The organism is Nostoc sp. CHAB 5836, from assembly GCF_020829445.1.
In the GTDB taxonomy this organism is placed as follows: Bacteria; Cyanobacteriota; Cyanobacteriia; order Cyanobacteriales; family Nostocaceae; genus Nostoc.
On record NZ_JAIVFV010000011.1, the window covers coordinates 1 to 57671 of the forward strand.

Here is a 57671-nt window from a genome sequence, read left to right on the forward strand (position 1 = left end):
ATGGAATCTATTATTCCTGCGATTATGCCTAAATGGTCTATATTCTTAATTTCAATATCTTTGACATTAACCATGACAACAAAGTATCCACAACGATATAATTTGAAATTTTCACATTTTTGGTGACTATTTGTGCAAGAAATCTTATACTTAATCGAATTCTAAAAAAGAGGAAGAGAGAGGCTGCCACTGGCAGCCTCTCTCTTCCCCCCCTCTGCATGAGAATGATTATTATTTTGGCGCACACTTATCAAAGTTGTATTAGCTATACATCCAGCTTAATAATAGTAATTCCTATTTAGCTCTAGTAAATTCTCCTAATAAATAGTTCTTATGTACTAAATATATCCGTCTCCTTGGGGTGTGACAGTTGTGGGTGCGGAATGTGGGGTCTAAGTAAGTTGGCGCGAAAAAATCAAAGTATGTTACGAAACGTAAATAGGCTTAAAATCTCTACTAATGACAAATGACCAATACTTCGACTTACTTCGACTACGCGCTTGGTGAGTTTACGGTGAGCATCTCGACTCCGCTCGATGGAACCGCAGTCGAACTGCGTAGTCGAAGGGCAGTACAAGTCGCTCAGTACAAGTGACAAATGACAAATGACAAATGACCAATGACCAATGACCAATGACCAATGACCAATGACCAATGACCAATGACAAATGACCATACACCTTCTTTAGGTTTTTATAGCGTTATAGAATGGAAATAAACCTTACATAACATTACGCTGATTCAGCAGAATTGCCCATGACCACTTCTAAACGCCACTACCACATCACTACTTTCGGTTGTCAGATGAATAAAGCTGACTCAGAGCGCATGGCTGGCGTTTTGGAAGACATGGGCTTTGAATGGTGCCAAGACCCGAATAATGCAGATGTGATTCTTTACAATACCTGCACAATTCGCGATAATGCTGAACAAAAGGTATATTCCTACCTGGGCAGACAAGCGAAGCGCAAACATGAGCAGCCTGATTTGACCCTCATCGTTGCTGGTTGTGTTGCCCAGCAAGAAGGAGAAGCTCTATTGCGGCGAGTCCCAGAATTAGACTTGGTAATGGGGCCACAACACGCCAACCGTCTGAAAGATTTGTTGGAGTCGGTATTTGAGGGCAACCAAGTTGTAGCAACCGAAGCAGTTCACATCATTGAAGATATCACCCAGCCGCGACGAGATAGCAAAGTTACAGCTTGGGTGAATGTGATTTACGGCTGTAACGAACGCTGCACCTACTGCGTGGTTCCCAACGTGCGCGGTATCGAACAATCTCGCACGCCGTCAGCTATCCGGGCTGAAATGGAAGAATTAGGACGGCAAGGTTACAAAGAAATTACTCTACTTGGTCAAAATATTGATGCTTACGGCAGAGATTTACCGGGAGTGACACCGGAAGGTCGCCATCAGCACAACTTTACAGATTTGCTTTATTACGTGCATGACGTGCCGGGGATTGAAAGACTAAGATTTGCTACTAGTCATCCCCGTTATTTTACGGAGAGATTAATTAAAGCTTGTGCTGAGTTGCCCAAGGTGTGCAAACACTTCCACATTCCCTTTCAATCTGGGGACAATGAACTTTTAAAGGCGATGGCGCGAGGTTATACCCATGAAAAGTATCGCCGGATTATCGATACCATTCGCCGATATATGCCAGATGCCTCTATTAGTGCCGATGTGATTGTCGGTTTTCCTGGGGAGACAGAAGTACAGTTTGAAAATACCTTGAAACTGGTGGAAGATATTGGCTTTGATATGTTGAATACAGCAGCATATTCGCCGCGTCCAGGAACACCTGCCGCTTTGTGGGACAATCAACTCAGTGAAGAAATTAAAAGCGATCGCCTGCAACGACTCAATCATTTAGGAAACTTGAAAGTAGCAGAGCGATCGCAACGTTACTTTGGACGCATTGAAGAAGTTTTAGTAGAAGACGAAAATCCTAAAGATCAAAGCCAAGTGATGGGACGCACTGGCGGTAATCGTTTGACCTTTTTTAGCGGCAACATCAAAGAACTCAAAGGGCAATTGGTGAAGGTAAAAATTACCGAAGTTCGCCCTTTTAGCTTGACGGGTGAACTTTTAACAATTCACGCATTCACGCATTAAAGACATTACATAAGGGGATTTAAACCCCGACTGAAATGGGTGCTACATATAGATGACTCCCTTACCCACCAATTTTGGGTTGGTTTAGCTTAAACGAAAAGAAGCCCCACACTCACTCTTAGGAGTGTGGGATGAATTTTTGGGTGATGACGAGTTGACCCCTAACTAACTCAAACCTACGGTTTGACAGGGCGAGGGGTCGATGAGGAATCGCCATTTTTGACTATTAGCGAGTCTATAAAATCTTCGATTACATGAGTCATAGTTTTATCGTTTTGAGCAGAGTATAAGCGCAATTTGTTTAATCTCCGCTCGGATATCCTTAAATTTAATGCTTTGTTTTTCATAAATGCCTACACAATGTCTTTGCTTTAATGTTATACTATCTGTAGGTCGAAAAGCAAAAGGTAAAAAATGAAAACCTCGTATCAGTACAAAATCAAGCCAACAAAAGAACAAGCCCAAAAGATTGATAAAACACTTGAAATGTTGCGTTGTCAATATAACTATTTGTTGGCTCAAAGATTTGATTGGTATGAAATGAATCGCTGTCCTATAGATAGATGTCTATTAATTTGTCATCTACCAGAGCTAAAAGAGCAGCCCAATTACTACAATCAAAAAGCATCCCTAGTTCAACTTAAAATAGATAGACCTTGGTACAAAGATATTCACTCCCAAGTACTACAGGAAGTTCCTAAAAAAGTTGAAATAACTTTTGATAAATGGTTAAAGGGTGATGTTAACGGTAAGAAATCTGGTAGACCTAGATTCAAAGGTAAAGGACAATACAAAACATTTACATATTCTCAATTCAAGAAACATCATTTTGTTAACAACAGAATCACGTTATCAAAAATTGGTGATGTCAAGGTGATTGTTCATCGACTAATACCAAATGGATTTGATATTAAGACTGTATCTGTCACCAAAAAAGCAGATGGGTATTATGTAACTCTAAGTCTTGATGATAAAACAGTTCCAGCTATTAAGCCTGATTTCAATGCTAATAATATCGTTGGCATTGATGTAGGCTTAATTGATTTCTATGTAGCGTCAGACGGGTCTAGAATTAAAGCACCAAAACATCTAAAGCATACTGAACGTAGATTAAAATCAGCACAGCGTAAAGTGTCAAGGCGTAAAAAAGGTTCAAACAGACGCAAGAAAGCTATTTCTATATTGAGTAAGCAACACAAAAAAGTTGCTGATACTAGAAAGGATTTTCATTTTAAAACAGCTAAATTACTACTTGATAAATATGATGTCATAGCTGTAGAAAAGTTAAATATCAAAGGACTAGTTAAAACAAGATTGGCTAAAAGTATAAATGATGCGGGTTGGGGACAGTTTGTATCAATACTTTCAGACAAAGCCGAAAATGCTGGCTTGAAAGTGATATCCGTCAACCCAAATGGCACAAGCCAAGAATGTTCTAATTGTGGTCACAAAGTTAAAAAGCCGCTATCTCAAAGAATGCACAATTGTCCTGTATGTCATACAAGTTTGTGCAGAGATTTGAACGCGGCTATAAACATCAAGGCGCGTGGGACGCACGCCCTCAAAGCTCAATTAATGTCCTCATAGAGGAGTCATTGAGAAGCCCATACTGTACCTGTACTCAGGTCAGTGTGTGGAGCATGTCACTACTCGCGATATACAACCCGAATACGCTGGACGTTTCCTCATGCTTCCAAGTAAAATACGTAAAGTAGATCGTTTTACCGTATATTATATGTAAAACCGGAGAAAAACCTCACTAGCTCTGTCTACAGGGCTATTGTTTGGCTGAGTATGCATTATTTATTACTACCGTTCTTAAGTTTCTTTGTTGGGATCATAGTTGGTTTGACGGGAATTGGCGGAGCCTCTCTCATCACCCCAATGTTGATTTTTGTTTTTCAGGTTCCGCCTTCTATCGCTGTGAGTTCTGATGTTGTGGCTGCTACATTGATGAAGATTGTTGGTAGCGTCAAACATTGGGAACAGAAAACTGTTGACACAGAAGTTGTCAAATGGCTAGCATTTGGGAGTGTTCCGGGTTCACTGTTTGGGGTGGGGATTTTGCACCTCATTAAACGTACAGGTGAGTACAACCTGGATAACGTCTTGCTCCGTTTGCTTGGCGGGATGATTTTGCTAGTCACAGTGTTAGCACTAGTACAATTGTTGTTATTGACTTTTTTCCCCCAATTTAGTTTACCAAAGCTGCCAAAGTTAGACTTAGAAACTAGCTTGGGTCGCTTCCTAACAATCACTTTGGGAGCAATTTTAGGCTGTTTGGTTGGTCTAACTAGCGTCTCATCAGGTTCAATGTTTGCTCTAGTGCTAATTGGGTTTTTCCGCCTTGATGCACGGAAGTTAGTGGGTACAGATATTTCACACGCAGCAATTTTACTGCTGTTTACAGCCCTCGCTCACCTCAGTTTGGGAACAGTTGATTGGAGTTTGGTACTGCCTATATGGTTAGGCTCTGTTCCAGGGGTGTTACTAGGTGCTAAAATCTGCCAGGTAGCTCCGCAACGCCCGCTACGGTTTATTATTTATACCATCTTAATGATGGTGAGTTGGAAATTAGTTCATCAGGTTTGAGCAATTTGAGATTTTCAATTCTAAATCCAACATTCAACATTGATTAACTTTTCACCCAAGGTAGTAGAGTGAATGTACCTCGCTCATACATAATAAACAGACCCAAGCCAATTAACACAAAAGGTACAACAGCTTTACCGTAGCGACTTAAAATATCAGCAATGGTAGGTTGACGGCTTAAAAAATAAGCGATCGCACACCAAACCCCTACCATGACAAAAAATATACTTAGAATTACTTGCAAGCTGGCAAGATCATGACCAGCGAATAAAGGGATATATATACTAATATTGTCACCACCATTCGCAAGAGTTACTGCTGCAACTTTATAGGTTTGGGGACGCAGAACACTCAAAATAAAAGACAATATAGGGTTAGCAGGTGTAGATTGCCTAAAATCACTGCTAACTGTCTGAACTGTTATAGTTTCTTCTGTTGTATATACTAATTGTTGAATACCAATTGCTATTGGTAGGAGTCCTAGCAATCCTATCCATTGTCGCGCTACAACCAATCCACCAAAAAATCCTGGTAAGCTAGCGATGATAATGGCTGTAAAACCCAGATATTGACCGAGTAAGATATGCCGCCGTCGAAAATTAACATCTACCTGTGAAAAAAATATTAACAAGATAATGATGTCATCTATGTTAGTGGCTATGAAAGCAATTATCCCTTCACTGAAGGCTGTCCCTAACTTACTCATGTTGGATTTTTAGAACCTACGATTTATCACCATACCAAATTCACTAATTCGTAATGACGCCCTCTTCTTAGGCTCCGCCAACGCGGACTACCGACAAGAAGACATTTCAAACATCCTCTAAGGTAAAATGCTCCCTACAAGATAAAATTATGCCTATATTTATCTGAAAATATGAACGAGTTCGTTAGTGCAATTACTACAGGGGCAATTGCGTTCATTGCCACTAACATTGATGATATTGTCATTCTATTATTGTTTTTTTCTCAAATAAATGCTAACTTTCGACCCCGACATATAGTTGCTGGTCAGTTTCTAGGTTTTACGATTCTGTTAATCTTTAGTCTTCCTGGTTTATTTGGTGGATTAATTTTATCAAAAAGCTGGATTGGATTACTTGGTTTACTACCAATGTCCATAGGTATCAGTAGCTTAGTGAATCGGGAAGAAGATTCATCAAAAGAAGTTATAGCTGCAACACAAGAAGCTGAAGCATCAACAATTACTAGTTTTTATTCCACCCAAGCGTATAGTGTAGCAGCCGTAACAATTGCCAATGGCAGCGATAATGTTAGTGTCTATATACCTTTATTTGCTAGCAGTAACTTAGAGACTTTTTTGGTAATTGTAGGATTATTTTTTCTATTGTTAGGAGTTTGGTGTTACGCTGCATACAATTTAACTAACAACAGAGTCATAGCTGATGTATTGACTCGTTACATTAATAATCTTGTGCCTTTTGTTCTGATAGGATTAGGCGCTTTTATTGTATTAAAAAGTGAAGCTATGAGCTTAATAAAGCTAGCTGCTAGTTGTTTTTGTTTGATGATTTTGCTGAAAAATAATGAAAGTGCCGATGAAATTGGCGAAAATTATCGTAAGTAAGTCAGGACTTACGCAAAATCATAAAAAAACGAACCGCAAAGGCGAGTGCGTCTCCCCCTCGGAGAAGGACGCGAAGGAACAAGAGTTTCAGAGAGTTTTTGCGTAAGTCCTATAAGTCAATACAGTTGGGTTAAGCATTTCCTCCTTCTCTCTTCTTTCTTCTCTCTGCGTTCTCTGCGCCTCTGTGGTTCGTAAAAAAAAGAATTTCAGTCCTTTTGTGAACCGTATTGGTTCATAAGAGTTCTGCAAGATTGCTTAGGCGTTCATAAACAGGGATGAGGCGATCGCCTTCAAGTTCGACAGAAGTATTTGGATAATTCTGAATTGCTCCAAGCAGTGTAACTTCACCATTTTGTTTAATGGATGCACTTAAAGCACTTCGTAGGGCTTCGTGATTTAATTCTCCTGCGGGAGGATGAACTACTTCACCGATTTGGTTGACTAAAATCGGCCCAGCCCAGCTAGACAATAGGCTATTTAAAAAGGCAGAATCGGCTCTGATTGGGGCTTTGAGTGCTTTACGAGCTACTGCGGGGTCTTGTTGCGCCGCTTGCAAATAAGCCCTTAACGTTGGGGTAGTTTTGCCTGTTTCTGTAAACTGAGTTAATTCTTTAACAGATATTTGCCCCTCAAAAGTACCATACTTTAAAACAACTTGCTCGGCAGCATTAGCATTAGTACTTGAGAGTAGAACAATAGCACCTGCGCCTAAAGCTACTGTTTGAGTGAGTAACTTAGTGAATTTTGGGTTGTTGAATCGATTGAAAATTTGAAAAATCTGCATTTTGTCTAACTTGATAATGGTGCGGAACGTACATAGGCACAAAGTGCCCAAGCTTTATACTACTTCAGCAAATTGCTCCTACAGATACTTGATTAGGGGCGTACATTTGTACGCTCCTACAGCCAATTTCTTTGTCGGAAAGATTTTTGTATGTAACTGATGTTATTATTGAGCCTTTTCATTAGGCGAAGTTGCATGAGGTAGTATTGACTGATCTTCGTCCAAGGTTGGTGCAGGTATGCCCAAATATTTCCTTGCAGATTCTTCAGCTAGCTTTCGGTCTTGCTCGTTATCGAACTGACTGTCATCTAACAAATGAGAATTTTTTGCCGCTTCATCTCGGCTTGGTCGATAGCCATTTTTCCACCTGTACTTCCAGTCCATAATTAAAAAGGCAAATATACTGCGATTTGATTACCTAGTTCTTCATCGTAGGCGTTTGATGGAACATGACACTCCTGCTAGAGGTTGAACAGGCTCATTCAGAGGGTACAAATTTAACTTCATAGAAAGCGGTGGGAAACTCCATCCTCCATACATAAATTTTCCATCATCTTATTGGTACGCTCTCCGTAATTTTACGGAGAGCAAGTTGTACATTGAATTAGAAGGTATTTGATATCAGTTAAGCTAGCTCAATTTCAGCTCCTGATTTCACTGGTCTAAAATTGAGCTTGACAAAAATTATGTGATATGAAAATAAAATTCTCTATTAGGGTAAAATTTAATTACTATAGAGTCGGTAGTCAGATTGCAGTCCAATCTTGTATGGGTGAATTGCTTATTGTTGTCTAAATGCCTAGCCTCAAACTATCGCCTAATGGACTAGAAATCGTTAAACAAGCTCGTCAGGAAAAAGGTTGGACAATTGATAATCCACGCTTTTTAGAACAAGCGAGTCAAATTCTCGAACCTGGGCGTGACTGGGAAAATGAAGAAGTGTTTGCTGCGGGTATATCTTTATCAACATGGAAACGATTTCTCAAAGGTAATGCCATTGATGCTTCTGTATTCAAAGCCTTTTGTGAAGTTTTGAGTTTGAATTGGCAAGACTTGCTCGAACGTCCGGTTAACTGGTCTCTATCTGGTACAACCCAAGTCCCAAATATTCCTTTGTTTTTTGGGCGGCGTTACGAGCTGGCGATACTCACCCAGGCAATTGAGCAAGGAACGCGACTGATTGCAATTACAGGGATGGGTGGTATGGGCAAAACGGCTCTAGCAGCAAAACTTGCCACAGCTTCTAAATCGAGTTTTGAGCAAACTCTGTGGTTTGGGTTTCATCTGACTCCCCCAACAAGAGACTCACTTCCGTCTTTACCAGCAAAAACTCTGTTAGTTTTTGATGGTTGGGATCGGATTTTGGGTGGCGATGCCAAGGTTGGGCGACGCCAACGCGGGGGAGAATATCGTTTAGAATACGAATCCTATGCTGTTTTTCTGCGATCGGTAGTGCAAACGAATCATTCGAGTTGCGTAATTTTGACCAGTCGAGAACAACCAGAGGGATTAAATATCTTGAGTGGGAATGGTGCAGTTATTTTCCCACTCGGTGGATTGATGGAAGGTGCAATTGAACTTTTGCAGCATCATCAACTGATCTTTGATGCCCAGCAGTGGGTTGCCCTGGTAAATCAGTATGGTGGCAATCCGTTATTTTTGAACATGGCAGCAAATTTTATTCGGGAATTATTTGCTGGGGATGTGGGAGAGTTTTTAGCCTCTGGAACTTTAGTTACTGGTGAATTTGAGCCACTAGTGGCGCAATGGTTGAAGGAGATTTCGATGCTGGAACAAACCCTAATCAAGTGTTTAGCTACACAAACGCAGGGCTTGACTCGTGAAGAAATACTATTACACCTTGGGAATCGTCCTTCAAATGGAGATATTTTGGCTGCGCTTTTATCCTTAAAGCGTAGAGCATTAGTAGAAACCACCAACGACGGGAATCAGGAACGCTTTTTTTTACAACCAGTGATACTTAAATGCGTAGATCGGTTGTTTAGCTCCCAACAGTAGTAGCCAAACTGATTTAACCCTAATTACATACCATAGGCCGATCGCTCGGTATAAACACAAAACCAATGGAATTACAATCGCGGCGGACTGTAACGATCGCAATTGTGGTATTGTGGCGATCGCCCCCCTTAAATTGAATGACTCCCGTTGCTCCTTTCACGAAGAATTCAGGCATTGCAAGTGTTTTCTGAATGCCGATGCGGGTGGGATTTTCCTTCAAGGCTTTGCTTAATACCAATACTGCATCGTAGCTAGTGGCGGTTCGCCAGGTAATATCAGTTGGATCGATTTTCCAGAGGGTTTGAGCTTGTCGTACAAACTCAGATTTAATATGGTTTAGGGGATGCCATGGGATCGCAAATACTAGGCGTTGGATTTGCTGTGGCGAGAAACCTATATCTGATTTGAGTAAGTCAGAAGTGTAAAGAGTATTACCCGCAAAAATCCAAGATTGGTTGACATTCGACTGAATTACTTTTTTAGCATTGGGAATCGCATTATACAATCCTACTCCTGGATCTGGGATGAGGACAATCACCGTTGCACCTTGGGTCTTTGCTTGATTTAATGGGATTTCAGCATTAAAGCTAAAGCTATCACTGGCGAGATTGAAGGCTGGTTGGTCGTCGAGAACATGACGCCCAAAGGCTTTAGTCGCCTCTCGAAACGCCTTAGATAGAGATTCAGCATATTCACTATCCTTGCTGTAAAAAATAGCAACTTTGCTTTGTCGTAGTCGGGAGAATGCGTAGCTTGCCATTTCTTTGGCGGTAACGGTAGCGCTGGGGACAGTACGGAAGAAAAAAGGACTCTTGAGATTATCTGAGGTACTGGTTGCAGAAATTAAAACTACCCCTGCTTGGGTATAAATTGATAGGGCTTGTTTGGTGGCTTCGCTGCTGTTATGACCCAAAACAGCCAGCAAATCTGGATATTTCACCAACTTTTGGGGAATTTTGCTATCCTTACTATTTCTATCATCAGCGATAATCATCCGTAAGGGTTGACCCTTTTTTAATGCCTCAGTCTGAGCTTGAGCAGCACCCCTGAGTACTTCTAGACCTGTGGTAATACGACGTTGCAGGGGAACTGCAACAGCGATCGTGCGAATCAGCGCTGCTGGAAATTGCATTTGAATTTTGGCGTTGTTGAGGTAAATTAAAGTTTCTGGATCTGACTCCTGATTGAAAGCAGTTTCAAATAGATCCTTAGCTGCTAAAAAATTTTTGATGCCATACTGTTCAATAGCTAATTGTTTTGCTGGTGGTGGCTGATCATTTACCCAAAAGCTTGCAGGAATTAGGCTTTCTTCACCACAACTGAGATGATCGTCTGGGATATAATCGCAAGTCTGAGGCAATGTTATCTTTTCATAAACCCCATTATCACCGACGAACAGCAAAACAGCACAAGCTGCACTCAGTAATAATTTTTGCCATTGCACCAAAGAATATTTATCAATATTCTCAATCTTTTCTAGAATGGCTTGAGTTGTTGGCGGACGTTTCTGTGGATGATAATTCGTCATCGCCTGAATCAGATCAATAAATTTTTGAGGGGTTTGTTGATCCTGAATGTACCTAAACCAATGGGGTAAATCTTGACGGCGATCGCCAGATGGATCAATACCTGTGATTAAATAGATAAAAGTTCGACCAAGAGCGTAGAAATCCGACTGGAGAACAGCGTGTCCCTCAAGTTGCTCAGGAGCAGTATATCCAACAGAATGAATCCCTGTTACTGCCTTGCCATTGACAATAGTTTGCGACAAATTACGCGCCGTACCAAAATCAATTAAAATTAATTTTCCATCAGGACGGAGCATAATATTTGACGGCTTGATATCTCGATGAAAATAGCCACTGTTCTGCACAAATTGCAAAATCTGCGTCAATTGTTTTAGCCAATCTAATGCTGTTTTATGTGATGTTAAGTATTTATGGTGATCAAGCCAATTCTGTAAATCTTCACCCTCGACTTTCTCCATTACAAAACAGCGCAATTGGCGGCCTGTATTCAAAACTAAAGGAAATAGCATTTCACCAGCAGGTAAACCAGGATGCTGCAAACTTGTTAAAATTAATGCTTCTTGCTCAAATAATCGCAGTAAATCCGGTGTAATTTCCTTGAGAGACTTGAGAACCTTCGGCTGATCTAGATTAACTAAATCTTCAATTTCAAATACTTCTGTATAGCAACATCTATCAACTTGCAGAGGATGCTGAATTCGGTAACGATTTTGCAGTATAAGTGGTGTTTTACAGTTTTTACATACTGCACAATTATCTGGATTTTCTCGTTGCGAACAATCTGGATTAATGCAGTACGTCATAAGCTCAGTCTGATAGCTAAAGAAGTATTGTACCTGTGAATTTCACTGCAAAAAATAAATTAGCCCAAATTATTTGTAGTAGGAAATTTAGAGCTAGATACCCAAACATGGGATGTTTTTTTAACTGAAAGTCCTTTAGAAATGTGACTTCTTGAAGAAGTCGGGAATCTGGGGAGCAATTTTTGCTTAACCCTTTTCTATCACCATGAGGAGAGAATAACCTAAAATTTTTACAGCATAAGGGTTTTAGCGAAAATCTTCAGTTCAGCCATTCTGTTAGGAAATAAACGCTGAAGTTGCCGCTCTGACTACAGTTGGAAATTAGCTTTTATTTTTCTTCTTTAAGAGTAATTGAACATGGTTAAGATATGTGACATTTTACTATATAGGAATCATATTTGATTTCTGAAAAAATCTAAGTATTTGTAGGGTGTGTTAGACGAAAGTACGGCACTAAAAGCTTGAGATGGTGCGTTACGGCTTACGCCTAACACACCCTACGTATATTTCAAAAATCAAATACTAGTCCTATAGCCATTGTACAACTACGGACAATAAAAAAGTTCAACACTAGGTTGGAAACCGCTATTAAAATAATTCGTAATACCTCTCTTCGAGACGCTCCGCGAACGACTTACTTCGACTACGCGCTTGGTGAGTTTACGGTGAGCATCTCGACTGCGCTCGATGGCGTAGCCTAAGAAGAGATGGAAGCGCAGTCGAACTGCGTAGTCGAACGCGAGTGCCTCTCGTAGAGAAGGGCAGTACAAGTTCGTAATTCGTAATTAAATATTATTTTAGATATTGCGATAACACAAAACAATACAATTATGCTTTATGTCTAAAGAAATAATGCCAAATTCAGATTGCTATGCCTAAAACTCCTGTAGAGACAAAGCACTAGCTCTCAAGTAATATATCTAAGGATATAACTAAAAGAGGTAATTTTATGAGAATTCCATCTGTAGGCTCACGCAACAGAAACTAAAAAAGTTGATACTAAAAAATAACTTTACCCAGGCTGAAACCTGGTTGTTAGCAAGAATTACAGTCCAGAAAAAGCAAAGAGAGAAAAGAGTACAAATAATGGCAACTTCTACAGACCGTGATCAATATATTCAAAAACTGCGTGAACTAATCAAAGATATTGATTATGGTATGTTTACCACAGTTGATGATGATGGCAGTTTGCATAGTTACCCTATGTCAAAGAGTGGCGAGATTAACTCTGATGGTATACTCTGGTTCTTTACTTATACTGGTTCCCATAAGGTAACTGAAATTGAACACCATGAGCAGGTCAATATTAGTTTCTCGTCGGTCGAACAGCAGCGATACGTATCTATTTCAGGAACAACACAACTCGTAAAAGACCGCAACAAAATGCGAGAGCTATGGAAGCCGGAACTCCAAACTTGGTTTCCTAAAGGATTGGACGAACCCGATATTGCTTTGCTGAAAGTGAATATTAACCAAGTTAATTATTGGGATAGTGTATCGAGTTTTAAGCCACAAACAATTAGTTTTTGACACCAACGACGAGACAAGATTTTTTTGATGACGAAAGTTTGCGCTCACGGACGCGATCGCAAAGTGGCAATAGACATCTGGTGAAATTAAATATGCGTTACCCAGAACCCTTGTAGAGACGTAGCACTGCTACGTCTCTACAATTCTTTTTCAGTCCTATATCTAATGCAGGCAAAAAAAAGAATTCAGAATTAATTCTTTTTCAAGGAAACTTCCGTTCTCGCACTTCCACGGCATAATTTTGCACAGCTTTGGTAATCGTCTGGCGCAAATTTGTATAAACTTTGGCAAATGGCGGATGCTTCTCTGCAAGTCCCAGGACATCTGAGGTTACTAAAACCTGTCCATCGCAGTCAGGCCCTGCACCGATGCCAATTGTCGGAATACTTAATTTTTGTGAAATCTGCATTGCCAAATCTGCGGGTATATGCTCTAACACTAGAGAAAATACACCCGCTTGTTCGAGAGCGATCGCTTCAAGTAAAATCCTCTCACTGGCCTCTTGGCTCTTCCCCTGTTGTCGTAAACCCAGTTGATGTACCGATTGCGGTGTCAAACCCACATGACCCATAACCGGAATTCCGGCTTGTACTAAACGAGCCACAGTTTCGGCGATCGCTGGATAGCCACCTTCCAATTTTACTGCTTGAGCGCCCGTTTCCTTTAGTACCCGCCCAGCTGAGTGCATGGCTTGTTGAAGACTTTCTTGATACGTCAAAAATGGTAAATCTACAACTACTAATGCGCGTTTAACCCCACGGCGCACAGACTTGGCATGATATATCATCTCATCCAAAGTTATTGGCAGTGTTGTTTCATACCCTAGAACTACTGCCATAGAGTCACCCACGAGGATTAAGTCTACACCAGCTGCGTCGAGGAGTTGAGCGATCGCATAATCCCAGGCGGTCAACGCGACAATTGAACGTCCTTGTTGTTTCCATTGAATTAATTGCTGGGTAGTGATTGCCATTTTTCTAGGTGGGGAGTGGGGAGTTAGGAGTTAGGAGTTAGGAGTTAGGAGTTGGGAGTTAGGAGTTGGGAGTTGGGAGTTGGGAGTTGGGAGTTTTGAATTTAAAAAATTCTTTAACTTATAACTCAATACAGTTCAGTTAAGCATTTCCTCCTTCTCTCTTCTCTCTGTGTTCTCTGCGCCTCTGTGGTTCGTAAAAAAAAGAGTTTCAGCCCTTTTGTGAACCGTATTGACTTATAACTTATAATTCCTAACTCCTAACTTTTAACTCCTAACTTTTAACTCCTAACTTTTCATTTAACCGCGCGACTGAAAGCAAGATGGGGTTTTGCACTGTCGGTTTTGGGCATCAACCAAGCTAGACCTTCACTAGTACCAATCCATAATTTATTGCCGATGTCAGGTGCAAGGGTAAGAATCCGACTAGAAGGCAGTCCAGCAACTTGTGGGTCTAACACAGCTCCTGTATTTGGATTTAATCGTAACAAACCATTGCTAGTCCCGACCCAGACACTACCATCTTTGGCAAAACGTACTGCTGTCACGTCACGCCCACGCAGGAGAGTCACAGACCGCAGTACCGCACCAGTTTTTGGGTTAATAACTAGCAAATTATTCGGCATTCCCGCCCAAATTAACCCTTCTGGACTAATAGCTAAAGCTTGTACAGTCGTCCCTGGTAAATCGGCTATCCGTTTCATAATGGCAGCACTAGCAGTATTTACCCGCACTAATCCATCAAGAGTACCAACCCACAGTTGACCTTCAGCATCTAAAGTCAGGGCGTTAGCGCTGACACCAGGCAGATTTTTTAATGTTGTCATAATCAAGCCTTGGTCGGGACTAATTAAAGCTAAACCGCTATCGGTTCCAGTCCACAAATAACCTCGCTTGTCAACTAACAGTGACAACACCCGTTTAGAAGGCAAAAATAAATTTTGCGCAGTGATTTCGCTAGTGCGGGGGTCTACTCGGATAAGTCCCTCATAACTTCCCACCCACAGACGTCCTACTTTATCTTGGGCTAAAGCGCCAATGGCAACATTTGGTAAGCTAACACGAGAAACAATCTTGCCTGTTTTAGGATCAATCCGCGATAGTCCGCGCCAAGAACCTACCCAAAGATTGCCTGTAACATCTTCTAGTAAGTTACCGACACGATAATCAGTTTCTGGCGAACGTTCTTGCACTCCCCGTTCATCGGGCAAAGGTTCTACTCGCGGTGGCGGTGCAGAAGGTGGGTAAGCGGGGGTTACATCAGATGAATTAATATCAGGGTTTTTTTGTGCCCATCCCATACTTGGCAAAACTATCAACCCCAGCAGAATAGAAGTAATCAATAAACTAGTACGCTTGCAAAACAATACCACGGTGATATTCCCTTTGGAGACAGTACCCATAACCGTTATCTAAACTGGCCTTAGGTTAATTCCAGTGTTCCCCTACCCGATATTTTTTAAACGTCATCGGCAATTTTTCTCAAATTTAATGACAATTGGGCATGGGGCATTGGTTATTAATTCTTCTCATCCCCCTCATCTCCCTCATCTCCCTCATCTCCCTCATCCCCCTCATCCCCCTCATCCCCCTCATCCCCCACTCCCCACATCCCCCTCATCCCCCTCATCCCCCTCATCCCCCTCATCCCCCACTCCCGACAGTTATTAATGACACTTTGTAAAGTATTTGTAACAAAGGGTAAAGCACTTGTAACAAAATGTTTAAATTTTTATGTAATAACAAAATTAAATAGATAAGTTAAAAACTTTCAAAGAATAACTTATCGAATTCTTGATATATTGTGAAACGAGTTACAAATTACGTGGTGTGCAATTCTTTTATCTTTTGGTCACCACTCTGCTAAATCTATGTCAAGTAAATTATTTTCTGGTATCTTTTCCAACAACGGGGAAGATATAAGGAGTGTAAAGGCGGGAATGTGTGCCAGCCAGCCCAATCCCCTGAATATCCGAATTTATGGGGGAATTATCTAAATATTGCCCGTACAAGGCGGAAGTTTTGGCGAATTGAGAAGGTTTAGTTGGGTGCGAAGAAGAGGTAAAAAAGAATTTCATTTTGAGCAAGAGGGAACAGTAGAAGCGCTAGGTGGTGTACCCCTAGAAGGGGAAAACACTGGTGAGGAGGGCTACCACCGCTACCAAAGTGTCCGCCGCAAAAAAACTGCTAACCTTTGCCAAAAGCAACTCCTAACAAAAATTTTTCCTGATCTTTCCCTCCTTTAAGGGGGGCAAGAGCGAGGTGAGGGAAAGTTGCACAAAACGTGATTTGATAAGTAAAAAGAGTGATTTCAGGGAAGGATAAAATTATGTCTTACGCTCAAACGAAGACTCAGAGCAAATCTGGGTATCAAGCCGGGGTTAAAGATTACAGACTAACTTATTACACACCCGATTACACACCAAAAGATACCGATCTTCTAGCGGCGTTCCGTATGACACCTCAGCCTGGTGTTCCTCCCGAAGAAGCAGGTGCGGCTGTAGCGGCTGAGTCTTCCACAGGTACCTGGACAACTGTGTGGACAGATTTGCTCACCGACCTCGATCGCTACAAAGGTCGTTGCTATGATATCGAACCAGTTCCCGGCGAAGACAACCAGTACATCTGCTACGTTGCCTATCCTTTGGACTTGTTTGAAGAAGGCTCTGTAACCAACGTATTGACCTCAATTGTCGGTAACGTATTTGGTTTCAAAGCTCTGCGGGCATTGCGTCTAGAAGACATCCGCTTTCCAGTAGCTTACATCAAAACCTTCCAAGGGCCTCCTCACGGGATCCAAGTTGAGCGCGACAAGTTAAACAAATACGGTCGTCCTTTACTGGGTTGTACCATTAAGCCCAAATTGGGTCTTTCTGCTAAGAACTACGGACGCGCTGTATACGAGTGCTTACGCGGTGGTTTGGACTTCACCAAAGATGACGAAAACATCAACTCCGCACCATTCCAAAGATGGCGCGATCGCTTCTTGTTCGTTTCCGAAGCGATCAACAAAGCCCAAGCTGAAACCGGTGAAATCAAAGGTCACTACCTCAACGTCACCGCCCCCACCTGTGAACAAATGTTGCAACGGGCTGAGTACGCTAAAGAACTCAAGCAGCCCATCATCATGCACGACTACCTCACCGCAGGTTTCACCGCCAACACCACCTTGGCTCGTTGGTGCCGCGATAACGGTATCTTGCTGCACATTCACCGTGCGATGCACGCTGTAATTGACCGTCAAAAGAACCACGGTATTCACTTCCGTGTATTGGCTAAAGCCCTACGTTTGTCTGGTGGCGATCACATCCACACCGGTACAGTAGTTGGTAAGTTGGAAGGTGAGCGCGGCATCACAATGGGTTTCGTTGACCTGTTGCGCGAAAACTACATTGAGCAAGACAAGTCTCGTGGTATCTACTTTACCCAAGATTGGGCTTCTCTACCTGGTGTAATGGCAGTTGCTTCTGGTGGTATCCACGTATGGCATATGCCCGCGCTGGTAGAAATCTTTGGTGATGACTCCGTACTACAATTCGGTGGTGGTACTCTGGGACACCCTTGGGGTAACGCTCCTGGTGCAACCGCTAACCGCGTCGCCTTAGAAGCCGTTGTTCAAGCTCGTAACGAAGGCCGCAACTTGGCTCGTGAAGGTAACGATATCATCCGTGAAGCTGCCAAGTGGTCTCCTGAACTGGCTGTTGCTTGCGAACTGTGGAAAGAAATCAAGTTCGAGTTTGAAGCAATGGATACCGTCTGATCGAAAGTTAGGAGTTAGAAGTTAGGAGTTAAGAGTTACATTAATTCATAACTCATAACTCATAACTCATAACTTATAACTGTTGACGGCTGGGGTCAAGCATGAATCTTAAGCAAATTGCGAAGGACACAGCCAAAACTCTCCAAAGCTATCTGACTTATCAGGCTCTAAGGACAGTATTGGCACAGCTAGGCGAAACGAATCCTCCATTAGAACTTTGGCTGCATAACTTTTCTGCTGGCAAAATTCAAGATGGTGAGTCATACATTGAGCAACTGTTGCGAGAAAAACCAGATTTGGCTTTGCGAATCATGACCGTCAGAGAACACATTGCTGAAGAAATCATCGAATTTTTACCGGAGATGGTTCATACTGGCATTCAGCAAGCCAACATGGAACAGCGTCGCCAGCATTTAGAACGCATCACACTCATAGACACGTCTAACCCCAGCCTGCAACCAGAACAGCAAGCAACTTCAGATCCTAATTTGGATAACTTGTCCAATTAGTTCGGTCAACCCAGTAGTAAAAAAATCGCAACCCATTATCATAAAGCTATGCAAACTTTACCAAAAGAGCGTCGTTACGAAACCCTTTCTTATCTACCCCCTCTGTCTGACGCTCAAATTGCCAAGCAGATCCAGTACATTTTGAATCAAGGTTATATTCCAGCGATCGAGTTCAACGAAACTTCTGAGCCAACAGAATTATATTGGACAATGTGGAAGTTGCCTTTGTTCGGTGCTAAATCCACTCAAGAAGTATTGAGCGAAGTTCAAGGATGCCGTTCTCAATTCAACACCAGCTATATCCGTGTTGTGGGTTTTGACAACATCAAGCAGTGCCAAATTCTCAGCTTTCTTGTTCACAGACCTAACAGATACTAAGCCTAGTAGTTTGTCAAGTTTCAATTGACGGGAAGTAAGTTGGTAGTAAGGACTTGAGTCTTTATTTTCTAAGCACTAAAGTGCTTACTACAAACCCTCAAAATTAGCTTGGACATTGTACTAGTACAACATGGCCGAAATCCAGCTACCATCTTAATTAATCAGAGAACAAGTAGGGGTAAATCACGAATTGCCCCTACTAAAACCCTGGTTGAACTTAAGTTTTACCCAACAAAATCGAGGTTTTTGGCGTTGGGTTTCCTTACTCAACATTGGTGTCAACTTAACGTAGAAGTTATGTCTCGCAAGGAACTGAAGTTCCTTGCTAATAGCAAAAGTCATCTAAAGATGACTTGAACTAAAAGCCAAAGAACTTTAGTTCAAGGCGGGTGGTGCAGCCAACAGATAAGCCATTTCTAGGCTTTTGTTGACACCAGTGCTTACTCAACCGAACCTACATTTGTCGCAAACAATTTTGGAATTCGTATTCCTTCTCTTCCTTTGCGCCCAAAGGAAGAAGGAAAAGAGAGAAATAAAAAGTTGATTTAAGTAGAGCGACGCAAATAAAGCTAACTGGCTAAGGCTGTCATTTGTCATTTGTCCTTCGTCATTTGTAAGGGTTTAAGGTGTATTTACGTTTCGTAACATAGTTTGATTTATTCTTGCCGACTTACTTACTAAACAAAGTTGGGTTGATGGAGTACTAGAATCAGTGCATCGCCCATCGCGCGGCAACCTAAAAGATTTTTACCAGGAGAAATTATATCCCCTGTGCGATCACCCTGCTCTAAAACTTGCAATACAGCTTCTTCTATGTGATCTGCCGCTTTTGGTTGGTCTAAACCATAGCGTAGCATCATCGCCGTACTCAAAACCTGTGCTAGAGGATTAGCCTTATCCTGTCCGGCAATATCTGGGGCGGAACCATGAACTGGTTCAAAAACGCCAGGGCCAGAAGCACTCAAACTTGCTGAGGGTAACATCCCAATACTACCCGTGAGCATAGCAGCAGCATCAGAGAGAATATCACCAAATAAATTGCCTGTAACTATAGTGTCAAACTGCTTGGGAGCGCGTACCAACTGCATAGCAGCATTATCTACATATAGATGAGAGAGTTCGATATCTGGATATTCCGCAGAAAGTTGGGTGATGCGATCGCGCCATAACTGAGATACTTCTAATACATTCGCCTTATCCACTGAACAAAGTTTTCCGCCGCGTTTCCGGGCTGCTTCAAAAGCCACTCGCCCAATGCGTTCAATTTCAGATTCGGTGTAAACCATCGTATTTACACCACGTTTTTCACCAGTTTCCGTAGCAAAAATCCCCTTGGGTTTACCGAAGTAAATCCCACCAGTGAGTTCACGGACTACCATAATATCCACGCCTTCGACAATTTCGCGTTTCAAAGTTGAGGCGTCGATTAGCTGGGGCAAGATTTTCGCTGGGCGCAAATTAGCAAATAATCCTAAACCTGCACGTAGCCCCAACAAACCTGCTTCTGGGCGTAAATCCGATGGTAGGGAATCCCACTTATAACCACCAATGGCAGCAAGTAACACAGCATCACTGTTACGGCAAGTCTCTAGAGTGGTAGATGGTAGGGGTTCCCCGGTGGCGTCAATTGCTGCACCACCGATGAGGGCTGTTTGGAATTCAAACTTCAGATCAAATTGCTTCCCTACGACTTTCAGCACCTCTACCGCCACTGCCATAATTTCAGGGCCAATGCCATCGCCGGGTAGTAAAGTAATGCGGTAGTTCTGGGTCATAGCTGGTTATTACTAGGTAAATGCTTGCAGATTAAATATCATACCTAGCAAAATGTACCGATGGAGTTTTTAATTTATTTCGATGTATTGCCCCCATAAATGAATTTAGGGGCTACCCCGCCGCAGAAAAGTTGCTGTGTTATCTGAATCGCTCTTTAGACATCTCCATAAATTAATTATGCGTTACCTGAAACCCTTGTAGAGAAGTTGCATTGCAACGTCTCTACATTCGTCTTCGGAGATGTCTTTTTGATATTAAGTACGTTGGCACGAAAAAAGTCAAGTATGTTACGAAACGTAAATAAGCTTAAAGCCTTTACTAATGACCAACGACAAAGGACAAATGACAGCCTTAGCCAGTTAACTTTAATTGCGCCGACCTACTTAACTCCCTAATTCGTCTCCTGAATTTGCAAACGTATAGTGTGTTCAGTGGCACCACTAAGTTGCAATTCCATGATTTCACCACCCAGAGGTTCCAAACAAGTGAGGAGCGATCGCAAGTTGGGTGTACTTGCGCCAGTATCTACATATAATCGATCTGCTAAATTACCGATCCGTTTCCAAGTCATGTACAATTTAGCGATGGTTTGTTCAATTTGCGATGCCTGATTTACCAAATCAGCAGCAATGCTCAAACAGCCGACTCTTTGCGCTTCTTCTAAGGCTGTTTCAATATCAACATTTTCCTGCGTCAGCGCCTGAACTTGAGCTGCCCCTTTGAGATATTTCGCCAAGTTACGCGCTTCGGTAGTTACCTGCTTCAGGGTATCCACATCGGGATTAGCAGCAATTTCCTTTTGGATAAACTTTTGGTGCGATTCTGGCAGTTTTTCCATTTCCTTCACCAGTGGGGCAATGTAGCGCGGGGGAAGGGTGTTATCTGCGGCTTTTTCTTTAACTGCTTCGGGTAATAAATCTGAGGACATGGCTGTCCATTCATCGTTGAGTTGACGCACTTCCCGCCTAGTAATGCGATCGCCTTTTTGGGCGGCTTCACTCACCATCTGCTGCACTTCGGGCGATGCTTTGGAGGTTTCGACAAAAGCCCGTTTGCTGAAGTTGTTCACAGTTTTGGGGTCAAGTTTACCGTCTTCAATAAGAGTATCGGCACTATTGGCCAGTTGAATCCAGGCATAAGCTTGACTTTTGCCGATTTCCCGCTCTTTTAGCCATCGCAGAAAGCCAGTACCGCGCCCGTCACCACCCACTTTCTCCCTGTCGCGGATAGCGCGTAAAATTCGCCCCCGCCAGATTTCAGTTTGCAAATCAAAGCGATCGCATATCTGCCAAGCTATTTCTAGCTGCTGTTGAAAATCTGACTCTAGAATCTGTTCATCTTCTGGATCGGGCAGTTCAAAACTGATATCTGCTGGCTGTAGTAAAGCAGCAGCAAGGTCGTTGATGGAGTCGGTGTCTTGCACGATTGATGACTAACTAGTGGATGCGATCGGCTTATTATGCCACAATCTGTGGACTCTCACTTAAGGGGGAGTACGGTATTTTGAGTTACAACAAATATAGTAGTCAGGGGTAAACCACTTTTGTGAAGTCTTTAATTAATCAGAGACAATAGAAATAAAACGATGAACCAGGTAGATTACCTCCGCATAAGCTTAATCGATCGCTGCAATTTTCGTTGTCAGTACTGTATGCCAGAGGGAGTAGAACTGGACTATATTCTCAAGCAACAGTTGTTGACTGATGAGGAACTCCTCACCTTAATTAAAGAGGTATTTATTCCCGTAGGCTTTAACCGGTTTCGTTTGACTGGGGGTGAACCCTTATTGCGTCCGGGTGTGGTGCATTTGGTAAGTGCGATCGCAACTTTCCCCCAAACTCAAGACCTCTCAATGACCACCAACGGTTTTTTGCTGGCTCCGATGGCACAAAACCTCTACAATGCAGGTCTGCGAAGAATTAATATTAGTCTGGACTCTCTTGATCCCGACATTTTTGAGCAAATTATTGGTAATCAGGGGCGTTCTCGTTGGCAACAAGTTTGGCATGGGATTCAAGCTGCCCATCACGTCGGATTCGACCCACTCAAGCTGAATGTGGTGGTGATCAGGGGCGTTAATGACCACGAAGTTTTAGATTTAGCCGCCCTGACAATTGACAAACAGTGGCACGTTCGATTTATTGAATTTATGCCCATTGGTAATGTGCATTTGTTTGGCGATCGCGGTTGGGTATCTTCAGCCGATTTACGAGGGCAAATTCGCGATCGCTGGGGCTTGACAGAATCCCAAGTTCGTGGTGCTGGCCCTGCTGATGTCTTTCAAATTCCCGGTGCAAAGGGGACACTAGGATTTATTAGTCAGATGTCAGAATGTTTTTGCGATCGTTGTAACCGGATGCGCCTAAGTGCCGATGGCTGGCTGCGTCCCTGTTTATTGAATGAAACTGGTCAAATAGATTTAAAAACTGCTCTGCGTTCTGGTATAGATACCGCTCAATTACAAGAGCAAGTGAGGCATTTATTAGGAATCAAGCCAGAAATTAACTTTAAACAACGCGATTCTGGCATTTCAGGTACATATACCCGCACCATGTCGCAAATTGGCGGTTAGTCATTGGTCATTTGTCCTTTGTTCTTCGTCATTTGCTTAGACTAGTAAACTGTGCGTAAGTCCTAAACTAATGACCAATGACTAATGACTAAGGACAAATGACTATGTCGCAAATTGGCGGTTAGTCATTGGTCATTTGTCCTTTGTTCTTCGTCATTTGCTTAGACTAGTAAACTGTGCGTAAGTCCTAAACTGATGACCAATGACTAATGACTAAGGACAAATGACTATTACGCTTGTCGTGAGTAGTATTCCACCACAAGTAGTTCATTAACTTGTAGTGCCACCCATTCCCGTTCAATAACGCTGTTGACTTTGCCAACTAACTTATTTTTGTCAAACTCCAAATGACTGGGGAGGTTGGCCAAACCAGGATATTGCAAGTTAGCTTCCACCAACTTCCGTGATTGTGCCCGATCCCTCACCGCAATTACTTCTCCAGGACGGCATTGATAGCTGGCAATATTCACCACACGACCATTAACAGTTACGTGACCGTGATTTACCAGTTGACGAGCGCCTGGAATAGTTGGGGCTATACCTAAGCGGAAAACGGTATTATCTAAGCGCATTTCTAGCAATTGCAGCAGCACTTGTCCGGTAGAACCAGTAACACGTCTGGCTTTTCGCACATAGCGGAGCAATTGCCTTTCAGTCAAACCGTAGTTGAAGCGGAGCTTTTGCTTTTCCTCTAAACGGATCGCATACTCAGACCGCTTCTTGCGGTTCTGACCATGCTGCCCAGGTGGGTAAGCGCGTCTGGCGCTTTTACGAGTTAATCCTGGTAAGTCGCCTAAGCGACGGACAATTCTGAGGCGTGGCCCTCTGTATCGGGACATGAGTTTCCTTAATCTAATCCTGTTTAAACTTTACACAGACATTCTATTTTGACATTTCCCTGATCAGAAATCAGCGGATTCTTGGTTTTGTGAGGCTGCTTACCTTGGTATGACGTATCCTACCAATGTAGGGGCATCCTCATTTGGGCCAGTTGCTTTAAGTCGGTAGAGCCGACAAGCTGGTTTCCAAGCCTGAATTCCGACGTGCCCCGCCGTACTCCTGCCAATAAGTTTTTTGTGTTTATTTAGTTTTGTAGGCTACTCAATCATAAAAATACTCAGTAAGTGGGAAACTCAGACACAAAGCGTGCTGAGAGGGAAACGACGCGAGCGGTTTTAACCGCCTTGAATATTTTGATGCTGCTACCGCCTTAAAAATACTCTGTTCGGTGTACTTTTGTAATACACTTTCAACGGGACAATTACCGTTGAAAACATTTCTTTTTGTACGCGTAGCAGCTTTTTTCTACCGAAGTAGACTCCCTTGCGGGGTAATGTTAGCCTTGACCTGTTATGAGAGCTTATTAGGCTTGCAACACTGTTCCAGTGACCTTAGAACTGTTTGATTACAAGCGACATAGCGGGGGACTGGCTGCGTATCCCAAGGTGTCGTGACTCAAATAACGTTTACCTATTTCTAGGTGGTCGGGTCAACATAGCTCTTACAGAGCTTCAGTCCCTTTAGGGCTGGGTTGTTGACTAGATTGGTTTACGCAGTATTCTTACTCTGAAATACTTTTTACGTTGCCTACTTATCTTTCAAACAGTTATATTAACACAATTTCGACATAATTAACTATGTCATAGTTTAGGAAAAGAACTAAAGGTTTAAAGCCTTGCCTGTTGTGAGTAGCTTAGTTTCCCCTTCCGTATTCCCTGTTTCCTTTTATTACCGCCGAAATTCTTTGATTGCAGAGGATTTTCAAAATATTTGAGTTAGCATAACCTTGGGTGTTTGGAGAATGGCAAATGTCAATGAGCAAAAAAGTGGTTAGCAGAGGTAAGAACAAACAAGGTAGTTCCACCTCCAGGATTTTAACATTACCAGTTTTGGCTATAGCTGGATGGTTGACAACAATCTTGCCTAATGTGGCTATTGCTGCTTCCTACAGCAACGATTATAGTGTCTGTGCAGGTCGCCTTGTAAAGGTCGGTGTCACGGCAGAGGCCGCATCACAAGGTTGTGCAACGGCACTACGTCCAAGGGATTTGGCTGCTTGCGTAGTTAAAATTGAGAAGCAGACCCAAATAGCCGCCACAGATGCACTTTCTTCTTGTGGGAAGGCCCGCCGTCCTGAAGAGTTAGCTACCTGTGTAGTCGGTGTAAGTTCAAGTACTCAGGAAGCAGTTAATCCCGCAGCTTTAGATTACTGTGGTCGTAGTTTGTTACCTGTGCGCTTTGGTCAGTGTGTGGTTGGCTTACGTAGTCAAATCGACCTTCCCCCGACGCAAGCATTGGATACTTGTATCAGTGCTAGTGATAGTGTTATCGGCGCTTCATCTTCATCTACACCGCCGACTATAATTCCTGCGGGATCAAGTCCAAGTATTGAGACTACTCCATTTCCAACGCAACCGATTATTCCAAGGCAGCCTGGCACTAATTAAATTACAACTATTAGAGCAGAAAGCCCACCAGTGGCAAGGTGACTCAGGAACCTTGTCACCGAAACAATAGTTAGTAGAAGTTCCCGTAGTAGTTCTAGCTTGCTACCTGACATTGATGTTTTTGATCCAGAAATGCGATCGCCTGAAATTTGGTGATCTTCTCATCTAGGAGATCCTTAACTGGAGCAGCGGGGAGGAGCGATCGCCAAATCACGAACTCAAACCGATCCTGAATCTGCTGGGCGAGCTTTACGGATAACCAGGTTTTGCCGATCCCACTCATGCCCAATAGGGTAATCAGACGGCAAGGTATTGTTTTATTAGAAGACTCAGCTGAAATCCAGTGCTTTAGGGTTCCCAGTTCTTCCGTGCGTCCGCAAAAAAGGATGTTTGAAACACTTTTCAAACATCCTCTAATACGGTTTGGTTAACGTTATCTGAAATTGCTGGTTAAGTTTTGTAATTATTGTAGATACTGAAGTTAAGGTGGGTTCTGCCAAACTTAAGAAACAAGATCAAGTGTGAAATTAAGTTTCGTAGTGGCTGAAATAGTTGCTGTGTCTAGCTTGGGAAGATCGATTTTAAGTTCTTTCTTAAGTTCGGTTGATTTGAAGTTAAAAAAAGAGAATTATTGAAATTGACCACAGGGCGATCGCAAATTGCAAGATAACGAAACCTTCTGACGAAGCGATGAGAGTTATTTTTGCCAATTTACATTGCCGTACTTTTGTCAAGCTCAAATTTAGTCCAGTTAGAGATGATCTGAAATTGACCTAGATTGATTTAGATTAAATCGAGTTTAATTAATTTCATACAACAGTTTGTTGGCGGTAGTAGCGACGTAGTGTTAAGTCCCTAAGTTTGAACGCACGAGGCTAAATCAACTGATTTTATTGCCTCAAACCCTTATTCTCTCTTTAGCCCTTTGAGCGCTTACAAATTTTCCGGATCAAGGACTTGATATCCGCTGAATCGGGAGAACAACTAACTCTCTGGGCAGAGGAAATTGCCTGTTACGCATAAGCAATAACCTCTGACTGAACCACTACTTTACTAATGACAAATTAAAAACACAAATTTTAAGGAGAAACTCAAATGGCTATTATTTACGGCACCTCGTTCAGCGATATAATTGATGGCACCAGCGGTAACGACCTTATCTTTGGCTATCCCAATGGCTCTGGCTTCTTGGATTACGATGGCTACGATAATTTGTATGGCTATGGTGGCAACGATACATTGTACGGCGGTAATCAGAGTGACATCCTTTATGGCGGTAGTGGTAACGATGTATTGATTGGCTCTAGAAACAGTGACCTAGTAGAATACGACACCCTGGTTGGTGGTGCTGGTTTTGATATTTTTGAACTTGGCGGTTCCTACGGTGTTCAATACGATGGTAATGGTTACGCTACCATTACTGACTGGAGCCCCTCTTCTGATGTCATTCAACTTGGGGGTTTATCTAGTCTATACTCTTTCGGGTATTCAGACTTGAGTGGCGGTTCGGCTCTAGACACACAAATTTACTATGGCATTGACTTGATTGCTAACGTTCAAGACACTACCAATGTAAGTTTCTCTAGAGACTTCGTCTTTGCCTAGTTAGCATTTTGTTCGCCCGGAAATGCATTCGTGCTTAGAGGGTGTTTTAAAAGTCCCGAAAGCTATAATTTTGCAGTTCTGCACTAGATTAAGTGCAACACCAAATCAAGGTTTCTCCATGTATTGAAATCTTTTGTAGTGCTAATTATCAGAGCAAAAGACTCTTTTAAAACATCCTCTTAAAAGTGTGCGATCGCATTTTTGCACATCAGCAAAGCTGTTAGTAAGTACGTTGGCACGAAAAAAGTCAAGTATGTTACGAAACGTAAATAAGCTTAAAGCCTTTACTAATGACCAATGACAAAGGACAAATGACAGCCTTAGCCAGTTAACTTTAATTGCGCCAACCTACTTAACACAAACTAGTTTTTAACAAACTCTAAGGGTAGAACACCATAAATATCCTACCCTTAGAGTTTGTTTGAAAAGTCTAATTTATTAGGGTATGAACCCAAAAATTATTTTAATCTAAAATCCCAAACTTATTAATTAAATGTCAGCCATACTTATGACGCTTTAGTTTTAATATTAATTTTTTATTTTGGCCATTTGTCTACACTTTTTTGAACTCTATGGTGGAGCGGGCAACGACACAAATTTACTATTTTAATGACTTGATTGCTGTCGTTCAAGACACCACTAATGCCAGTATCTTCAGAGACTTCAAGTTTGTTTAGTCAGGACTTTGTTCGCCCAAAAATGCATTGGCGCTTAAAAGTGTGCGATCGCACCCAATGCCGATAGTAAATGCGACGACCTACTTAACAGTACTATAGCGGTTCTCGTTTGTATGCAACACAGTTTGACCTCTCTCCAAACCTCTCTCCTAAAAGGAGAGAGGCTTTGAATCTTACTCCCCAACGCTAGTAGGGAAGGGGTTGGGGGTTAGGTCTGTATTGCACCCAAGTGAGAACCGCTATAGTACTGCTGGGCAAAAATCTATCTACGATGTCAATTAATTATAGCGGTTCTCGATCTAGTGAGGTACGTTTTCAAAGCTACTAACCTTGCTAAACAAGATTTGGGTGTACCTCAGTAGACTAAGAAACGCTATAAACCAGGGGTTTAAGCCCCTTTTTAAGGTAGGCAAACTTGTGCCACACTCTACTGGTCTGCTTTTTGACCAAAGGCTGTTTGTAAAACCATTGCAATACCACCGTCTTGGTGATATTTATCTGCCCAGGCCCGGATAACTTCATCCAATTCTTCCATAGCCTGCTCCATTTTTTCTGGGAGGATATCAAGTTCTTCCAGCAAGCGCATGGCATTTCGTCGCCGTTCTGCCCAGTTTTTCATCATCCGGAAATACCGAGCGGTATCTTCTACCATGATGTATGTACGTTCTTGATCGTCTGCTGGGGCGTAAAAAGGACGGGTAAGAGCGTAGAAAGGCATTCCCCAAGGAGAATCAATGCGTGTTACCGTTCCTGAGTAGAGCAGACGGCGCTTGATATGCTCACCCAAAGCTTCGCTCAAAGGCATTTGGTGTTCGGGTGGCAAGTCTTCTTGCGATCGCTTGTGCAAAAACTCAATCAAATCCAAAAACTCAAAGGAGCTAACTAACTGGGCATCAGGTAGATTACTTGGCAGTTTTTGCTCAATTTGCCTTTTTTCTTCAGTTGTCAGACTGGTACCAGGAACGCGCGATCGCCCCGGTTGCCAAGGAAACTTTTCTAGCCAGACATAAGGCAATTGAATCAAATAGCGAGGTTCTTGAGAACCCAGCATTTTTAATAGTTTGCCTTCTGTTAGCGCCTGTCTGACTTCTTCTACAATAATTTTTACCCGTTTCGGCTCCAGGTGGTGCAAATGCCCTGTCATCCGCAGGTTTTGTCCCTGCTCGAGATAGGTCATGTAAATTGCACACTTTGCTGCTGTTGCGGCTGCGTCTAGAAATGCCCCATGCCTGTGCCCACTCGTCCGCATGGCACTAAAAGCCAGATAAAGCATGATCTGATCCATCGCACTGGGGTCAAGACGTTTGATCAGATCTATGTCGTTACTCATATTACAGACAATTGAATAGCACGTTTACACAGTTTTTAATCGAGTGAGAATAGGTAGTATACACCTGGCTGAAGGCTATCTTGACTTCAGACTATATTAGTATGCGATAACTATGAGATCCGTGGTAGCAAAGACTACCATTTTCACATATTTATTTTCTGGTACAAAAGCAGATTCGGTGGTTGTGACTATAACTGTCTGGAGCATCTGATCCGAAAATTACAGACATCACTAGGTTCCGCTTGACCAAGCCCTTTAGGTAGAGAAAAGGCAATAGTCGTAAAATCCTTCCTAAATACTGGGTTCAGAGCAACTAAATATCTGAAAAGAGGTAAAAACATTTTTTTTCGAGACACTTAGTGCCAGAAAAAATACATTCTTATACAAATCCCCCAATTTTAGTTATGGGGATTTCCCTATTAAGAGTTGCCCTTTCCCTATTCCCTTTTAAGGCGGTTTACCTCCCAAAAATCAGCTGTGTTGCAAGTAATGTACAAAGCCTTCAGTTCTCTGGGGTTTTTCTCATCTTTCAAGAGGAATAACATCAAGCTACTTACACCTTATTATGGCACTATATCGACTCGGAGTAAAAACTAGTTTGCGAAGTTCATCTGGGATATTTGTGACTCGGAAAAGATGGGTTTTTCAGCTTTGGCGAATTATTTGTAGTACACAGATGTCTAGAAATAATTGGGATTGGTATAAAAAGAAATCGCTTACCAGGTGTAGCCCCAATTTAGAGGTTGAGCCATATAGCTCGTTGTAAACTTCTGGACTGTCTGAGCGATCGCAGACTAGATTCACTAGTATTGGACGGCAGAAATAAACATACCATCTTACGAAACACAAAAAGTAAGTGGGCGTAAACAATTAAAGATTTGTATTGACTTAGCGTGGAAACAAAGGTTTAACCTATGAGCGACTAACTTTACCGTTCAGTAAGGGCTTCAGCCCTCAATACCAGACGATTTAATTAATTTCACATTGCTTAATATAGGTTAATTTATTCTTGCCCACTGACTTAGTCTCCCACGCTGAAAAAACGGGTTACTCGAAATATGTTTGCTACTTCTTCATCTCCTAGTTCCAAAAGGTCATGCAATGGTCTTAACTCCTTGCCAATTTCCTGTGTGAGCAAGTACTCATGCTCAATTGCTAGAGTTAGTACTACTCATACTGCTTATATATACGTGTTTTCCCTACCTGTATCAGGCTAAATCCCTAAAAATATATTACAAGTCAAGTTATTCTGATTACTGCTTATAAGTAGGTCGGCGCAATTAAAGCTAACTGACTAAGGCTGTCATTTGTCATTTGTCCTTCTTCATTTACAAGGGTTTTAAGCTTATTTACGTTTCGTAACATATTTATGTTTTTTCGCGCCAACTTACTTATACCAATGGGCTTGGGTTAAGCATCTGCATGGAATACAGGATTGCTTATGGATTTGACACTCCTCACGCCTAAAGGCGGGGGATTCCAGCGTCACTGACGTTCCTTGCTTTTACAGGTCTCCACCATACTTAAGCTGATTGAATTCACCATTTAATTCGTGGGATTAGAGGGTTTAACCTGATTTCGCATTGTTTCAAAGCTGAAAGCAGCCGCGCCAAAGGTGACTAATAACACTCCGATAACTTGCACAATCTCCAAATTTTCTTGAATGATTAACCCGGCGAAAATCACTGTTAAAACTGGGATGCTACAACCGATGAACGCCGATCGCGAGGCACCTAGTTTACTGATGCCAACATTGTTTAGCAAATAGCCAGCAAGAGTCAGGACACCCAAAATAAATGCACTTAAAACCAGTTCCAGCATCTTAGAGGGGTCAACAATTACCAAATTCCAAGTGCTTGGTAAAGGTAACATCAAGCAGATAAAGCTCAACAACAACATGGTCACGAAGTTAATTAAAGTAAAAGTCACAGGATGCAGTTTGCTAGCACAAACCCGTGTCAGAATTATGTAGGCAGCAAAAGCCACACCCGAAAGAATAGCGGTGCTGTTTCCTAGTGAAGCATTACTCATACCGATGCTGGGAGAACCGCCTAAAACCAACAATTCACCGCCGCAAATTGCGGCGATCGCGCCGATGCGGAATATGGTAGGGCGATCGCGAAACAGAAACCACGATAATAGACCACTAACCATTGGATAGATAAAGAACAGTGCGATCGCCATTCCAGTTTTGACTTGAGCGATCGCAGTGTAGATTAGCACCTGAGACAAAAACAAAAAGCACCCACTTACAATCGACAAAATCAAAATCTGCTTGGTAGCTGCATTCGCAGGTGTGGGATTTCCTCGCACTGAAGCGGTCAAGTTTTCCAAGTCTTGCCACAATCTAGAATGAAGTATGGGAGACAACAGTACCATCAGTGGAACTACCACCATAAACCTGAGGGTCAAAATTAACAGAGTATTGCCCAAAGTCGGCGGCAGCAAGCGCTCCACCTCTAATACTCCCAAAATTTGGGAACCTTCGTGGAAAATCACCTTGATGGCTACGTTATAAAGTGACGATACCACTGCCGATAAGACAATCAGCAAAAAACCGATTTGGAGCGATGATAAGCCGGAGGAATTACGCGATCGTGATTGTGGGGGTTTTGCTTGTGGCTGCGGCTGTACCGCAGTGGTCGATGAGGATTTAGCTTTGCTCGGTGATACGTTCCTGCGGAGGAGAGAAATTTGTTCAGCTGCGTTTCTCCTTACAGGAGGTGGTATTGCTCCCGGCTCTGGCACAGATGCAGTCGGTGGCTCTGATGTCGTTTCCTTTGGCGATAAGTCCTGATTGAGGACAGAAATTGGTTCGGTGGTATTGTCCTTTGGTAGCGGAACTACAGCCGCGATCGCCTCTGATGTCGTTTCTTTTTGGGACAAGTCGATGCTGGGGAGAGAAATTGGGTTGGTGGCGTTTTCTTGGACAACCATCGCCTCTGATGTTGTTTCCCTTTGGGACAAGTCGATGCTGGGGAGAGAAATTGGGTTGGTGGCGCTTTCTTGGACAACCATCGCCTCTGATGTTGTTTCCCTTTGGGACAAGTCGATGCTGGGGAGAGAAATTGGGTTGGTGGCGCTTTCTTGGACAACCATCGCCTCTGATGTTGTTTCCCTTGGTGAAAATTTATTAGCGATCGGGGAAATTGGCTCAGGGGAATTTCTTACTACTTCGCCAAACTGTGGCGGGGACGTCTCAAGAGAACTGTTTTTTTCTGGCTCCCTAAACTGCAAAACAGTCGGTGTACTTGCTGTTGCTGGTTTGCGTGAAGCTTCTTCTATAGTTTTTTCTAGTTCTCCATGCAGGCGATTAACAAACTCCGTCAAAATCGTTTCCCCTTGCTGCTGCTGGCTGTACATCCGTGACAACTGTTGGGAAAGATTACTTTGATAGTTCTTCAGTTCTTGTTGCAGGGAGTTAAAAGTAACAGTAACGGTGTCATCCAAGCTGTCAAACATATGTTCGACTTTTGCATTGATTTCACCGACTACATTGCTGCTCACTTCAGCAGACTTTAGTGCAGCTTGTTCGTAAGATTTGCCCTCCGTGGTTTGGTTAGCTAAATTTGCCAGAGAGGATTGCAGTTGTGAAGATATATGCTTTGCCAGAACTTCTGCCAGTTGACGAATTAACACTTGTTGCTCAGTGATTTGGCGCACTTGTTGTAAATGCTCTTTTTCCTCAACCAAGCTTTGAATTTCATCAGATAATCGATTTTTTTCTGACTGAAGCCGCTTTACGTCTTCCTGCAACCCTCTGAGGACATTTTGCTGAAGATTTTCTAAATCTTCAACTACAGCCCAAAGGGCATTTTCTGCTGCTCTAGATAGCTCACCTCTGACTCTCGGGTTTTCTGGTTGCTTCTCGAATCGCCCCATTAGCTTCTAACCTCTAACACCTTGACGATAAAGCTGCTTCCGGTACACTTTATTGGCGCTCATCCTAATTTCCTGTATTTTGTCAGATAAATTAAAAATTTTAACAGTACTTCCGCATTTCAACGTAATTCTGTCATACTGGAGACAGCTTGGCAAAACATCAAATTTTCGCTATCGGTGACTACACCGTGTTCTATTCAACATTTACAAGTAAGTAGGTCGGCGCAATTAAAACTAACTGACTAAGGCTGTCATTTGTCCTTTGTCATTGGTCACTAGTAAAGATTTTAAGGCTATTTACGTTTCGTAACATACTTTGATTTTTTCGTGCCAACTTACTTATTTGGTCATTGGATTTTGGACTTCGACTTCTCTCCGAGACGCTACGTGAACGGTCAGTCGAAGGGGTTTTGGAATGATCCCCACGAATGGAAGTCCCTTGAACTAAGACTTTTTTGCCCAGTTTAATTTCCATCAATTCTTATTTGCCCATGAGATTTTTACTTCTCAAAAAATCTCACTCCAAATCAACACTTATTCTTTTGGTGTCAATAGTAATTGTCTAAAGACTTGCAGATGCGTGGGCGCAAAGCGGCTTGATCCCAGACATAGCCACAAAATTGTTTGACTTGCGAAACTATCTGTAAATTCGTCTGGATCTAACTTGTGTAATGTAACTTGTGCGACAGTTTATATCTCTAAATGGAGATTACATTATCTATCTGTGGAAATTCTAAGTTACGCTATCCCCTGCACAACATTCTAATGAATCAGCAGCAATTCTGCAAAAACACACTGTCATTTGTCATTCGTCATTCGTCATTCGTCATTTGTCATTAGACATCTCCATAAATTAAATATGCTTTACCCAGAACCCTTGTAGAGACGTAGCAGTGCTACGTCAAAACAATTCTTTTTCACCAGGTGTCTATTTGTCATTAGTAAGGGTTTTAAGCTTATTTACGTTTCGTAATATACTTAAGTTTTTTCGCACCAACGTACTTAGAGGAAAAAGTTAGGAAAATATTAATAATTCTTAGAGCTTATTTATAAAGTAAATATTAAGTAGGGTGTGTTACGGCTGTGTAGGAATTTGAGGGTTTGAGAAAGTCTAATTTAGCCGCAGGGCACCATATCTCCAGGTGCCGTACACGAGAGCTTTAACCCACTCTACAATTTAAGGTTTACTTTCAATACTGCTCGGTTAAGAAAAATCGTAGGTTGGGTTGAGGCTCTGCGAAACCCAACAAAGCCCCCCAAATGTTGGGTTTCGTTCCTCAACCCAACCTACACGGGTTAAGGTTTTTGGGCAAAACCTGCGCAGTATTGGGTTTACTTTATAAATTCTTAGAATAATAAAATCCGGGCGATGCTAAAGATGACAGCGCTAAGAACAGAACTCACGGGAATTGTAATTAGCCATGCGGCGGCAATGCCTTTTAGTGTTTGGAACTTAATCGACTTGATATTTTGTACTAGTCCAACACCAACTACACCCCCGATGAGAGCGTGAGAAGTGGAGACTGGTAAACCTAGCCGGGAAGCAATTAGGATCGTGGTAGCAGTCGCAAGTTCGGCACAAAATCCACTACTAGGTTGCAAGGTAATAATGTTTTCGCCAATAGTGGCAATGACTTTTTTACCCCAGACAGCTAAACCGCCAACAATTCCAGCACCACCAAGAATTAAAATCCAAAGGGGGATGGTGATACCGTCTAGAGGTACGCTACCAGTGCGATTGATGTAGACGATCGCAGCTAAAGGAGCGATCGCATTTCCGACATCGTTAGAACCATGAGCAAAGGCTACAAAGCAAGCACTTAGGAGTTGGAATCGCGCAAATAAGCTTTCTACGGGATTGGGGATTGGGGAAGCTGGGGACTCTGGAGGGGATAAGGGGTAATGGATAGTGGGGAGTAGTTCTTCCTTGTCCCCCTCATTTCCCCTATCTTCCAATTGTCGCCAACTAATGATTGTGAGTCCAACTGCTGCTATTGCACCCGTTAACAGTGGAATGTCGTAAGCAGGGATGTTGAAACCAACTTGATCAATGACCAAATTGGTTAACGGTTTTGTCAGCGATGGTAATACAATCACGCCGAATACACTTAGTAGCAGAGTACTCAACCAGGGAATCCACTCTTGTAACTGCACTATTTGATTCGGTTGATCCAAAATCCAGTACTTGATTTGACTGTAGAATAGAGCAGCGATCGCACCACTAATTAACGGCGTTAAAATCCAGGCAATTGTGATCAAGCCAATTGATGACCAATCAATCGCACCTACTCCTAAAGCTACCCAACTAAATCCCGCGATCGCACCAACAACCGCATGAGAAGATGACACTGGTAAACCGCGCGATGTGGCAATTTGTAACCACACACCACAAGAAATTAGCACCGTTACCATCCCAGTAACCAATATTTGGGGCGTAGTAGCGAATAAAGCGGGATTGGCAATTTTCGTTGCTAGAGTTTCCGTTACCTCATGCCCAAACAACACAGCACCCGTAAACTCTAAAACCCCAGCAATTATTATCGCTTGTTTGAGGGTGACAGCTTTAGAACCTACAGAAGTGCCCATCGCATTAGCAACATCGTTTGCTCCGAGATTCCAGGCGACGTAGAAAGCTAGTAGAGCGACGAAAAGTAGGGTGTAGGACATTTAGGAGATGGGGGAGATGAGGGAGTTGGGGGAGATGAGGGAGTGATGGGAGTAAGATCCCCCTCATCACCCTTTTACGGATAAATTAAGATTTTATAAGTATCCGGTGTGGGTGCGATCGCCACTTCCACAGCTGCTGATAAATCTTTTAATGGATAGCGATCGCTAATCAATGCTTGCACATCAATGCGTTGATTAAATACAATATCAGCTGATAGATTCTGAAGCCGATAGGATGAACTGTAACTGCCTATCAAGTCAATTTCCCGACGATACAGGATATTGGGGTTGATGGGAATTTCTACCTCATCAGGGAATTCGGCGAAAAACAAGATTTTACCGCCTTTGCGCGTACAATCTAGTGCTTGAAAGAAAGCTTTTTCACTGGGAACAGCCAGCAAGGTGACATCAACACCCATTCCACCTGTGAGGGCATGAATTTTGGCTGTTAAATCGGCATCACGGGCATCAAAAGCTGCTTCTGCACCGACACTCAAGGCTTTATCAATTCTAGAAGGTAGTAAATCAGTGGCGATCGCTTTTGCTCCAAAATACTTCACCAACATGATAAACATTAACCCAATTGGCCCAGCACCGGTAACTAACACAGTTTGTCCCGGAGCAATTTGAGCTTTTTTTACTGCCTTTAAGCAGCAGTTAGTTGGTTCGACAAAACTTGCTTCTTCAAAACTGATATTTTCCGGGATGGGAATTAACCCGCCGTTTTGGACGATATGTCCGGGAATTTTGACATAATCGGCAAAACCGCCGCCACTAGCATTAAAACCTGCGGTTGTGGAAATATTTTTGTAAACATCGCACATGGAAAAATTGTCATTAAGACAGTAGGTGCAACGCATACAGGGGATGTGGTGCATCACTGCTACTCGTTGTCCAACTTGCCAACCTTTAACATCATTGCCTAGTGCTGCGATCGTGCCGGCAGTTTCATGTCCAAAAATGCGCGGCGGTTCATACAGAGGATAACGAATTTTTTTAATATCGGACTGACACAACCCCACAACCCGCACCTGTACCAGCACTTCATCTGCTTCTAGGGCTGGAACTGGGATCTCTTCGTAAGAGAGTTGATTGACACCTCTAAATACCTGTGCTTTCACGTTGGTTTTTCCCTGCTCAATGATACTAGATGTAACATTTAGTGGTTCAGGTTAGATTATGAAGTTCGGGATTTAATATTGTTTGCAAATTTTGGTATACTAAAAACGGTTTTTCGAGATACCTAGTGCGAGGAAAAAGGTGTACCTATTTTAATTCCTATAGAGAAATTTAAGATATGCCTTCTGTCTTTGTCTTCGTACTTTTATAACTCCCTTAAAGGTTGTTTGAAAAGTCTGATTTATTACTTCCCTTGGCGAGTATAATTCGCCCCTACACAGACAAAATCCTTGATTTTGATGCTTTCGGTGTGGGCGAACTTCTTTTGCATAAGCTAAAAAACATCTAATTTGCATAATCGAATTAAATATAACTCTTGTGGGGTGGGCTGAAAAGCCCGCCCAGTATATGCAATTTAAATGTCCAACAGCTTAATAGCAAATTCTATTAGCCGAATACTGTTCAAACATCCTTTTAACTAGACTTTATCCATTTTTTGTTAACGTTCCAACCGAGGCTGAAACCTTTGTGGAACGTTAGTTTTACTTTTTCGATTTCACCGAGAATCAGTGACATGGAAAAAGTTTTTGCCCTGTCAAGAGAACCGAGTTGTTAATTTTGGATAAAGTCGAGCTTAAAAGAAGCTGCTTCGTTGTGTTGTCATCCGCGATCGCTCTGTGGTCAATTACGCAAATAATTTATTCATTTGATAATTAAGGAGAAACTCTCATGGCATTGTTGATTGCACATGATGAACTTATAGAACTAGAGTTTGCCCTTGAGATAGTTGATGATCGTCGGCAGGATTTTTTGACTGCTCTGCTCGATCGTACTCTCAAAAATACTCGATTTCCAGGTTTAGTGCAGCCTTCAGATACTAATAAATGGTGGCATATTATTTGGGAGCGTTTAAGCGATGTCGCATTTATCTGCTTTTTAGCTAGAAAGTCAACTAATTTCGATGTTAATCAAATTCAATTTTTATCTGAAGCTGATCAAACAAAATACCAACAACCAGATGATAAACCGTGTGTATTTCCCTTAATATCTGATTTAGTCAATCAAGTAATTAAATCTCATGAATTAATTCCTGAAACAGAAATAGTCAGGCTTCGACAATGGCTCAAGGATGTAGTGTTAGATGTCATACGCAAATCTGCGGATGAGTGGGTAGGCCCATCGTTTAGAAAACGTGGTAGAAAACTTATGGGACAGCTTGAGACTGCTCATGCTGGTATTGCTATTGCAACTGTTCTTGATCTATGCCCAGATATTTTTACTACCACTGAGTTAGATGAGATTCGTGAAGCTCTGATCAGTAAGCCTCAGAAACTGTGTCGAGAATGGCTTGACAAGGTAATTACAAGAAAAAACATTACGAACAACTGGTTCATGGTTCTTCTCAATGGCTACGGCACAGTGTCTGCAATTCTTGGCGATCAAGCTGGTGTAGAAAAGTCTGTAGAAAACTACGAATTAGCTGTAAAGCTGTATAACCAAGATAGCTATGATGAATCTCTACAATACTGGAACTACGCAAGTTTGCACCTAGCGCACTTATTTGAAGTTCTTGTACGTTATAATCCGTCCTTAGAAAGCAAGCTTGATATATCCTGCTATACGCGCTGTATGCCTTGGGTTGTATCATCATTTATTGAGATGAAACCTCTTGCAGGCTGGGGAGAATTAGCTTATCCTCGTTCTTTAAATTGGGGCGATTCGGTAGCTATTTTTAGACCGACTGCTGATCTTTTGCTCCATATCTCCCAACGGGCAAAAAAGAGTATGCCAATAGAAGCAGGGCTTGCATCTTGGATGTTTCAGGAAACTTATCAAGATCCCAAACTAGATCCTGATGATCGAGCTACCTTCGGCTTTTTCAACAGTTTTCTGTTCCCGACTATACTCAACTGGAGATATACTAAAAATCCCATCACTCCTGAGCAAGCTAACCTTCCCCTAGCAACAAAATTCAACAATGGCAACGTCATCCTTCGCGATCGCTGGCACAATACATCGACAGTTTTAGGCGTTCAAGCTGGATACGAGCCTTTACGCTCTAGTGGACATCGGCATGAGGATCACAATAGCTTTATACTCTCCTACGGCAGCGAAGACTTCTTCGTAGATCCTGGACATTGTTGTTATCGTCTTGATATCCAAGCTCACTCCAAATCCGCAGCTTATCACAGTACTTGGACTTTTATAAAAAAGAATGGCACAAGCTTGAAACAAAAACCTATACTAGGCAATATCTACAAAAAAGCACCAGTTCTTAATAAGCTGAAACTATTTTGCCAAAAAGGTAATATGACTGTTATCGAGTCTGATGCGGCCGATGTTTATGGTAAGCCCATCCAAAAAGCTCAGAGAACATGGATTATGTGTGGAGCAAATAGTATCTTCCTTGTAGATAGAATTGAATCGAAACAATCTATAGAAGTTAAAGCATCTTTTTTGCTTAATAATCGGGAAGCTAAACTTCAAACTCAAGTGATCACTCCTCGTCAATTACTATTTCGCCGAGGTGATGTTGGAATCAAATTTGTTCTCGTAGCCGCAGTTTCAAGAAACTACTTTTGGTCTCCTGATTATCCCCTATATTTTGACGGTAAAAATAACGATACTGGTGCAACCTTTTCCCAGAGATGTGGCTATGTTCATGACTGTTATCACCCCCAGCCTGACCAAAAGGGTCAAGGGGCTGAAGGCTCTGGCATCATAGATACATGGACTACCCCCTCTGCTCGTGACCATCTTCTGATCTATGCTATTGTTATGGATGACATTGAACATATTTCACATTGGCAAATCGAGACTCTAAATAACAGCAAAATTCTGATCTCTCCTCCTTCGCAAAAGGGAAGCTTTCAACTACAAGCCAAACAAGATGGAAGCCTGATAGTTGAAGAATCAATTGACCAAACACAAATAATTATTCCTTATTAAGGAATAGGAACGCTAAGTACAGCTTTGCATAAAATCGTGGTGAATTGAGGGTTGAAATTTAAACGCATAGGCGCAACTCTTGGAGACGCACTCGCGTTCGCCTTCCCGCAGGGTAGGGGCGCAAAGGGAAGCGCAAAGGTTCGCAGAGAATTCGCTACGAATTAATGAAACGCTGTACTAAGTGATATCCCAACTCATGGTACGTTTATAGTAAAGCCTTGATGATATAAGGCAATACACTTGGGTTAAGCATTTCCTCCTTCTCTCTTCTCTCTGTGTTCTCTGCACCTCTGTGGTTCGTAAAAAAAAGAGTTTCAGTCCTTTTGTGAACCGTATTGTGATACAAGGGACTTCCAAAAGCAAAGATGGGAGAGGTGCTGGGCGTGAGGGAAAAGATTTAAGCTTGCATTGGGATGCTCCCCGTAGTCAGCACAAAGCGTGCTGACTACAAACCCTCAAAACTAACTTATACCAATTCTTTGTGAAGTTGCATAGAATTTCACCCCACCCCTTGTCGAAAACCGCTATAGTCTTGTGGGGTGTGTTAACAAAGCGTAACACACCATTGCAATCTTTTAGTGCCCAATGCCAAGCTCTCTGGGGAGAATATGTCGAAAACTCAGAGAGATTAGAAGATGCTTAATCAGACATATACAACAGATGTGTTAGTTGTCGGTGGAGGAACCGGAGGAACTGCGGCTGCTATCCAAGCAGCACGACGGGGAGCCAAAACCATTTTGGTGAGTGAATTTCCTTGGTTGGGGGGAATGCTAACTTCGGCTGGAGTGTCTGCACCTGATGGTAACGAATTAGAAGCCTTTCAAACAGGGTTATGGGGTGCATTTTTGCAGGAATTGCGACAACGACAGCCTGGAGGATTAGATAACAGTTGGGTAAGCTTTTTTAGTTACGATCCCCGCATTGGTGCAGAGATTTTTGCAGATTGGGTGCAGGAATTGCCCAATCTGCAATGGATTTCTGGACAAGTGCCAATAGATGTTTACCGACAAGGTGATTCTATCACTGGTGTTCGCTTTCCTGATTTTGCTGTCACAGCCAAAATTATTCTCGACGCTACAGAATTGGGAGATTTATTGGCCTTAGCTGAAATACCTTACCGTTGGGGTTGGGAATTGCAATCTGAGTGGGGAGAACCCAGCGCCCCAGTGACTTTTAACTCTTTAACCCAGAGATATCCTGTGCAAGCGCCCACTTATGTAGTGATTATGCAGGACTTTGGTGAAGCGATGTCTACGACGGGCAATGCCTACGCACCAGAAATTCCGGCTGCCCCTAACTATAATCCGTCCCAGTTTACAGGTGCTTGGGATGGCTATGGAGCAGAGACATTTTTAAATTATGGACGTTTGCCTGGTGGTCTATTTATGATGAATTGGCCAATCTGTGGCAATGACTACGGCGAAGGAGTAGGGAGGTTGATAGAGTCAGATGTATCCAGAGGTGAATTCATCCAAGAATCTCGCTGGCACAGCCAAAATTTTGCCCATTTTATCCAAAATCAGCTTGGTCGTCGCTATGGTTTAGCAAAAAAAGTATTTCCTCATAGCCCTACAGCTTTTGCACTGCATCCTTATTACCGGGAAAGCCGCCGCTTAGTGGGACTAACGACTCTCCGAGAACAGGATATTTTACCAGTTGCCGGTGGTAGAGTTGCATCTATATTTAATGATGCGGGTTTTTGCGATCGCAAAGCCTCTTTGATCAAAGAAGCGATCGCAGTTGGCAACTATGCCAATGACCATCATTATCCTGGTGTTCAATTCCCACTGCAACCTAAATCGATCCGTTGGGGAGGACGCTGGACTGGGACTCCCTTTACAATTCCCTACAGTTGTCTAATTCCAGCGACAACAGATGGTTTCTTGGTCTGTGAAAAGAATATTTCTGTCTCCCACATTGCCAACGGGGCCACCAGATTACAACCTGTGGTTATGGGCATTGGTCAAGCTGCGGGGATGGCGGCGGCGATGTGTGTTGAGTTAAACTGCCAGCCGAGGGATTTACCTGTCAGGGCGCTGCAAATGGCTTTATTGGCAGATGATCGCTCAAAAACGCTGATTATTCCTTTGTTCAATCTTCCACCCAATCATTCGGATTGGCAACACTGGCAACTGTATTACTTAGATAACCCAGAAGCCTATCCAGTTAGTGGCCATTGCCCTGACTCTGCTTTTGACAAGGCATTAATTCCGGAAAGTAACTGTTTCAAAGGCATTTTTTCCCGCTTGGAACAGCAAGAATACAGATTCACTGTCACAGCACCAGCCGCATATCAAGGCCAAAATTGGCAGCTTGTGACTTTGCGATCGTATATCGACGAGCAATTACGCGCTTATCCCCACGAACAATTAGTTACATTGTGGGGTCGTCAGAATCACTCTGGTAATTGGTTATTGGTCGAACATTTAAACGGAGACTAATAAGAGTTTATTTTCAGTAAAACAGAATACTTTTTGATGAATTGTCCGGATATTAATCAAAAAGCTAAGTATCAGTGAAGTGGAGAGTTCCAAAATAGACATCTGCTATGCGTGCTGCCATTTCACTTTTAATCTCGAGTCTGGTGTTCGGCCCCTTAGCTTCTAACTGCCAAGCAATGGTCAATCACTTATCCTATGGGCTGCCTTCCACGCCTGCTTCGGAACAGTGGCTCTCGGCAGCATCTGAACAAGCTTCAGATGATGCGCCACGTCATCGCGGTAGTGGGCGCAGAGAAGTGACACAAAAACTCAAAAATATCTATGCTGTGGTTTAACTACCGTCGGGTAATGCCTCTTTTCCCAAAGGAACAGAATTACCAGAAAGCAGGATGTTGTGCTAAAGTATTTTGCACAGTTTTTCTGGCAGAGATATATACAGTTGACACACGAAAATCTTCAGCGATCGCTTAGTATTTCAACTGCAAGCTTTGTATATATAGTTGGCATCAATTGATCTAGGGTATCGATTCGCACAAGTAAGTTGGCACAATAAAACTAAACTGTGTGAAGAAAAGTAAACAAGGCTCGAACCCTTTTTTCCCCAGCTAATAGCTCCCTGCCCCCTACCTTATCCCAACGATAATTATTTACGCCGAACTACTTAAGTAGTATAGGTTTATTGCACTTGCCAAGAAATCTTACTATTTCTGACCTACTCTTGCACCCTGCTTCCTTCTTCTCGTAGATGGCTGCCGACAAAATAAATATTAGGAAGGATCTGCTAGATCATCTTAGTCATTACTAACTATTCTACACCCAAGGCCAAATGCAAAATTTTGCATTTGGCCTTTTTAGGTAAAGTTTACTTAAAGAAAAACAAATGAGGAGATTTTATCTCAAGCCGACTTATGAGCAATGAAATACTTGCTCATAAAATGGACTTGGATCTCAATATGCTCAAAGCCGACTCCCTGTAAACGTTCTACCAAGTTATCAGTGGTATAATGCTTATAATAGGGTTCATGGAAAGTTTCCGGGAAAGAATCGATCATATATGCCAACTCAGGGGAATCACTCAACTGAATTGAGTCACAGATAATAAAGACTCCTCCTGGTTTTGTTACCCGGAAGCATTGCTCAATGACTGTCTGACGTACAGGTGCTGGTAACTCATGGAAGAGAAAAATAGAAGTTACAGCATGAAAATAGTCATCTACATAGGGTAACTCTTCGGCATTGGCTTGTAAAAGTTGCGGCAGTTCTCCTGGAATTTGGGATAGCAGTTCATTTGCTTTACGCAAATAAGCTGGTGACAAATCTGTGCCAAACAGAGATGCTTGAGGCAGGGCTGCCCGAATCAACTTCAGAGTCCGCCCAGTTCCACAAGCTACATCCAAAATACGGGTTTGCCCTACCGACTCAAAAGCTTTCAGCCCTTGCTTGAGAGGAGCGAGAATCCGCCGCCGCATCGCATCAGCGGCTCCACCAAAAAGAATTTCTACTTGTAAGTCATATAAATTGGCTGATAAGTCACTCAAGTAGCCATTGCTTTGCTGATGGAAGTTCTGCACATAGTAGCTGGGATAACCATCTGTGTCAATTTCGGGCGAAAAATCTTGGTAATTCTGTTGTTTAAGCCGCTCCCACGTTTGAGGGTAATCTAGCCATAGCAATGGATAGTAGCGGAAAAAGTCATCCCAAGGGTTGTCAAACAGCAAACTTTCCGGGCATACACCTTTTTGGGCATCTTGCCAGTCTGTTTCCAGCAATTGATTCAATCTCTGCTGAAGTTTAGCTAAAAGCTCATCCGGAATGGGTTTGGTCTTTTCTTCGAGTGTCGGATACACCAGGTTCCTCAACCGTGAACTTAATATTTTGTGAGCCAGACCAAAATAATTTTTGCCCTGCTGAAAGGTTTGATAAGTCAGCTTAGTTAAACTCTCAGGCATAAAAATAGCTCAAGCTTCGATTACTTCTATGTGAAGAATTGTAACAAATAAATTACTTGCTGTTGGAAAGGTAAAGGCTCCTAAGTAAGACAAATATAAAACTCGATATTTTGGTCATCAAGGCTGTACTAGGTAAGATTTATCCGCCTTGTGGAAAAATACTCGATATTTCGGCTAAAGGTTAAATATAAATCTTTGTAAAAAGTAGCTTATGCTACAGAATTTTTGCTATATTAGTCGTGTGAGAAAAAAAATTATATATTCACAAAATAGAGAGGACTATGGTTATGTCTATCGCAGATAAATCTCGTGCGTTAATGGTGCGCGAACACCAGCAAGTCAAGAATCGCCAACAATCGATGCTGATGAGGGCTGCACAAGAACTTGGTCTTCCTGAAGAAGCATCCCACTACTGGAATCCGATTCAAGGGAAGGTAGATACTAACACTCGGACGATTTATGGGCCCAGTCATGCTTCCATGAGCTAAGTTTCAAAAGCTTTAAGGTTGATTTTTTGAGTGAATATCTCAACTGACAACTGTGGAAAAAAAGCCACCCTCTACTCTAGGGTGGCTAAACTTATATATTTATAGGACTTACGCAAAATATCTCTCAAACTCTGATTTCTCCGTGACCTCTGTGCCTCTGCGGTTCGTTATTCCCTAAATTGTGCGTAAGTCCTAATTTAGATAGATACGGTACCAATACTGCGTAGGTTTTGAATCGATCCCCCCCAACCCCCCGATAAATTGGCTTGCTCAGAATAGCTTATTTTTCCCCTTTTTTAAGGTTTAAAACTACGTTTATAGGTTAAATACTTTCTCACGGATGATTCCGGATTGCTATAGTGATATGTGTTTAGACGAAATCAAAGCCACTGCTAAAATCTGAAATTGAAACTCCTTCAACAACCGCGATTAAGTCGTTGTTAAAAGATATCCCTGTCCCCACGGCATTATTAATAGAGATAATACCCAAGCTAAAGGTAGATTCAGGTAGTTCAATAGAGTCCTGGCTGATGTTGAAGTCAGTAATCAGGGCGTAGTCACTATTTCCACCATTATCATAGAAAATTTCATTACCTGCTCCCAGGACGAAGGTATCGCTATTAGCCCCGCCAGTTAGGGTATCGACTTCGTTAACAATCGATCCAAATCCTGGGGCAAAAGGTTCAACGCCGATCAGGCGATCGCTCCCATCACCACCCGATAAAGAGTCGTTTCCAGCTCCACCAATCAAGAAGTCCGTGCCAGTTTCACCAGTAAGAGTGTCATTTCCAACTCCAGTGCCACCAAATACGGTGTCGTTACCAGCCTCACCCTGAACAAAATCATTGTCTGCATCACCATTCAGTTGGTCGTCCCTCCCGCCACCTGATACCGTGTCATTCCCAGTACCCGCAAAAACTCGATCATTTCCAGCGTCGCCAGAAATTAAGTCGGCGCCATCAGAGCCATTGAGGATGTCATCTCCATCATTACCATTAATGGTGTCATTCCCTGCATCACCGAAGATGCGGTCATTGTCATTGTTACCAATGATGCGGTCATTGCCGTTCCCCCCATTGATCACGTCAACCCCATCGTCGCCATCAATGGAGTCGTTCCCAGCATCTCCAAATACTAGATCGTCGCCATCCCCAGCATCAATTGTGTCGTTTCCTTCTCCACCAACGATCAGGTCTTCGCCATCGTTACCAAAGATTTCGTCGTCACCGGCTAAGGCTAGGATAGTATCGTCATCATCGAAAGCATCAATGCGATCGCTGCCAATAGTGCCAGCAAGAAAATCGTCCTCATTTGTACCATCAATATCCATGTGTTTTTTCCTTGCAACTTTCAGCAATGATTTCAAAAGGCATCAGTATTATTTAGGGCAAGGGGAACATCTAAGACAAAGTATCTGAACTGAACACACAAATATCAGATTGTTTAAGTTATTGAGAACAATCTCAATCAAGCCCAGCCGGAAGTTGACTTTACCGAAGCAAATAACTTTGTATCAGCAGCATATTTGCTTTTAGGTAGTTTTAAACTATCTCTTAAGGTAGATGTTAATACGTAGAAAAAATACAGTAATTCTTTTATTAAAAAATATTCGATTATTAGAACTGCATGGGCTGTTGCCGGATGCGTGCTGTTTCATACCTTATGTCTCCGATTCAAGGGAAGGTAGATGCTAACACTCGGATGATTTATGAGCCAATACATTTGGGTTAAGCATTTCTTCCTTCTCTCTTCTCTTCCTTTGCGTCCAACTCTTACGAGACGCTGCGCGAATGCGGTCTTTGCGGTTCGTTAACAAAATTGACTTTGACAAAGAGTTTTAGCCTTAACTGAACTGTATTGATTTATGGGCCTAGTCACGCTTCCGTGAGCTAAGTTTCAAGAGTTTTGAGGTTGATTTTTGAGTGAATATCTCAACTGACAACTCTGGAAAAAAAAGCCACCCTCTACTCTAGGGTGGCAAAACTTATATACTTAGATAGATACGGTACTTAATTAAGCATCGTAGTAGAGATAAAACTCGTAAGGATGAGGACGTAGCTGCAACTGCTTGACTTCGTTAGCTAACTTGTAGTCAATCCAATTTTCGATAAAGTCTTCCGTGAAGACGCCTGATTCTGTCAAGAAGGCGTGATCTTTTTCCAGTGCTTGCAACGCCAATTCTAAAGAACCTGGAGTTGAAGGAACTTTTGCCAATTCTTCTGGAGATAGTTCATAGATATTCTTATCTAAGGGTTCACCAGGATGGATTTTGTTCTTGATGCCATCGATACCAGCACAAAGCATTGCAGCAAATGCCAAGTAGGGGTTAGAAGTAGCATCTGGACAACGGAATTCTAAACGCTTGGCTTTGGGGTTAGTACCAGATAGAGGAATACGAATAGAAGCAGAACGGTTTCCTTGGGAGTAAGCCAAGTTCACTGGAGCTTCATAACCAGGTACTAAGCGTTTGTATGAGTTGGTGCTGGGGTTGGTAATTGCCAACAATGCTGGTGCGTGTTTGAGAAGACCACCAATGTAGTACAACGCCATATCGCTTAAACCAGCATACTTATCACCTGCAAACAGAGGTTGGCCGTCTCTCCAGATGGACTGGTGACAGTGCATTCCCGAACCGTTATCGCCAAAAATTGGTTTTGGCATGAAGGTGACGGTTTTGCCGTATTTCTTAGCAACGTTCTTGATGACATATTTGTAAATCATCAACCAGTCAGCCGCTTCGATCAACTTCCCAAATTTGAAGCCTAGTTCGCACTGACCACCAGTAGCAACTTCGTGGTGATGCTTTTCAATGGGTACACCTAATTGTGCCATTGTCAACAGCATCTCTGTACGGATATCTTGAAAAGAATCCGTTGGTGAAACTGGGAAGTAACCTTCTTTGAAGCGTGGTTTGTAAGCCAAGTTGGGTTTGTCATCTGTACCGGCTTTACCGGAATTCCAAGCACCTTCTGCGGAGTCTAAGAAGTAATAGCCTTCGTTGGCGGTTTGGGCAAACCTAGCACTGTCAAAGATAAAGAACTCAGCTTCCGGGCCAAAGAAAGCTGTGTCACCAACACCAGTGGAAACAAGGTAATCTACTGCTTTTTGGGCAATAACGCGTGGGCAACGGTTGTACCATTCACCCGTGCGGGGTTCCTTAATACTACAAATTATACTTAGCGTTGGCACTTCCATAAATGGGTCGATCCAAGCAGTGTTGGGGTCGAGTACCATCGTCATGTCCGATTCGTTGATCGCTTTCCAACCTCGGATGCTGGAACCGTCAAAAGGTACGCCATCAGTGAATGCAGTCTCATCGATTTGGTTTTGGTACAGTGTGAGGTGCTGCCAAGTCCCTACTGTATCGATGAATTTGAGATCAATCAGCTGAATTTTTTCATCTTGAATTCTCTCCAAGACTTCTTGTGGCGTTGTCATTGTTACTCCTTCTCTACCAATTTCCTAAAGTAATACCAGAATCTTCCAAAGCATCCTAACCCTGTTGATCTCAATCAAGCCGTGACACACCTGAAATATCTTAAATAGTAGACATTAGCGGATTTTGTAGCCTCTGTTACAGATATCTGGATTACAGGTTATATTAACCTTTCAGCGATCATCTGTACAAAACTGGAAAGTTCATCACATAGGGGTCAACTTTGGCATAGAATCCTTATGTAGTGGATAGATTGTTTTTGTGCCGAATCTCTTTTAAATAGCACAAAAATTTACTGGTGCATAAATGCAGCCAAATAAATATCAAACCATAAATAGCAATGATTGGGAGAAAAAGGAATGCGCGATGCGGTAACAAGTTTAATTAAGAATTATGACTTAGCTGGTCGGTATTTTGACCGGAATGCGATTGATAGCCTGAAATCTTACTTTGACAGTGGTACAGCAAGAGTACAAGCGGCGGCGGCGATAAATTCTAATGCGGCTGGACTTGTTAAGCAAGCTGCTTTGAAGTTATATGAAGAACTGCCAGAATTGATTCGTCCTGGTGGAAATTCTTATACGACTCGTCGTTATGCAGCTTGTTTGCGGGATATGGACTACTACCTGCGCTACGCCACCTATGCGCTAGTTGCTGGGAACACAAATGTGTTGGATGAGCGTGTGCTACAAGGGCTGCGGGAAACTTACAATTCTCTAGGAGTGCCTATTGGTCCTACGGTTCGCGGTATCCAAATTCTCAAGGATATGATTAAGGAGCAAGTAGCAGCAGCAGGTGTAGTTAATACTGCTTTTGTGGATGAGCCATTTGATCACATCACACGTGAGTTGAGCGAACAGGATATTTAGATTTTAGGTGGGCCAGGTGTCTGCCCCGACATAAACGTAAATAGCGATCGCACTTTGATTTTATGGGGCGATCGCTTTTTTATCAAATTTACCAGCTATTGATAGCTATTGCACCGAAATTGAACGTATCAAAATGCTCATTACCTCACCTGTATTCCCAGTTGGTAACAACGGACTCCAATCACCAATTGGGGCGTATCTCAGTTGGTGCAAAACGCGAATTGTGCTGGTAACGGCCTTGGGCGAACCAATCAGTGTATGTTTGATGGATTCTCTTTCTGGAGATGCTTGATAGTCAGTTTGAACATCTGTTAACTTTTGTAATTGTGTCATCATTGTATTTATCTCCCTATATGGGGGTTTACGAAGCGTTCGCTTTTCTGATTGGTTCTGAGAGCGATCGCTTTTTTTGTTGTAGATTCCCTAGTTGAAATCTGCATCGCTTTTATAGGGATAATAACATAAGTGCATCCAAGTGCAGCACTTATTTGCTAAAATTTTAGCAACACAGTGAGGCACTATATAGGGTGTGTGAGTATGGAAATATTTGAAATGCCGTCGAGGTGGAGATTAACAGTAAACTTGACAGAAGAAACACTCAAAGGACTGGAGGAATGGGCAAAAACCCAAAAACGTACTACCAGTAATCTAGCCGCAGCAATACTTACAAGCGCATTGGAGGCTTATCAAGAAGGAGTTTACACTGACCCTGCTGCTACTCTTCCTAACTTTCAACAGCAGGATACAAATAGCGACACTTCCTCGTCTAACTCCGAAGATCAAGAGGATTAGTCAGCTAATTCTCAATAGCATAGGAATAAACCTAATTGTCTTTGACGAGCAACTAGAGAGGATTATCAAATGGATAAGCTAGCTCGGTATCGTGAAATTATTCGTCAGTTGATATTAGAGCATAGCTTAGAGCTTTTCTTAGTGCCATTCGTGTCACAGTAGTAGTTATGTTGTTCCCTTGCTCGTATCAAAGAAAGTATTTCATGAACGAGCTTCGCTTTTTCTAACTACAAAAAATTTTTCGACGACGCTGCCCACTTACCGCCTCGATTTGACAGCACCTACAAAAATAGCGATGCCTACAGCGGGCTACGCCTACGCAGCGAAGCGTCCACTGCTCTTAAGGTATTAATACCTGTAATGCTTATGGAATATAGCTTATAGCTTTACAAGCGTGCCATTCGGCTATGATACCTCTAGAAATAGAACATATTCGACCAAAATCTAAGAGGATGTTTGAAAAGTCGGCAATTGAGTAAAAAAGTTTCCAAGGCGATTCTAAAATTAAATGTTTGCCTACATACCATTTTTTACAACAAAAAACAACACTCTTAGGTACTATTGTCAAGTATGATATTTACGTATTAATTTTATCTTTAGTAAAAATAAAGAAAATCTTAAAGTTTAGTTGAAAAATTATTAAGTAGCTAAATACTTTAATTTTTTAATTATTCTTACGTAAAAACTTTAGTTTCTACTTAGATATTCAGTAGCGTTAGATAGTTTATTATTAAGCTACTTGATTTGTTTTAGACTTTTGCCACATTCGCCTAAATAGTTGAATGATATATGGGTTTTAATCAAAAATCCATATATTCAAATGAATATACATAAGTAGGTCGGCGCAATTAAAGTTAACTGGCTAAGGCTGTCATTTGTCATTTGTCATTCGTCATTTGTAAGGGTTTTAAGCCTATTTACGTTTCGTAACATATTTAGGTTTTTTCGCGCCAACTTACTTATTCAAAATGTGAAATTATTATTTCACACCTTGATTATCCTTACTTAATTTTTTGCAAGTATCTAATGAATAAGCTATCTGATTTTTCATCTCCAGGCATATCTAGACGTAGTGCTTTGAAACTATTTGGTACTGGAATGATTGTTACTGGACTAGGTTACTCAAGATTTTCTAAACCTAAGCCCATTGTATATCAGCAAGATATTTTAGATTTACCAAGCAACTTAAGTAAGCAAAAGAAAGTTGTTGTTGTTGGGGGTGGTTTAGCTGGACTGGCTTGCGCTTATGAGTTGAGCAAACGAGGTTTTATAGTAACATTATTGGAACGTTCTCCAAATCTCGGTGGAAAAATTGCGAGTTGGAAAGTAAAAGTGGGGAATGAAGAGTTTATGATGGAACATGGGTTTCATGGTTTCTTCCCCCAATATTACAATCTGAAAAAATTATTTGAAGAAATCAATATTAGCAATAATTTCCGTTCTTTAGAACGCTATTCTTTATTGTTTTGCAACGATGACTATAATCCTGAAGTATTTCGTCCTAATACATCTGTCTTCCCTTGGAATATTGTTGATTTAGCAATATCATCTCCAAACAGGTTGCGATGGGGGATAAATTTAGCAAAATATAAGCACTTGCAAGTTTTTCGTGCTATCACTAGCTTTCAGCTTAATAAAACTTATCAGGAGTTTGACAACATAGCAGTTGCAGAATGGACAAAAGAAGATTTTCCGAAAGGACTGTACGACCTTTATTTTCTTCCGTTTGCAAAATCGAGTTTAAATGCTCCAGACAAATTAAGCACGGCAGAATTATTGCAGTTTTTCCATTTCTACTTTTTTGGAAATCCAGAGGGTTTAGCATTTGATGGAACCAAGTACGATATGGGGACAAGCATAGTCCAACCGATGGCGGAAGCTATTGAAGGTAATGGTGGCAAAATAGTTACAGAAGCAACTGTAAGCAATATTCATTGCCAAAGAGGAAGTATCGCGTCTTTAAGTTATCAACGCTCTTCAATTCCAACTAAAGTGCCATTTTGGGTCAAGTATAATTCAACAATCCAAATCGGACATTTAAAATACTATGGTGCTGGTGATTCAATGTTTGCAGCATCAAATGAAGGTGAGTATGCAATATCTCTGCGTTGTACTCACCAAGGTTGTACTGTTGAAAAGCAAGAGAATGGTACTTTCCGATGCCCTTGTCATGGTGCGACTTATAACGAGCAGGGAAAAGTGATAAGTGGTCCAGCAAAAAGTGATTTGCCTCGCTTCCACATCATGCAACGAAATGGAGATGATATTCAGTTGGCAGCAGTTTTATCAGATTCATCAGCAGAAAAACATACAATTGAAGCGGACTATTACGTTCTAGCTGCTGACATTCCAGGAATTAATAATCTTTTTGAATTAATGACTGGTGAAGTAGATGAGCAGCTAAAAAATCAAGTGAATAAGTTAGCTGTTTCTGACCCATTTGCAGTAGCTCGTTTTTGGTTTGACCGTGATTTTGAGTGGAAGCACAGTGATTTTGCTTCTGTTTCTGGTTACAAACTAACTGATAGTATTACTCTTTACCATCGCATCCAAACGCAATTTATTGATTGGTCAAAACGAACAGGTGGTAGTGTTGTTGAATTACACGCTTACTGTTACAAGGAGAAAGAGTTTCCCACTCAAAATATTTTATTAAATACTTTTGAACAAGAATTATATCAAATTGTTCCCGAATTAAGTGAAGCGAATATATTACATCGAGAGTTAGTAAACCAAAAAAACTTCTCTGGCTATCCACCTAATAGCCACAATTTTAGACCGGAAAATGTAACATCAGTTACAAACTTACTTTTTGCTGGTGATTGGGTACGTATGCCCTTTCCTTGTGCCCTTATGGAACGAGCAGTGAGTAGTGGCTTATTAGCAGCAAATAGTATTATTCATGGAGAAAGTTTACAAAGAAGAACAATTTTATCAGTTAATCCCAATGGAATTTTAAATCTATAGTTTTTTGTTTTTTTTAATTTATCAAATTTATGACTACGAATGCAAAATTGTCTGAGAAAACATGGAGTAAAGCCATTGAAAGACCAGGTGTTGAATTTGGTCCAGTTCCCTTATCAATTATTTCTGGAAATATCCCTTCTGGATTACAAGGTTGTTTTTACTGTAATGGTTCAGGACGACTAGAAAGAGGAGAAAAACGAGTCGGACATTTGTTTGACGGAGATGGTGCAATTCTAAAGATTGATTTAAGCAATGAAACTGCTAATGGTATTTATCGCTATGTAAGAACTGCTGAGTATCTTGAAGAAGAGCGGTCGGGGAAACTATCTTTTCTTGGCTATGGTACAATGCCTTCAAGTTCTATTTGGAATCGCTTTTTTAAACCAGTTAAAAACGTTGCAAATACTTCAGTTCTATTACTACCTGATAAGCTATTAGCTCTTTGGGAAGGAGGGCATCCTTACGCACTAAATTTAGAAAATCTTGACACAATTGGTATTGATAATTTATACGGATTAACTCCTAAACTTACATATTCAGCTCATCCAAAGCAAGACCCTTTAAGTAAGAGAATTTATAATTTTGGTTTGAGTTATGGCAAAAATACTTTCTTAAATATTTATTGTAGCGATTCAACTGGAAGGATAGTACAAAAATCAGCGATCAAATTAGGCGGCGCACCCATCGTTCATGATTTTGTATTAGCTGGCAAATATCTAATATTTTTAATTTCTCCAGTGCGTTTGGATATTTTGCCGTGGTTAATGAAGTTAAAAAGTTTTAGTGAAAATTTGTTATGGAAGCCAGAATTAGGAACACAAATTTTGGTTATAGACCGCGATAATCTTAATTTAATTAGCCGTGACGTTACTGAACCTTGGTTTCAGTGGCATTTTGGAAATGGCTATTTAGATTATGACGGTTCAGTAGTATTTGATTTTGTACGCTATTCAGACTTCAAAGTCAATCAATATTTAAGAGAAGCAGCGACCGGCTATACTCACACTCCCGCGAAAGGGGAACTGTACAACATGCGCCTCAACCCTCAAACAAGTAAAGTTATAGAAATACATTGTCTTTTCGACCGTTGTTGTGATTTTCCTACTGTAAATCCAAATCAAGTAGGACAACATTGGGATTATACTTATTTATCAGTTCTATCATCAGAAGCAAATATTGAGAAAGAAATAATTGGTGGTGAGTTAGCTCGTTTTGATTATAAAACAAACACACATAGCCTAATCTCGTTAGGAAAAAATGTTTATGGTACCCCTCCAATTTATGCACAAGATTTAAATAATCCAACTGATGCTTGGATATTAACAGTTATTTTTAATAGCAACATTGAACAGAGTGAATTTTGGATATTGGATGCTAATAATTTTAACGCAGGAGTGATTTGTCGTATTGCGTTACCAGAAATATTACCAATTGGATTTCATGGTGCTTGGAATCCAAAGTCATGAAAAGCTAAAATTACTCTTAATTCCAAGCTATTCTAATGTTTACCTACTAAGTAGAAGTCACATCATCTGATTAATTGGAAATAAATAGTAGATTTATTTATAAAATTTGTACCTTTTTGTGAAACCAATTAGTCACTGAGCAGTCTATAAAATGTTAAGCAACAAAATAATTTAATATTGTGAATTTAAGGTGCGAAAATACAAGTTAACCCTTAATTTTTAATCAAGATTGAATGTCGCGATTACTTAATTTTCTCCAATGTTATGAAAACTTCTGTCTCTGTGGAAGAATCCTATAATTTATGTCGTCAGTTGACAGCAAAATTTGCAAAGACATTCTATCTTGGGACAATGTTGATGCCTCCAGATAAACGTCGAGCAATTTGGGCAATTTACGCGTGGTGTCGCCGTACTGATGAATTGGTTGATGGTTCAGAAGCGACGATGACTACGCCAGATACTCTTGATGCTTGGGAACAGAATCTTGAATTAATTTTTGCTGGGCATTGTCAGGATACATTTGATATTGCTTTGATTGACACTCTTGAACACTTCCCGATGGATATTCAGGCATTTCGCGATATGATTGCAGGACAGCGGATGGACTTGTATTGTAGTCGGTATAATTCTTTTGATGAGTTATATCTTTATTGTTACCGCGTTGCTGGTACTGTTGGCTTAATGTCAACGATGGTGATAGGTGTAGATGGAGTGGAGAATACTGCATCTGGGCAGCATTTCCATTCCGTTTATGTGCCAATGGCTGAAGCAGTCGCATTAGGAATTGCCAATCAATTAACGAACATTTTGCGCGATGTGGGTGAAGATGCGCGACGTGGGCGAATTTATTTACCTTTGGAAGATTTATACCGATTTAATTATACAGAATCAGATTTGCTTAATGGAGTTAATGACGAACGCTGGCAAAATTTAATGCGTTTCCAAATCGAACGGGCACGGGAATTTTATCGCAAAGCTGAGCACGGTATCAGTTTTCTCGCCAGTGACGCTCGCTTCGCTGTGTGGGCGGCATTGATTCATTACAGTCGTATTCTTGACCAGATTGAACATAATAAATATAACGTTTTTAGCCAACGTGCTTACATATCTCAATGGCAAAAACTTTGCAGCTTACCTGCTGCTTGGCTGCGATCGCGCTTTCCAGATGGAAAAATACGCGATTGCATTTCTCAAGATTTTTCTTCCCCGCAAGAGAGTCCTAGAATGCGGGTTAAATAAGTAAAAGTTTTAGTACTTATTTATATCCTATATTCCGCAATTAAACTAGTAATATAAGTAAACTACGTTGAGAGAAAATCTCAAATTATAATTTGGACACCCAAGCAACTATAAAGAAAAATAAATTATGCACCACAAAGATACCCAGCTATAATTTTTTGTGTAAAAAGCTAGTTAGACAAGAATATTTAGTTTCAATTTTATTTAATTATTAGAACAGCAGTATGTCCAATAATTAATCAAATATTTTTAAGCTAAAATTTATTGAGAATATAGTGTTTATTCTCATTATGGGAGATTTGTTGAGAACAAAGTCCGAGTACGTTTTTCAGTGAAAAGCTTTATTTATAATGTTTTCGGGCATTTTTTTACGTCGAACTCAGGTTATATGGGAAGAAGCAACTAAACTCGATCCGCATAATCGTTTTTTATGGCGATCGCTCTAAATGGCGGATAGGGATGAAAGAATGGACTTTAGAAAGGCTAAGAAGTTTAAACAAGCTTTAGCTGATTTGAAAGTTCTCAGTACTGAGTAATAATACATTGAGTTGCGATCGCTCCCAATCGCTTATTTGCTCATAATTTCTCAGGTTTAACAACACCGCCTTCCATTGCCTCTACGGTTAATCTGTAACCTTCCATCAGTGACATACCGACAAGTGGATCTGACTCAGCTTCATCAATCGGAATGGTTAGTAATTGCTCATCCCAGACAACAATAGCTTCATACACATCAAACACACATTCACTACCATCTCCTAGAATTGCTCGTCCTCGCCTTTTCCAGGGTAGCTCTAATGCAGCAATGAAATCTGGCGGTAAGGATAACCAACCGTTAAAACCTGTATCAACAATGGCGGTTTGCTCATGTACTTTAGCGTCAGCACCACAAATACGTAGAACGATAATTGGCTCGTAGTCAGCATTCACACTTCCAATAATCATTTTGTTTTGTGGATGCGCCCAGCCCCGAACCGACGGACATAACGAGAGCCAACACGCACAAACCAGATTTGTGCATCTGGGTAGCGAGTCTCAAGACGTTTCGAGGCATTGATTTCATCAGTATCCATTTCCCAGCCACCTGTCTCAATATCGATTGCAACAATTTTGCCATAATTATCTGCTTCGACTTGTGGGCGCACTTGAGAGTCATATATCTCATCACCGCGACGAGCAAATTCTTCTTTGCTGTAACGAGGTTGTGGTAATGGCATAATAAATCTTCCGTAGTGTTATACCACTGATTAGCAAAAAAACTCCTCTAGCGTTTATTGTAAGCTGGACAGTTGAATGAGACTCGCTAAGGAATGCGATCGCTCATAAATTCAACGCATTAGCTTATCTTATATGAACTCGAACCGCTATCAGCCACAATAGAAGTTGACGATGTTTGAAGCGCTGATTATGGAAGAATTATTAACTCTCAAAGACTTGCTTGTTAAAGGCGATGTTCAAGAAGCATTGCTGATAGTGGAAGAATTAACAGAAATGAGCCGAAATGACATAATCAAGACGATTCGTAGCTATGCAGTAATTTTGCTGTTGCATCTGATTAAACAACAAGCTGAAAATCGCACGACTCGCTCTTGGGAAGTCTCAATTCGGAATTCGATTCGGGAAATTCATCGGGAAAATAAGCGGCGTAAAGCTGGAGGCTATTATCTCGCGCCAGAAGAATTGTTAGAAACCTTAGCAGAAGCCTATTTAAATGCCATTGATGAAGCAACGCTTGAAGTAGAAGAAGGTCGTTATGAAGCCCAAGAATTAGAAAAGCTGGTTAACCGAGAAGAAATTATCAATCGTGCTTTGGCTTTAATCTTACCAGGAGAATCTAGTTAATTGGCTAAACAACGACTCGACACATTACTAGTAGAGTTAAATTTATGTTCTTCTCGCGCCTTAGCACAGAGGTTAATTCAGGCGGGGGAAGTTACTGTTAATCAGCAGTTAGTTGATAAAGCTGGTACTGAAGTTGATATTTCCGCTCAAATAAATATTAAAGTGCGATCGCCTTTTGTTTCTAGAGGCGGTGAAAAACTCTCCAAAGCTTTATCAGTATTTGCCATTCCCGTACCAGAGCGCATTTGTTTAGATGGTGGAATTTCTACTGGTGGTTTTACTGATTGTCTCTTGCAAGCTGGTGCAAAACAAGTTTACGGTATTGATGTTGGTTACGGACAAGTTGACTGGCGCTTGCGAAATGATTCGCGGGTGATTTTGCGGGAACGCACCAATTTACGGCAACTCCGACCAGATGAATTATATGGTGAAAATGACCCGATTCCTGATTTGGCGGTGGTCGATGTATCGTTTATTTCTTTAACGAAAATTCTACCTGCTTTGTGGCAACTAACTCAAGCTAACCGAGAAACTGTGTTGTTAGTCAAGCCACAGTTTGAAGTCGGTAGATCCCGTGT

At 41.7% G+C, this 57671-nt stretch carries 45 protein-coding genes and 1 pseudogene (1 of these 46 running past the window's edge); 25 read left to right on the forward strand and 21 right to left on the reverse strand.

Annotation, left to right across the window (positions count from 1 at the left end; all coding sequences use genetic code 11):
* Positions 1–415: 415 nt before the first annotated feature.
* Positions 416–676 (reverse strand): hypothetical protein, encoded by a 261-nt coding sequence (locus LC605_RS03810; RefSeq protein WP_229546243.1) that lies wholly within the window; start codon positions 674–676, stop codon positions 416–418.
* A gap of 80 nt (positions 677–756) precedes the next feature.
* Between LC605_RS03810 and miaB the strand changes: the two genes are divergently transcribed.
* The 3 genes from miaB (at position 757) to LC605_RS03825 (ending at position 4710) form a co-directional block, all read left to right on the forward strand.
* A complete protein-coding gene (gene miaB / locus LC605_RS03815) occupies positions 757–2118 on the forward strand; it encodes a tRNA (N6-isopentenyl adenosine(37)-C2)-methylthiotransferase MiaB (protein WP_229546244.1) in 1362 nt (453 codons plus the stop codon).
* Between the two features lie 414 nt (positions 2119–2532).
* Positions 2533–3705: a transposase gene (locus tag LC605_RS03820; protein ID WP_229546245.1), complete on the forward strand. Its 1173-nt coding sequence runs from the start codon at positions 2533–2535 to the stop codon at positions 3703–3705.
* A 207-nt stretch (positions 3706–3912) separates the two neighbouring features.
* Entirely contained in the window at positions 3913–4710 is a 798-nt protein-coding gene (locus tag LC605_RS03825) for a sulfite exporter TauE/SafE family protein (protein WP_229546246.1), read from the forward strand.
* Positions 4711–4753: 43 nt separating this feature from the next.
* Here LC605_RS03825 and LC605_RS03830 read toward each other — a convergent pair whose 3' ends face one another.
* A complete protein-coding gene (locus LC605_RS03830) occupies positions 4754–5416 on the reverse strand; it encodes a cadmium resistance transporter (RefSeq protein WP_229546247.1) in 663 nt (220 codons plus the stop codon).
* A gap of 171 nt (positions 5417–5587) precedes the next feature.
* Between LC605_RS03830 and LC605_RS03835 the strand changes: the two genes are divergently transcribed.
* The gene (locus LC605_RS03835) at positions 5588–6298 is read left to right on the forward strand and encodes a cadmium resistance transporter (RefSeq protein WP_229546248.1); all 711 of its coding nucleotides are present in this window, start codon (positions 5588–5590) and stop codon (positions 6296–6298) included.
* A gap of 232 nt (positions 6299–6530) precedes the next feature.
* Here the strand turns inward: LC605_RS03835 and LC605_RS03840 are convergent, their stop codons facing one another.
* Positions 6531–7082 carry an alpha/beta hydrolase gene (locus LC605_RS03840; RefSeq protein WP_229546249.1) on the reverse strand — a complete coding sequence of 184 codons (552 nt, stop codon included), beginning with the start codon at positions 7080–7082 and terminating at the stop codon, positions 6531–6533.
* 165 nt (positions 7083–7247) lie between these two features.
* Positions 7248–7466 carry a bromodomain-containing protein gene (locus tag LC605_RS03845; protein WP_229546250.1) on the reverse strand — a complete coding sequence of 73 codons (219 nt, stop codon included), beginning with the start codon at positions 7464–7466 and terminating at the stop codon, positions 7248–7250.
* Positions 7467–7877: 411 nt separating this feature from the next.
* On the opposite strand from LC605_RS03845, the gene LC605_RS03850 reads away from it, so the two are divergent.
* On the forward strand, positions 7878–9101 hold the full coding sequence (locus LC605_RS03850; RefSeq protein ID WP_229546251.1) for an ATP-binding protein: 1224 nt from the start codon (positions 7878–7880) through the stop codon (positions 9099–9101).
* A gap of 19 nt (positions 9102–9120) precedes the next feature.
* Here LC605_RS03850 and LC605_RS03855 read toward each other — a convergent pair whose 3' ends face one another.
* Complete coding sequence (locus LC605_RS03855; RefSeq protein ID WP_229546252.1) at positions 9121–11433, reverse strand: bifunctional serine/threonine-protein kinase/ABC transporter substrate-binding protein; 2313 nt, start codon at positions 11431–11433, stop codon at positions 9121–9123.
* Positions 11434–12519: 1086 nt separating this feature from the next.
* Here LC605_RS03855 and LC605_RS03860 point away from each other — a divergent pair.
* Complete coding sequence (locus LC605_RS03860; RefSeq protein WP_229546253.1) at positions 12520–12963, forward strand: pyridoxamine 5'-phosphate oxidase family protein; 444 nt, start codon at positions 12520–12522, stop codon at positions 12961–12963.
* A 202-nt stretch (positions 12964–13165) separates the two neighbouring features.
* Here the strand turns inward: LC605_RS03860 and panB are convergent, their stop codons facing one another.
* Both panB and LC605_RS03870 read right to left on the reverse strand, forming a co-directional pair.
* The gene (gene panB, locus LC605_RS03865; protein ID WP_229546254.1) at positions 13166–13936 is read right to left on the reverse strand and encodes a 3-methyl-2-oxobutanoate hydroxymethyltransferase; all 771 of its coding nucleotides are present in this window, start codon (positions 13934–13936) and stop codon (positions 13166–13168) included.
* A 293-nt stretch (positions 13937–14229) separates the two neighbouring features.
* The gene (locus tag LC605_RS03870) at positions 14230–15336 is read right to left on the reverse strand and encodes a two-component regulator propeller domain-containing protein (protein WP_229546255.1); all 1107 of its coding nucleotides are present in this window, start codon (positions 15334–15336) and stop codon (positions 14230–14232) included.
* A gap of 88 nt (positions 15337–15424) precedes the next feature.
* Here LC605_RS03870 and LC605_RS03875 point away from each other — a divergent pair, with 88 nt between their 5' ends.
* From LC605_RS03875 to LC605_RS03895, 5 genes are all read left to right on the forward strand, one after another.
* Positions 15425–15604: a hypothetical protein gene (locus LC605_RS03875; RefSeq protein ID WP_229546256.1), complete on the forward strand. Its 180-nt coding sequence runs from the start codon at positions 15425–15427 to the stop codon at positions 15602–15604.
* A 329-nt stretch (positions 15605–15933) separates the two neighbouring features.
* Positions 15934–16179, forward strand: coding sequence for a hypothetical protein (locus LC605_RS03880; RefSeq protein WP_229546257.1), 246 nt, complete (start codon positions 15934–15936; stop codon positions 16177–16179).
* 83 nt (positions 16180–16262) lie between these two features.
* A complete protein-coding gene (locus tag LC605_RS03885; RefSeq protein ID WP_229546258.1) occupies positions 16263–17693 on the forward strand; it encodes a form I ribulose bisphosphate carboxylase large subunit in 1431 nt (476 codons plus the stop codon).
* A gap of 101 nt (positions 17694–17794) precedes the next feature.
* Positions 17795–18202, forward strand: a complete 408-nt coding sequence (locus LC605_RS03890) for a chaperonin family protein RbcX (RefSeq protein WP_229546259.1) — start codon at positions 17795–17797, stop codon at positions 18200–18202.
* 48 nt (positions 18203–18250) lie between these two features.
* Positions 18251–18580 carry a ribulose bisphosphate carboxylase small subunit gene (locus LC605_RS03895; RefSeq protein WP_229546260.1) on the forward strand — a complete coding sequence of 110 codons (330 nt, stop codon included), beginning with the start codon at positions 18251–18253 and terminating at the stop codon, positions 18578–18580.
* 677 nt (positions 18581–19257) lie between these two features.
* Here LC605_RS03895 and leuB read toward each other — a convergent pair.
* Together leuB and LC605_RS03905 are read right to left on the reverse strand one after the other, a co-directional pair.
* The gene (leuB, locus tag LC605_RS03900; RefSeq protein WP_229546261.1) at positions 19258–20355 is read right to left on the reverse strand and encodes a 3-isopropylmalate dehydrogenase; all 1098 of its coding nucleotides are present in this window, start codon (positions 20353–20355) and stop codon (positions 19258–19260) included.
* A 392-nt stretch (positions 20356–20747) separates the two neighbouring features.
* A complete protein-coding gene (locus tag LC605_RS03905) occupies positions 20748–21779 on the reverse strand; it encodes a hypothetical protein (RefSeq protein ID WP_229546262.1) in 1032 nt (343 codons plus the stop codon).
* A gap of 162 nt (positions 21780–21941) precedes the next feature.
* On the opposite strand from LC605_RS03905, the gene moaA reads away from it, so the two are divergent.
* Positions 21942–22928 (forward strand): GTP 3',8-cyclase MoaA, encoded by a 987-nt coding sequence (moaA, locus tag LC605_RS03910; RefSeq protein ID WP_229546263.1) that lies wholly within the window; start codon positions 21942–21944, stop codon positions 22926–22928.
* 230 nt (positions 22929–23158) lie between these two features.
* Here moaA and rpsD read toward each other — a convergent pair whose 3' ends face one another.
* Positions 23159–23767: a 30S ribosomal protein S4 gene (gene rpsD, locus LC605_RS03915; RefSeq protein ID WP_229546264.1), complete on the reverse strand. Its 609-nt coding sequence runs from the start codon at positions 23765–23767 to the stop codon at positions 23159–23161.
* A 969-nt stretch (positions 23768–24736) separates the two neighbouring features.
* On the opposite strand from rpsD, the gene LC605_RS03920 reads away from it, so the two are divergent.
* Positions 24737–25375: a hypothetical protein gene (locus tag LC605_RS03920; protein WP_229546265.1), complete on the forward strand. Its 639-nt coding sequence runs from the start codon at positions 24737–24739 to the stop codon at positions 25373–25375.
* A gap of 94 nt (positions 25376–25469) precedes the next feature.
* Here the strand turns inward: LC605_RS03920 and LC605_RS03925 are convergent, their stop codons facing one another.
* A complete protein-coding gene (locus LC605_RS03925; RefSeq protein WP_306426844.1) occupies positions 25470–25781 on the reverse strand; it encodes a hypothetical protein in 312 nt (103 codons plus the stop codon).
* A 689-nt stretch (positions 25782–26470) separates the two neighbouring features.
* Between LC605_RS03925 and LC605_RS03930 the strand changes: the two genes are divergently transcribed.
* Positions 26471–26980: a calcium-binding protein gene (locus LC605_RS03930; RefSeq protein WP_229546266.1), complete on the forward strand. Its 510-nt coding sequence runs from the start codon at positions 26471–26473 to the stop codon at positions 26978–26980.
* Positions 26981–28084: 1104 nt separating this feature from the next.
* Here LC605_RS03930 and hetR read toward each other — a convergent pair.
* The 4 genes from hetR to LC605_RS03950 all read right to left on the reverse strand — a co-directional run bounded on the left by hetR (position 28085) and on the right by LC605_RS03950 (position 36657).
* Positions 28085–28987: a heterocyst differentiation master regulator HetR gene (hetR, locus tag LC605_RS03935; RefSeq protein WP_229546267.1), complete on the reverse strand. Its 903-nt coding sequence runs from the start codon at positions 28985–28987 to the stop codon at positions 28085–28087.
* A gap of 1545 nt (positions 28988–30532) precedes the next feature.
* Complete coding sequence (locus tag LC605_RS03940) at positions 30533–32869, reverse strand: EamA family transporter (RefSeq protein ID WP_229546268.1); 2337 nt, start codon at positions 32867–32869, stop codon at positions 30533–30535.
* A 1347-nt stretch (positions 32870–34216) separates the two neighbouring features.
* Positions 34217–35536 carry an inorganic phosphate transporter gene (locus LC605_RS03945; RefSeq protein ID WP_229546269.1) on the reverse strand — a complete coding sequence of 440 codons (1320 nt, stop codon included), beginning with the start codon at positions 35534–35536 and terminating at the stop codon, positions 34217–34219.
* A gap of 74 nt (positions 35537–35610) precedes the next feature.
* Positions 35611–36657: a zinc-dependent dehydrogenase gene (locus LC605_RS03950; protein ID WP_229546270.1), complete on the reverse strand. Its 1047-nt coding sequence runs from the start codon at positions 36655–36657 to the stop codon at positions 35611–35613.
* Positions 36658–37384: 727 nt separating this feature from the next.
* Between LC605_RS03950 and LC605_RS03955 the strand changes: the two genes are divergently transcribed.
* The 3 genes from LC605_RS03955 to LC605_RS03965 all read left to right on the forward strand — a co-directional run bounded on the left by LC605_RS03955 (position 37385) and on the right by LC605_RS03965 (position 42380).
* A complete protein-coding gene (locus LC605_RS03955; protein WP_229546271.1) occupies positions 37385–39604 on the forward strand; it encodes a heparinase II/III family protein in 2220 nt (739 codons plus the stop codon).
* A 635-nt stretch (positions 39605–40239) separates the two neighbouring features.
* Positions 40240–42045 (forward strand): FAD-dependent oxidoreductase, encoded by a 1806-nt coding sequence (locus LC605_RS03960; protein WP_229546272.1) that lies wholly within the window; start codon positions 40240–40242, stop codon positions 42043–42045.
* A 107-nt stretch (positions 42046–42152) separates the two neighbouring features.
* On the forward strand, positions 42153–42380 hold the full coding sequence (locus LC605_RS03965; protein ID WP_229546273.1) for a hypothetical protein: 228 nt from the start codon (positions 42153–42155) through the stop codon (positions 42378–42380).
* 561 nt (positions 42381–42941) lie between these two features.
* Here the strand turns inward: LC605_RS03965 and LC605_RS03970 are convergent.
* Positions 42942–43994 (reverse strand): class I SAM-dependent methyltransferase, encoded by a 1053-nt coding sequence (locus LC605_RS03970; RefSeq protein WP_229546274.1) that lies wholly within the window; start codon positions 43992–43994, stop codon positions 42942–42944.
* Positions 43995–44281: 287 nt separating this feature from the next.
* Between LC605_RS03970 and LC605_RS03975 the strand changes: the two genes are divergently transcribed.
* Positions 44282–44482, forward strand: a complete 201-nt coding sequence (locus tag LC605_RS03975) for a hypothetical protein (RefSeq protein WP_229546275.1) — start codon at positions 44282–44284, stop codon at positions 44480–44482.
* Between the two features lie 370 nt (positions 44483–44852).
* Here the strand turns inward: LC605_RS03975 and LC605_RS03980 are convergent, their stop codons facing one another.
* The gene (locus LC605_RS03980; protein ID WP_229546276.1) at positions 44853–45812 is read right to left on the reverse strand and encodes a calcium-binding protein; all 960 of its coding nucleotides are present in this window, start codon (positions 45810–45812) and stop codon (positions 44853–44855) included.
* Positions 45813–46495: 683 nt separating this feature from the next.
* A complete protein-coding gene (gene glnA / locus LC605_RS03985) occupies positions 46496–47920 on the reverse strand; it encodes a type I glutamate--ammonia ligase (RefSeq protein ID WP_229546277.1) in 1425 nt (474 codons plus the stop codon).
* A 357-nt stretch (positions 47921–48277) separates the two neighbouring features.
* Between glnA and apcB the strand changes: the two genes are divergently transcribed.
* Positions 48278–48787: an allophycocyanin subunit beta gene (gene apcB, locus LC605_RS03990; protein ID WP_229546278.1), complete on the forward strand. Its 510-nt coding sequence runs from the start codon at positions 48278–48280 to the stop codon at positions 48785–48787.
* Between the two features lie 105 nt (positions 48788–48892).
* On the opposite strand, the gene LC605_RS03995 is transcribed toward apcB, so the two are convergent.
* Entirely contained in the window at positions 48893–49123 is a 231-nt protein-coding gene (locus LC605_RS03995) for a hypothetical protein (protein WP_229546279.1), read from the reverse strand.
* Between the two features lie 216 nt (positions 49124–49339).
* Here LC605_RS03995 and LC605_RS04000 point away from each other — a divergent pair, with 216 nt between their 5' ends.
* The 4 genes and pseudogenes from LC605_RS04000 to LC605_RS04015 form a co-directional block, all read left to right on the forward strand.
* A complete protein-coding gene (locus LC605_RS04000; RefSeq protein WP_229546280.1) occupies positions 49340–49579 on the forward strand; it encodes a hypothetical protein in 240 nt (79 codons plus the stop codon).
* A 1026-nt stretch (positions 49580–50605) separates the two neighbouring features.
* Positions 50606–52546: an FAD-dependent oxidoreductase gene (locus tag LC605_RS04005; protein WP_229546281.1), complete on the forward strand. Its 1941-nt coding sequence runs from the start codon at positions 50606–50608 to the stop codon at positions 52544–52546.
* 29 nt (positions 52547–52575) lie between these two features.
* Positions 52576–54012, forward strand: coding sequence for a carotenoid oxygenase family protein (locus tag LC605_RS04010; RefSeq protein WP_229546282.1), 1437 nt, complete (start codon positions 52576–52578; stop codon positions 54010–54012).
* A gap of 264 nt (positions 54013–54276) precedes the next feature.
* Positions 54277–55170: pseudogene (locus tag LC605_RS04015) on the forward strand (phytoene synthase); the annotation flags it as partial.
* Positions 55171–55827: 657 nt separating this feature from the next.
* Here LC605_RS04015 and LC605_RS04020 read toward each other — a convergent pair.
* Both LC605_RS04020 and LC605_RS04025 read right to left on the reverse strand, forming a co-directional pair.
* A complete protein-coding gene (locus tag LC605_RS04020; RefSeq protein ID WP_229546284.1) occupies positions 55828–56196 on the reverse strand; it encodes a clan AA aspartic protease in 369 nt (122 codons plus the stop codon).
* A complete protein-coding gene (locus tag LC605_RS04025) occupies positions 56193–56468 on the reverse strand; it encodes a hypothetical protein (protein WP_229546285.1) in 276 nt (91 codons plus the stop codon). Before LC605_RS04025 ends, LC605_RS04020 begins: the two co-directional genes overlap by 4 nt.
* Positions 56469–56658: 190 nt before the next feature.
* Here LC605_RS04025 and LC605_RS04030 point away from each other — a divergent pair, with 190 nt between their 5' ends.
* Positions 56659–57093: a DUF29 family protein gene (locus LC605_RS04030; protein WP_229546299.1), complete on the forward strand. Its 435-nt coding sequence runs from the start codon at positions 56659–56661 to the stop codon at positions 57091–57093.
* Positions 57094–57671, forward strand: the 5' portion of a protein-coding gene (locus tag LC605_RS04035; RefSeq protein ID WP_229546286.1) for a TlyA family RNA methyltransferase. Its footprint extends 241 nt past the window's final position; the window shows 578 of its 819 coding nt (coding positions 1–578); its start codon is at positions 57094–57096; its stop codon lies off the right edge, out of view.

Excerpts from the sequence above, each read along its gene's own strand:
- LC605_RS03820 (WP_229546245.1), top strand. The coding sequence starts at position 2,533 with ATGAAAACCTCGTATCAGTACAAAATCAAGCCAACAAAAGAACAAGCC.
- LC605_RS03830 (WP_229546247.1), bottom strand. The coding sequence starts at position 5,416 with ATGAGTAAGTTAGGGACAGCCTTCAGTGAAGGGATAATTGCTTTCATA.
- LC605_RS03875 (WP_229546256.1), top strand. The coding sequence starts at position 15,425 with ATGACAATTGGGCATGGGGCATTGGTTATTAATTCTTCTCATCCCCCT.
- LC605_RS04010 (WP_229546282.1), top strand. The coding sequence starts at position 52,576 with ATGACTACGAATGCAAAATTGTCTGAGAAAACATGGAGTAAAGCCATT.
- LC605_RS03975 (WP_229546275.1), top strand. The coding sequence starts at position 44,282 with ATGTCTATCGCAGATAAATCTCGTGCGTTAATGGTGCGCGAACACCAG.
- LC605_RS03870 (WP_229546255.1), bottom strand. The coding sequence starts at position 15,336 with ATGGGTACTGTCTCCAAAGGGAATATCACCGTGGTATTGTTTTGCAAG.
- LC605_RS03850 (WP_229546251.1), top strand. The coding sequence starts at position 7,878 with ATGCCTAGCCTCAAACTATCGCCTAATGGACTAGAAATCGTTAAACAA.
- moaA (WP_229546263.1), top strand. The coding sequence starts at position 21,942 with ATGAACCAGGTAGATTACCTCCGCATAAGCTTAATCGATCGCTGCAAT.
- miaB (WP_229546244.1), top strand. The coding sequence starts at position 757 with ATGACCACTTCTAAACGCCACTACCACATCACTACTTTCGGTTGTCAG.
- LC605_RS03885 (WP_229546258.1), top strand. The coding sequence starts at position 16,263 with ATGTCTTACGCTCAAACGAAGACTCAGAGCAAATCTGGGTATCAAGCC.
- panB (WP_229546254.1), bottom strand. The coding sequence starts at position 13,936 with ATGGCAATCACTACCCAGCAATTAATTCAATGGAAACAACAAGGACGT.
- apcB (WP_229546278.1), top strand. The coding sequence starts at position 48,278 with ATGCGCGATGCGGTAACAAGTTTAATTAAGAATTATGACTTAGCTGGT.
- LC605_RS03895 (WP_229546260.1), top strand. The coding sequence starts at position 18,251 with ATGCAAACTTTACCAAAAGAGCGTCGTTACGAAACCCTTTCTTATCTA.
- LC605_RS03890 (WP_229546259.1), top strand. The coding sequence starts at position 17,795 with ATGAATCTTAAGCAAATTGCGAAGGACACAGCCAAAACTCTCCAAAGC.
- LC605_RS03940 (WP_229546268.1), bottom strand. The coding sequence starts at position 32,869 with ATGGGGCGATTCGAGAAGCAACCAGAAAACCCGAGAGTCAGAGGTGAG.
- LC605_RS03855 (WP_229546252.1), bottom strand. The coding sequence starts at position 11,433 with ATGACGTACTGCATTAATCCAGATTGTTCGCAACGAGAAAATCCAGAT.
- LC605_RS03930 (WP_229546266.1), top strand. The coding sequence starts at position 26,471 with ATGGCTATTATTTACGGCACCTCGTTCAGCGATATAATTGATGGCACC.
- LC605_RS03970 (WP_229546274.1), bottom strand. The coding sequence starts at position 43,994 with ATGCCTGAGAGTTTAACTAAGCTGACTTATCAAACCTTTCAGCAGGGC.
- LC605_RS04005 (WP_229546281.1), top strand. The coding sequence starts at position 50,606 with ATGAATAAGCTATCTGATTTTTCATCTCCAGGCATATCTAGACGTAGT.
- LC605_RS03995 (WP_229546279.1), bottom strand. The coding sequence starts at position 49,123 with ATGATGACACAATTACAAAAGTTAACAGATGTTCAAACTGACTATCAA.
- LC605_RS03845 (WP_229546250.1), bottom strand. The coding sequence starts at position 7,466 with ATGGACTGGAAGTACAGGTGGAAAAATGGCTATCGACCAAGCCGAGAT.
- hetR (WP_229546267.1), bottom strand. The coding sequence starts at position 28,987 with ATGAGTAACGACATAGATCTGATCAAACGTCTTGACCCCAGTGCGATG.
- glnA (WP_229546277.1), bottom strand. The coding sequence starts at position 47,920 with ATGACAACGCCACAAGAAGTCTTGGAGAGAATTCAAGATGAAAAAATT.
- LC605_RS03825 (WP_229546246.1), top strand. The coding sequence starts at position 3,913 with ATGCATTATTTATTACTACCGTTCTTAAGTTTCTTTGTTGGGATCATA.
- LC605_RS03860 (WP_229546253.1), top strand. The coding sequence starts at position 12,520 with ATGGCAACTTCTACAGACCGTGATCAATATATTCAAAAACTGCGTGAA.
- LC605_RS03920 (WP_229546265.1), top strand. The coding sequence starts at position 24,737 with ATGTCAATGAGCAAAAAAGTGGTTAGCAGAGGTAAGAACAAACAAGGT.
- LC605_RS04020 (WP_229546284.1), bottom strand. The coding sequence starts at position 56,196 with ATGATTATTGGAAGTGTGAATGCTGACTACGAGCCAATTATCGTTCTA.
- rpsD (WP_229546264.1), bottom strand. The coding sequence starts at position 23,767 with ATGTCCCGATACAGAGGGCCACGCCTCAGAATTGTCCGTCGCTTAGGC.
- LC605_RS03840 (WP_229546249.1), bottom strand. The coding sequence starts at position 7,082 with ATGCAGATTTTTCAAATTTTCAATCGATTCAACAACCCAAAATTCACT.
- LC605_RS03965 (WP_229546273.1), top strand. The coding sequence starts at position 42,153 with ATGCGTGCTGCCATTTCACTTTTAATCTCGAGTCTGGTGTTCGGCCCC.
- leuB (WP_229546261.1), bottom strand. The coding sequence starts at position 20,355 with ATGACCCAGAACTACCGCATTACTTTACTACCCGGCGATGGCATTGGC.
- LC605_RS03810 (WP_229546243.1), bottom strand. The coding sequence starts at position 676 with ATGGTCATTTGTCATTGGTCATTGGTCATTGGTCATTGGTCATTGGTC.
- LC605_RS03955 (WP_229546271.1), top strand. The coding sequence starts at position 37,385 with ATGGCATTGTTGATTGCACATGATGAACTTATAGAACTAGAGTTTGCC.
- LC605_RS03835 (WP_229546248.1), top strand. The coding sequence starts at position 5,588 with ATGAACGAGTTCGTTAGTGCAATTACTACAGGGGCAATTGCGTTCATT.
- LC605_RS04030 (WP_229546299.1), top strand. The coding sequence starts at position 56,659 with ATGGAAGAATTATTAACTCTCAAAGACTTGCTTGTTAAAGGCGATGTT.
- LC605_RS04025 (WP_229546285.1), bottom strand. The coding sequence starts at position 56,468 with ATGCCATTACCACAACCTCGTTACAGCAAAGAAGAATTTGCTCGTCGC.
- LC605_RS03960 (WP_229546272.1), top strand. The coding sequence starts at position 40,240 with ATGCTTAATCAGACATATACAACAGATGTGTTAGTTGTCGGTGGAGGA.
- LC605_RS03980 (WP_229546276.1), bottom strand. The coding sequence starts at position 45,812 with ATGGATATTGATGGTACAAATGAGGACGATTTTCTTGCTGGCACTATT.
- LC605_RS03945 (WP_229546269.1), bottom strand. The coding sequence starts at position 35,536 with ATGTCCTACACCCTACTTTTCGTCGCTCTACTAGCTTTCTACGTCGCC.
- LC605_RS04000 (WP_229546280.1), top strand. The coding sequence starts at position 49,340 with ATGCCGTCGAGGTGGAGATTAACAGTAAACTTGACAGAAGAAACACTC.